We start from the raw sequence: 48385 nt of genomic DNA on the forward strand, positions 1-48385 counted from the left end.
CCTGACCTGGGGTTGACCGGAGCCCCCTGTCGGATTCGAACGGACCTACGCATTACAAGCGATCAAGCATCAAGATCCTTGATCAAGGCTCTACCTGCGGTTTTCCCGCCTCAGTGTCGGATCCGTGCGCCTGACCTGCTCTTATCCCGTCCCTTCCTGTCCCGTCGCATCCCGCACCGTGAAGACCGCTCTCGGGCGGTCCGGCCAAACGGCGGCCAAACGAAGGCCCTCTGGCCGAACGCGGGCCGAACAGTTCGGTCTGGGCGAGGGCTGTCGCGCCCGCGAAAGGGGCCGCTTCTCGGTGTCGCAGGTGACGCGGCCGACGGCGAACTCCGGGCCTGCTCAGTGCCGTTCAGGCACACATCCCTTCCCTGCTCCCTTCCAGGGCTCGGCAGCAGTGGGTGCGGGCAGGGCGTGCGGCCGCTACAGACAAAGAGCTTCCCCACGGCAATGGGTATCGGAGTACCCTGAGATACCGGAGGTGGTTCAGGCATGACAGCGCAGACGGCGGGTGCGAAGACTCGGACTTCGGCCCCACTGAAGGTGGATCTCGACACGGACCAGTTGATCACTCAGGGGGCGCACTTCCTGGGGGTGACGAAGAAAGAACTGGTAGCGGACGCGGTGCGCATGTACGTGGAGCACCGGCGCGAGGAGATCCGGCAGGGTATGGCCGATTCGATGCGAGTCCTGGACGGCACCACGAAGGCGCGCGTCGCGCTGCTGACAGGGATCTCCGCCGAAGACATCGACCGGCTCGGCGGCATCGACGAGGAGAGGTAGCACGCTCCGTGGACCACACCCGTCCCACGCTGCGCTGCCTGAAAGAGGATCTGCGCTTACCAGTGCCGCCCGTCACCACACCGCTCGATGAGATCGACCATCCCGTACTGAACAAGGCGCAGGAGCAGTTCGCCGGCGATGCGGGCAGGCAGCACGAGCGGATCCGTGCCGTCGACGACCAGGTTTTGTTCAAGGTCAAGGTGCAGCGTTGGCGGGGCGCGGTCTGGAGGTCCGAGCCCTGTCCATGGCTGGTTGCGGCGGGTACGCGCGAAGACGGGTCGGCCGACGATTTCTATGCGGCCCTGGCCCATGACGCGAAGGCGTCCCGCAGCGCCTACAACGCGCAGCACTCTCGCCCGCTGACCACCCAGACGTACGTCGGCAACCTGCTGCCGGACCGGGACGACCACTTGCGCTACCGGCTGGAGGAAGGCGCCCGGTTCGTCCGCCGCCTTGAGAGCGTCATCCCCGGGCTCGCCCGCGCCTCACTCATCGACGGCGCAGAGCACACCGTCGCATACGACACCTTCACCCTGGGCGTCCAGATCCGCGCACAGGAGGAACACGAGGCGTACGTCGCGGTACGGATCACCGGCTCCGTCCCCGGCGATCTCGTCCGCATCGTCCTTGACATCGTCCCCGGCTGCGAGCGCGGAGGCTGGTTCCCCGAATCACGCCTCCCCGACCGGGACCTGCTCCCCGCCGAGCAGGCGTGGTCGAACCTGATGGACCCGGCCACGGCCGGGAAGCTCCTCGCAGACTGAACGGGAGCCCCCAGCGGTCTGACATCGCATCAGGCCGCTGGAAGAAACCCGAGCTCAGGACGTGGAAGCGAGCCTGATCACTGCCATCGCGGCCAAACATCGACCAAACATGCCCTCACGACGGCCCTCCATGAGCGTCCATGGTGGTTCCCGGGACGTCACGGCAAGAAGAAACCCCAGGTCAGAAGCTGTTTCAACCTGGGGTTCAAGTGAGCCCCCTGTCGGATTCGAACCGACGACCTACGCATTACAAGTGCGTTGCTCTGGCCATCTGAGCTAAGGAGGCGCAGCCGCGGTCGAACAGGTGGTGCGGCGGTTTCCACACTTTACACAGGCGCCGTGCCCCCGGGCCACGGACAATCCCGCCCCGGGTCCGGCGCCTGCCGGTCGTCCGTGGCAAGGCGTCCGAGGTGCGCGAGTTCCCGTACGTACGACCTGCTGACACCGGCCGGTCCGCCGGGTACTGTCGCAGCCAGTCCGGCCCCGGCCGGTCTACACCACTGCAACACCCTGCATGACCGATGCATGACCGATGTATGACCTATGCATGCCGATGTATGACCTATGCATGCCGATGTATGACCTATGCGTCATCAACGCATGACGGTGCATGACCGATGCATCACCACTGCACCGCAACGATGCGGCGCAGCCACCACCTTTACTCGGATCGTCCGGCACGTTCCTGCCGGTGAAGGGGGCTTCACAGCCATGGCTTCTGTCACGTTCGACAAGGCGACACGCATCTACCCGGGCGGCGACAAGCCCGCGGTGGACGGACTGGAGATCGAGATCGAGGACGGCGAGTTCCTCGTCCTCGTCGGTCCCTCCGGCTGCGGAAAGTCGACCTCCCTGCGCATGCTCGCGGGGCTTGAGGACGTCAACGGCGGTGCGATCCGCATCGGCGACCGCGACGTCACGCACCTGCCGCCCAAGGACCGGGACATCGCCATGGTGTTCCAGAACTACGCGCTCTACCCGCACATGACGGTCGCCGACAACATGGGCTTCGCGCTCAAGATCGCGGGCGTCCCGAAGGCGGAGATCCGGCAGAAGGTCGAGGACGCGGCGAAGATCCTCGACCTCACCGAGTACCTGGGCCGCAAGCCCAAGGCGCTCTCCGGCGGTCAGCGCCAGCGCGTCGCGATGGGCCGCGCGATCGTCCGTGAGCCGCAGGTCTTCCTCATGGACGAGCCGCTGTCCAACCTCGACGCCAAGCTGCGCGTCTCGACCCGTACGCAGATCGCCTCGCTCCAGCGCCGCCTCGGCATCACCACGGTGTACGTCACGCACGACCAGGTCGAGGCCATGACGATGGGCGATCGCGTGGCCGTGCTGAAGGACGGGCTGCTGCAGCAGGTGGACTCGCCGCGCAACATGTACGACCGTCCGGCCAACCTCTTCGTCGCCGGGTTCATCGGGTCCCCCGCCATGAACCTCGTCGAGGTCCCGATCACCGACGGCGGCGTGAAGTTCGGCAACTCCGTGGTCCCGGTGAACCGCGAGGCCCTCACCGCCGCCGCCGACAAGGGCGACCGCACCGTCACCGTCGGCGTCCGCCCCGAGCACTTCGACGTGGTGGAGCAGAACGGCACCACCGCCAAGTCGCTGTCCAAGGACTCCGAGGGCGCCCCCGCCGGCCTCGCCATCACGGTGAACGTCGTCGAGGAACTCGGCGCCGACGGCTACGTCTACGGCACCGCCGACATCGGCGGCGAGCCCAAGGACCTCGTGGTCCGCGTCAGCGGCCGCGCCGTCCCGGAGAAGGGCTCCCAGCTGCACGTCGTGCCCCGTCCCGGCGAGACCCACGTCTTCGCCACGTCCAGCGGGGAACGCCTCAGCGACTGAGTCCCGTCAGCCTTCGGGGCGCAGACCCGCAGACCCGCAGACCCCAACTCGCCCCGCAGACCCCAACTCGCCCCGGTGGCCCCGCACTTCGGTGCGGGGCCACCGGGGCACTTCGGTGCGGGGCCACCGTCGCGCCCGCACGGGAACAGCCGCAGCCGCACCCGCACCCGCACCCGCACCCGCGCTGGAACAGCCGCACCCGCACGGGACCAGCGGCCACCGAGTCGACAAATACCCCGCCACAACGCCCATTTCGGATCTCGTACGTCAACACGCTATTCGAAATATTCCCTCGAACCGTCGCCCGTTCCGGTGACCAAATGTCTCCAAATCATCACTGACCGCTACGCTCACACGCGTGAACCAAAGCGCCCGCCGAATCGGCCGAACCCTCGCTCTTGTCCTCCCCGTCGTCCTCGTCCTGTCCGGGACGCTCGCGGTCACCCGGGTCAACTGGTCGGGTGGCTCGCAGTCGGTGCTCGCCGCGTCGTCCGAGGACGTCTCGACGCCCGCCAAGACCCGCGCCCCGCGGGAAGCCCTGCGCGACCGGCTCCTGCTCGAACTGCAGGAGAAGAACCCGGGAGTCGCCCTCACCACACTCCAGCAGGAGGTCGACGCCCGCCCGTCCCTCGCCAAGCACTGCGCCTGGATCGCCCGCGCCCTCGGCCGCGCCGCGGTCCGCCAGTACGGCCCCAGCCGCGCCCAGTCCTACGCCCGCCCGGTCTGCGACACCGCCTTCGCGACGGGCGTGGCCCAGTCGGTCTGACCCGGCCGCGGAAGTCACCCTGGGGTCCGGCCACGGAAGACACCTCCGGACAGGCCCTAGGGTGCGGTCATGACCGACCCGCACTCCTCCCCCGTACAGGCCGTGATCCTCGCCGGAGGCCAAGGCTCCCGGTTGCGCCCGTACACCGACGACCGACCGAAGCCGATGGTCGAGATCCCCGGAACCGGGGTCCCGATCATCGGCCATCAGCTTTCCTGGCTCGCCGCCGAAGGCGTCACCGACGCCGTCATCTCCTGCGGGCACCTCGCGGGCGTCCTCCAGGAGTGGCTGGCGAAGGCCGAACTGCCCCTGCGGGTCACGACGGTGGTCGAGGAGGAGCCGCTGGGCCGCGGCGGCGGACTGAAGTACGCGGCCGCGCGCCTGCCGCACCCGGACGGCAGCTGGTACGCGACGAACGGCGACATCTGGACCCGCTTCCCGCTGCGCGAGATGGCCGCCTTCCACACCGGCCGGGACGCCATCGCCACCCTCGCCCTGGCCCGGCCCCGGCTCCCCTGGGGCGCCGTCGAGACCGACGGCTTCGGCCACATCACGGACTTCATCGAGTCCCCGCCCGTCCCGTACGAGATCAACGCGGGCGTGTACGTCTTCTCCCCCGAGTTCGCCGCACTCCTCCCCGACCGCGGCGACCACGAACGCACCACGTTCCCCCGCCTCGCCCGCCGGCGCCGACTGGCCGGCTATCCGCTGCCGCAGGGCGCGTACTGGCGCGCCATCGACACGGCGAAGGACCTCACGGAGGCGGCGAAGGAGCTGGCCGCACAGAGGGGTTGAGGGCAAGGCGAGAGGGTTGACGCCCACGAAAGTACGGGCCGGACCCCGCGCGAGCACGGGCCGGACCCCGCGCAAGCACAGGCCGGACCCCGCGCACATCCCTGAGCGCCAGGCCCGGCCCGTACCGTCTGCGGCGGCTAGCCGAGCAATCCCCCGACCAGCCCCGGCTCCTCACTCCCCGAGCCGCCGCTCCCCGTACCCCCGCTGGACGTGGGCCCGCTGCTCGTGGACGGCGGGGCCGACTCCTGGGGCGGCGGCTGCTGACCCGTGCCGGCGGTCTCGCTCGGCCGGCTGTCGGCCGAGCCGGACTCGCCGGCCGTACCGGGCGTGGACGCGGGCGCCGACGGCGGCGTCGACGTGTTGCCCTGCGTCGGAGCGCCGGTCGACGCGGACGGCGTCTGCCGCTCGGTGCGCCGCTCCTTCGGCTCGGTCGGCAGCGGCGACCCCGGCTGCTCGTTGCGCGGCGCCTCACCGGGCCCGGGGGCGGTCACCCGGTCCGCGTCCCGCACCGCGCCGCCGAGCAACGAGCCGACGAGCAGCGTGAGTCCGACGATCACGGTGCCGACCAGGAACCCGCGCCGCAGCACCCGGCGGCGCAGCTCCCACAGCTCCGCGCGCGGCCCGAGCCGCCGCCAGGCCTCGCCGGCGAGCCAGCCGTCCACGGAGTACACCGGCGCACCCGCGATGATCAGCGGGCTCCACGCGGCGAGGTAGATGATGTCCGGCGCGTCGTACACCGGCACCGACTTCCAGCTGACCGTGACGAGCAGCGCGGCCGAGAGCAGCCCGCCGACCACCGCCGCCGCCCGCTGCCAGAGCCCGAGCACGGTCAGCACGCCGACGATGACCTGCAGGAACGCGATGACGAGCCCCGCGCCGACCGGGTGCGCGAGCGCCCAGTCCCGCATCGGCTCGGCGAGCTCCCAAGGGTGCAGCGAATTCAGCCACTTGACCATGGAGCCGCGCTCGCCGCCGTCGAAGTAGACGGGGTCGCAGAGCTTGCCCATGCCCGCGTAGATGGAGATGAAGCCGAGGAAGATGCGCAGCGGAAGCAGCACCACACCGAGGTTCAACCGCCGCCCCGGGTAGTACGCGTGGCGCACGGAGTCGTTGCCGTGCCTGCGCGGCGACCGCTCCCCGGCCTCCTCGTACGCCGACTCCTTGCGCGCCAACTCCTCGTACGCGTAAGCCGCTTCGGCCTCTTCGTCGTACACGCTGCCCGAGGACTGCACGCGGGGCAGGATCCGGGTGTCGCTGTCGTCGGGCTCGCGCGGGCCGATGACGTGCGGCGGCGGGGCGGCCTCGGTGACGCGCGGGATGACCTGCGTGGCGGCGCCGGCGGGATCGGCAGCTCCGGCAGTACCGGCAGTGCCGTCAGTGCCGACAAGGGAGGCGTCGTGCTGCACGCCGGTGGTGCGCACCGCCTGCAGCAGGCCGCCGGCGCCCGGGTCGCCGGGCACGGACTTCCCGCTCCATACGACGGGGGCGCGCCGGCGCGCGGCTGCGGCGCCCGCTCCGGCGGGTACGCCCGTGGCGAGCCCGGCGAGCGCCAACTGCCGTGCGATACGCGGGGACTGGGTCTGCTGAGCCGTGGGGAGCTGCACGCGGAAGCTCGCGTGATTGACGATGACCTGCGCCGGGTCGCACGGCACCTTCACCATGCTCAGCGCGGGTCCGTCGTCGAATCCCGACGGGCCTCCCCCTGCGGGTGTGCGGGGTGTTCTGGTGTCCACACTCATCTAACCGAGTGATGTGTGCTTAGGACACTGCCTTGACCGCCCCGATCTGTCCGGGCCCCGTCAAGGCCCGGCCCCCGCACCCCGCTCGGCGGATCAACTCCTGCGCCGCGCCGCCTCGTAGAGCACCACACCGGCGGCGACACCGGCGTTCAGCGACTCGGCGCCGCCCGGCATCGGGATCTTCACCCTGAAGTCGCAGGTCTCGCCCACGAGTCGGGACAGGCCCTTGCCCTCGCTGCCGACCACGATCACCACCGGGCCGTCCAGCGCCTCCAGTTCACCGACCTCGTGCTCACCGTCGGCGGCGAGACCCACGACGACGAGCCCGTCCTTCTTGTACGCCTCCAGGGCGCGCGTCAGGTTGGTCGCGCGCGCCACCGGCGTACGCGCCGCGGTGCCCGCCGAGGTCTTCCACGCCCCGGCGGTCATACCGGCCGCGCGCCGCTCCGGCACGACCACGCCGTGCCCGCCGAACGCGGAGACGGAACGGACGACGGCGCCGAGGTTGCGCGGGTCGGTCACGCCGTCGAGGGCGACGATCAGCGGGTCCTCGCCGTCGTCGAACGCGGCGTGCGCCAGGTCCTCGGGGTGCGCGTACTCGTACGGCGGGACCTGCAGGACGAGGCCCTGGTGGTTGAGGCCGTTGGTCATGCGGTCGAGCTCGGCGCGCGGCGCCTCCATCAGGTTGATGCCGCCGCGCTCGGCGACGAGCTGCAGCGCCTCGCGGACCCGCTCGTCGTTGTCGATGTACTGCAGGACGTACAGCGTGGACGCGGGCACGCCCTCGCGCAGCGCCTCCACGACCGGGTTGCGGCCGACGACCAGCTCGGACGTGCCCTTGCCGCCGCGGCGCGCGACGGGCCGCCGGGCTGCCTGCTTGGCCTTGGCGTTGGCGATGCGGTTCTTCTTGTGCTTCTTGCGCATCTCGGCGGGCGGGGTCGGGCCCTTGCCCTCAAGGCCGCGGCGCCGCTGGCCACCGCTGCCGACCGTCGCACCCTTCTTGTTGCTGGTGCGGCGGTTCCTGCGCTGGCTGTTCCCGGCCATGACCTACCTGTTTCCTGAAGCTCTCGCGTGCGTACGTACGTATAAGTGAGTGTGCCGCCCGGCGGACCGGGCGGCCAGTCCCGGGCGGGCCCGGCGGGCTCAGCGGGGGCCGAGGCTCCAGCGCGGTCCGTCGGGGCTGTCCTCGATGACCAGACCGGACTGCCCGAGCTGGTCCCGGATGGCGTCGGCGGTCGCCCAGTCCTTGCGGGCCCGCGCCGACTCGCGCTGTTCGAGCACCAGGCGTACGAGGGAATCCACGACACCGTGCAGATCGTCACTGCGGTCCGCCTCGCCGGCCCAGTGCTCGTCGAGCGGGTCGAGGCCGAGCACGCCGAGCATCGCGCGTACCTCGGCGACGCGCTCGACGGCGGCCTCCTTGTCGTCCGCGGCGAGCGCCGAGTTGCCCTGCCGGACGGCCGTGTGGACGATCGCGAGGGCCTGCGGCACCCCGAGGTCGTCGTCCATGGCCTCGGCGAACGCGGGCGGCACCTCCGGCGCGGGCTCCACCGGCCCGGCCTTTTCCACGACCCGCTGCACGAACCCCTCGATCCGCGCGAACGCCGACTCGGCCTCGCGCAGCGCCTCCTCGCTGTACTCGATCATCGAGCGGTAGTGCGGGGTGCCGAGGTAGTAGCGCAGGACGATGGGCCGCCACTGCTTGACCATCTCGCTGACGAGCACCGAGTTGCCGAGGGACTTCGACATCTTGTCCCCGGCCATGGTCACCCAGGCGTTGTGCACCCAGTAGCGCGCGAACTCGTCTCCGTACGCCTTGGCCTGCGCGATCTCGTTCTCGTGGTGCGGGAAGATCAGGTCGAGCCCGCCGCCGTGGATGTCGAAGGCGGCGCCCAGGTACTTGTGGGCCATCGCCGAGCACTCCAGGTGCCAGCCCGGACGGCCCCGGCCCCACGGCGTCTCCCAGCTCGGCTCCCCCGGCTTCGCCGCCTTCCACATGGCGAAGTCCCGCGGGTCCCGCTTGCCGGTCTCGCCCTCGCCGGAGGGCTGCCGCAGATCGTCCAGGTCCTGGTTGGACAGCTCCAGATAGTTCTCGTACGACCGCACATCGAAGTAGACGTTGCCGTCCGCCTCGTAGGCGTGGCCGCGCTCGATCAGGCCGCGCATCATCTCGACCATCTCGGTCACGTGCCCGGTGGCGCGCGGCTCGTAGGTGGGCGGGAGGCAGCCGAGTGCGGCGTAGCCGTCGTTGAAGGCGCGCTCGTTCTCGTACCCGATCGACCACCAGGGCCTGCCCTGCTCGGCGGCCTTCTTGATGATCTTGTCGTCGATGTCCGTGACGTTGCGGATGAACGTCACGTCATAGCCGCGGTACGCGAACCACCGGCGCATGATGTCGAAGTTCAGCCCCGACCTGATGTGCCCGATGTGCGGGGCGGCCTGCACGGTGGCGCCACACAGGTAGATCGAGACACAGCCCGGCGTGAGCGGGGTGAAATCGCGAATCTGCCGGGCGCTGGTGTCGTACAGGCGAATAGTCACGCATCAAGGGTAGTGGGCCGGAAGGAGTGCCCCGCGACCCTTGCGGGGGCGCGGGACCACTTTGTGACGCGGGACGACGCTCGACGTGACGCGGCACGACCGTCTACGTGACGTGGCACGACCGTCTACGTGACGCGGCACGACCCTCGACGGTCAGATCCGGCCGACGACCTTCCGCGGGGTGACCCGGACGACGACCCGCTCGGCGTCCTCGGCGGAGCGCGGGTTGAACTCGGCGTAGGGCTTGCCGGTGTACTTCAGGGACAGCTCGTCGATGAGCTCCTGCCCGCCCTCGGTGGTCATGGCGGCGCTGCCGCGGATCTCCGCGTACGAGTACGGGGCGTCGACGGGCTGCACGACGATGCTGACCCGCGGATCGCGCCGCAGGTTCTGCTGCTTGCGGCGGTCGACGGTGGTCGAGAACAGCACGTCGTCCCCGTCCCGCTTCACCCAGACCGGGGAGAGCTGCGGACTGCCGTCGGGCTGGATCGTGCCGACGGTGATGAACACGGGGGTGTCGAGCAGGGTCTTGAGGGCGTCGGAGAGCTGAGCGGACATCTGACCTCCAGGTGCGGGCTTGCGCGGGGCGGGGAGCCCACCCCGCGCAGGCACCGTACCGAGCGGAAGGTGCTCAGACGCGGACGACGAGCGCCGTGGCGATCGCCGCGAGTCCCTCGCCGCGCCCGGTCAGGCCGAGCCCGTCCGTGGTCGTCCCGGACACCGACACCGGCGCCCCGACCGCCTCGGACAGCACCTTGCACGCCTCGTCCCGCCGCTTGCCGACCTTCGGCCGTACGCCGATGACCTGCACGGAGACGTTGCCGATCGCGAACCCGGCGGCCCGCACGATGCGCGCGGCCTCGGTGAGCAGGCTGACGCCGGAGGCGCCGGCCCACTCGGGGCGCGAGGTGCCGAAGTGCGCTCCGAGGTCGCCGACGCCTGCGGCGGAGAACAGCGCGTCGCAGGCGGCGTGCGCGGCGACGTCGCCGTCGGAGTGGCCCGCGAGCCCGTAGCCGCCGCTGGCCGTCTCGTCCCAGAGCAGCCCGGCGCACCACAGTTCGCGGCCCTGCTCGAAGGCGTGCACATCGGTGCCGACGCCGATCAGCGGCAGGTTCGTCAGCGGATCAGAAGCCATCGTTCTTCCTCCTGCGCGCGAGGACCGCCTCGGCCAGGACCAGGTCGAGCGGCCTGGTCACCTTGAACGCCTCTTCGTGTCCGGGTACGACGACCACGGGCAGGCCGAGCTGCTCGACCATCCCGGCGTCGTCGGTGGCGCCCTCGCCGTTCAGGTCGACGGCCTCGTGGGCGCGTACGAGCACGTCCCGGTCGAAGCCCTGCGGCGTCTGCACGGCGCGGAGCCTGGCCCGTACGGGCGTGGCGACGACGGGTTCGGGGGCGCCGCGCTCGGCGGCCGGCTCGACCTCCTTGACGGTGTCGGCGAGCGGCAGGGCGGGGACGACCGCGGGGGCTCCGGCGGCGACGGTCTCCACGACGGCGTCCACCGTGTCGACCGGCACGAGCGGGCGGGCCGCGTCGTGCACGAGCACGGTGGTGACGTCCGGCGGCAGCGCGTCGATGCCGGCGCGGACGGACTCCTGCCGGGTGCCGCCGCCGGGCACGACGAGGAAGTCGGTCCTCTCCGGCAGCGAGTGGTCGGCGAGCAGCGACTTGACCTCGGCGGCGCCGTCCGGGGGCGCGACCACGACGACCAGGGAGACGGCGCGGGACGCGGCCATCGCCCGGACGGCGTGGATCAGCATGGGCGTGCCGCCCAGGGTGCGGAGCGCCTTGGGGGCGCCCGGTCCGAGCCGCACGCCCCGGCCGGCCGCGGGGATCACGGCGGCGGTACGGGCGGGCCTGGGCTCGTTCGGGGAGTTCGGGGAGTTCGGGGAGTCCAGGGAACTCGGGGAGTTCGGCGAGCTCGGGGAGTTCAGGGATGACTGGGATTCGTCTGACATCTGGTCCGCGTTCAGGGTTTGTGTCCTCGGGCGACGTGGGTATGGCCTCAGCGAACGCCCCCGGCCGACAGGTCGAGGGCCAGGCGCGCAGCTCTTGACCGTGACCCTTTCCGTGACATCCGGTCGAGGCTGGGCGCCAGTTCACGCCAGTACCAGTACGGACAGCTTGTACTGGCAGCTTGCACTGGGCAGCTTTGCGGGTCCGAACATGCCGCAGTGCCCGGCGACGCAGCCTGTCTGGTGGTCAGTCAGGGCTGGTCAGCGGGCACTGCGGCATGGTGTTACCAGTACTGCGTCAGGACGCGAGGACTTCGTCGAGCAGAGCCTCGGCCTTGTCTTCGTTGGTGTTCTCCGCGAGGGCGAGCTCGCTCACCAGGATCTGCCGCGCCTTGGCGAGCATGCGCTTCTCACCGGCGGACAGTCCGCGCTCCCGCTCACGACGCCACAGGTCACGCACCACTTCAGCGACCTTGATGACATCGCCGGAGGCGAGCTTCTCCAGATTTGCCTTGTAGCGCCTGGACCAGTTCGTGGGCTCCTCGGCGTACGGCGCGCGCAGCACCTCGAAGACCCGGTCGAGCCCGTCCTGACCGACAACGTCGCGTACGCCGACGAACTCCGCATTGTCCGCTGGCACACGAACCGTCAGATCGCCCTGAGCGACCTTCAGCACCAAGTAGGTCTTGTCCACGCCTTTGATCTGGCGAGTTTCGATGGCCTCGATCAGCGCGGCCCCGTGATGGGGATAGACCACGGTGTCGCCAACCTTGAACGTCATGTGACAGGTACCCCTTCCGTGGCTATCCATCCTAACACGAGAACTGCCTCTTCTGAATGGCGTTTTCGCAGGTCAGGGCGCATCTCGGGGCTTGACAACGGTGCCAGGAACGTGCTGCGCGGGCTTTCCGGAGCCGGGTATTCGCAGGTCGGAGCGGCTGTCCGGGGAACCTGAAACACCGCTGCCACAGATGCCCGCGACCCCTCTCGGGAGGTCGAACGTCCCGGTTTGCACACGTCAAAGAGAGCTGGTTCCGCTACTCCGTTCGGTGCCATGAGAGCCGTTCGAGACAAGTGTGAACGACCGTGGCGGGAATCCGGAATTGATCACATGAAGCGTGAAGATCAATTCCTGTGGGTGTCTCGCATTCCTTACCTGAAATACACGGAGCGGTCGACACGATGGATATGTGAATCCCGGACCACAGTGATTCGGCCACATCACGGCACGGGTCGGCACGGCTCGGCTCGGCACGGCTCGGCACGGCTCGGCACGGCTCGGCTCGGCACGGAGTCAGTGCCCCACGGAGTCGGGCGGACCGGGGCCGGGCGGACCGGCCGGGCGACGAAGGGGCGGGTCGGGTGCGGCGCTCCGACAGGGGCTCGGTACCCTGAGCGCGCTGTCAGACCGCTACGGACGGCCACAACGGCCGACCGTTCCGCCCACGTTCAAGGAGTTGCCGCCGCCGTGAGCCGCAGCCTTCGACGCGGCACCATCGCCGCCACCGCCCTCGGGTTCTCCATCGCCACCCTCGCCGGGTGCGCTGCGGGCACCAACGCCCAGACGCTCGGTGTGAAGCCGGACCACGCCGCGACCTCGGTCGGCGACATCAAGATCCAGAACGCGCTGGTGATCACCCAGCCCGACGTGAAGTCCACGGGTCCCGCGGTGGTCGCCGCGACGGTGTTCAACGAGGGCACCGAGGCCCAGACCCTGGAGTCCATCAAGGTTGCGGGCCTGGACGCGGCGGCCCAGCTCAAGCCCGCCAAGGGCGGCAAGCTCACCATCCCGGCCGGCGGCTCCCTGGTGATCGGCGGCGCGGGCAACGCCAGCGCCTCCCTGCCAAGCGGCAGCGAGGCCGTCCAGGACGGCGACGCCCACCCGGTCACGTTCTCCTTCAGCGAGACCGGCGACGTCAAGATCAACCCGTTCGTCGTACCGGCGACCAGCTACTTCAAGAAGTGGGGCCCGAGCGAGGTCCCGGCGGCCCCGGACGCCAAGCCGACCGGCGGCGCGACCCCGTCGCAGGGTGCCTCGGGCAAGCCGACCGAGGGTGTCGCCTCGGGCGAGCCCAACCCGAACGGCACCGCGTCCGAGGGCGCCGCGGACCACGAGGCCGCCGGCCACTGACACCCGCTGACACCCGCATACAGGCCACGCACATACGGAAGGGGCCGCACCGCCAGGCTTCGGCGGTGCGGCCCCTTCGTACGTACGCACGTACATACGCGGCCTACGGCTCGAACTTGTACCCCAGGCCGCGGACCGTCACCAGGTAGCGCGGGGCGCCCGGGTCCGGCTCGATCTTGGCGCGCAGGCGCTTCACGTGGACGTCGAGGGTCTTGGTGTCGCCCACGTAGTCGGCGCCCCAGACGCGGTCGATGAGCTGCATCCGGGTCAGGACGCGGCCCGCGTTGCGCAGCAGCATCTCCAGAAGGTCGAACTCCTTGAGCGGCAGGTCGACCTTGGAGCCGGAGACCGTGACGACGTGGCGGTCCACGTCCATCCGGACCGGGCCCGCCTCCAGGGCCGCCGGGGTGACCTCCTCGGGCTCGCCGCGGCGGCGCAGGACGGCGCGGATACGGGCGACCAGCTCGCGGGACGAGAAGGGCTTGGTGACGTAGTCATCGGCTCCTATTTCGAGACCGACGACCTTGTCGATCTCGCTGTCCTTGGCCGTCACCATGATCACGGGGACGTTGGAGCGGCCGCGCAGCTGGCGGCAGACCTCGGTGCCGGGCAGGCCGGGCAGCATCAGGTCGAGCAGGACCAGGTCGGCGCCGTTGCGCTCGAACTCGTCGAGCCCGTCGGGGCCGGTGGCCGCGATGGCGACTTCGAAGCCCTCCTTGCGGAGCATGTACGAAAGAGCGTCGCTGAAGGATTCCTCGTCCTCGACGACGAGCACTCGGGTCACGGAAGGACCTCCGGGGCAGGGATCGGCTCGCGGGTCTCGCGAGAGTCACGGTGGTGCTGAGCGGTGTGGGTGTCGTTCTCGGCGTGCGGGGGTGCGTCGGGGTCCTCACCGTCGAGGTCGTCGCGTTCCGCGGTGGACTGTGGGCCGCGGTCGCGGGCCGAGCCCGCCTCCGGCAGCCGCAGGGTGAAGGTGGAGCCCTGTCCCTCCGAGCTCCACACGGTGACCTCCCCGCCGTGCGAGGCGGCCACGTGCTTGACGATGGCGAGGCCGAGGCCGGTGCCGCCGGTCGCCCGGGAGCGGGCCGGGTCGACGCGGTAGAAGCGCTCGAAGATGCGCTCCTTGTCCTTGTCGGAGATGCCGATGCCCTGGTCGGTCACGGCGATCTCGATGAGGTCGCCGCCGGGGGCGTTCACGCGGCGCGCGGCAATGCCCACGCGCGTGCGGGCCGGACTGTAGTTGACGGCGTTCTCGACGAGGTTGCCGAGCGCGGCGGCGAGCTGGCCGCGGTTGCCCCAGAGGTGCAGGTCGGCGGTGCCTCCCGCGGCCATGGTGATCTGCTTCGTACCGGCCTGGTGGCGGCAGCGGTCGATGGCCTCGGTGACGAGTTCGTCGACGCGGACCGGCTCGGCGTCCTCAAGCGGGTCGTCGTTCTGCACGCGCGAGAGGTCGATGAGTTCCTGGACCAGGTTGGTCAGGCGGGTGGCCTCCGTCTGCATGCGGCCGGCGAACCGCTCCACGGCCTCCGGGTCGTCGGCCGCGTCCATGACCGCCTCGGAGAGCAGGCTCAGGGCGCCGACGGGGGTCTTCAGCTCATGGCTCACGTTGGCGACGAAGTCGCGCCGTACCGCCTCGATGCGGCGGGCTTCGGTGAGGTCCTCGACGAGCAGCAGCACGAGCCGGGAGCCGAGCGGGGCGACGCGGGCGGAGACCGCGAGGGCATCGCCGCGTCCGGTGCCGCGGCGCGGCAGGTCCAGCTCGACCTGGCGTATCTCGCCGTCGCGGCGGGTGTCGCGGGCCATCTGCAGCATCGGCTCGACGGCGAGCTTCCCGCCGCGTACGAGCCCGAGGGCGTACGCGGCGGAGCTGGCCTTGACGACGGCGTCGGCCTCGTCGAGCACCACCGCGGAGGAGCGCAGCACGGACAGGACCGTGTCCACGCCGGGCGGGAGGACGGCGTCGGTGTGCAGGGAGGTGCGGGTGGGGCGTTTCTGGTCGCGCTCGCTCCAGCGGAACGCCAGCATGGCGATCACGCCGGTGCACACCCCGGCGATCGCTGCCGCTGCGGCGACCGCCGCGTTCACGTCCATGTCTTCAGGTTATGCACGGGCCGGGGCCCGGCCACACCGGTCGAGGTGTCATCTCGAACACTCGTCGCCGAGAGTTCACCGGCGATACGGGGCTGGTTCATTTGGGTGGCGCGGCCGGATCGGCACAGGTGGGGCAGTGGGGCGTACGGGACAAGTGGGGCACCATTCGCGTCGCCCAGAGTTCACCTTGGAGACAGGGCCGATTCATACGGGGTGCCGGTCCCCGTCGCGTTCCGGCCGCACCGTGGGAGCGTGGGGTCAGAGCCCCGGCATCGTATTCAGGGGCTGGCCCTGGCGGCACGTACTCAGAGAGGGAACTCCATGCGGGACGCGTACCACGAGGAACTTGACTCGATCGGCGAAGGCCTGGTCGAGATGGCCCGCCTTGTCGGGTCTGCGATCGGGCGCGCCACGACGGCCATGCTCGACGCGGACCTGAAGCTCGCCGAGAGCGTCATCGCGGCGGACCAGAAGGTCGACGACCTGCAGCACGACCTGGAGGCGCGGGCGATAGCCCTCCTCGCCCGCCAGCAGCCCGTCGCGACGGATCTGCGGATCGTGGTGACCTCGCTGCGGATGAGCGCCGACCTGGAGCGCTCCGGCGACCTGGCCCAGCACGTCGCGAAGCTGGCCCGGCTGCGCTTCCCGGAGCTGGTCGTCCCGCACGACCTGCACGCCACGATCCTGGAGATGGGCCAGCTCGCGCAGCGCCTGATGGCGAAGGCGGCGGAGGTCATCGTCACGAAGGACATCGACCTGGCCCTGCAGCTGGAGCAGGACGACGACGAGATGGACCAGCTGCACCGCACGCTGTTCCAGCACCTGATGGACGACCGCTGGAAGCACGGCATCGAGACGGCGGTCGACGTCACCCTTCTCGGCCGCTACTACGAGCGCTTCGCCGACCACGCGGTGTCGGTCGCGAAGCGCGTGGTCTACCTGGTCACGGGCGAACACGCGGACGAGCTCCAGCCGCCTACGGGGCCGGAGGTGGCGGGGGCCTAACAGGTCTTCGCGGTTGGCGCTTTACGGTTGGCGCTTTACGGTTGGCGCTTTACGGTTAGCGCTTCGCGGTTCAGCGCTTGATAGTTCAGCGCTTTACGGTTCAGGGGGCCTGCCTTTCGGGGCGGGCCCCCCTGCCGTTTCTGTCCCGTCCCGCCTCCTTCCCGCCTCCTTCCCGCCTCCTTCCCGCCTCCTTCCCGCCTCCTTCCCGCCTCCTTGCCGCCTCCTTGCCGCCTGCGCCCCTGGCTCCCCACCCACCGCGATCCGGCCGCGCGCCGTCGGATTGCCGCCAACGACCCGCAACTCACCTGCTGTTCCAGCCTGCTCCGGCTACACAGGAGTGGTCGGGACAACCTTGGGTGAAGGGGAGGGTCGGCCGGGTGGAGCTGACGATCAACGTCGCGGTCCTGCTTGCCGTCGTCATCGTTCTGCGGCTGCGCCGTCGCACCGAGGCCAGGAGCCGCAAGGACGAGAAGCTGACCGTGGCCATCGTGCTGGTCTTCGGAATCCTGATCGCCCCCACGGCGTTCGGCCGGAGCATCCTGGACGTGATCGGCGAGATCACGCAGGGCATCACGGGTTCGTGAGGCCGGACCGGTTCGTGAGGGCATCACGGGTTCGTGAGGGCGGACCGGTTCGTGAGGGCGTCCGGGCAGGCCGCATGAGCAAGGCCCCCTTGCCCACGGCGACCGTGGGCAAGGGGGCCTGAAGACCGCTCGGGCTACTTCTTCTTGCCCTGATTCTTGACCGCCTCGATCGCCGCCGCGGCCGCCTCCGGGTCGAGGTAGGTGCCGCCCGGGTTGACCGGCTTGAAGTCGGCGTCCAGCTCGTACGAGAGCGGGATGCCCGTCGGGATGTTGAGGCCCGCGATGTCCTCGTCCGAGATGCCGTCCAGGTGCTTGACCAGGGCGCGCAGCGAGTTCCCGTGGGCCGCGACCAGGACCGTGTGGCCGTCGAGCAGGTCCGGGACGATGCCGTCGAACCAGTACGGGAGCATGCGTACGACGACGTCCTTCAGGCACTCCGTCTGCGGGCGCAGCTCCGGCGGGAGCGCGGCGTAGCGCGGGTCCTCGAACTGGGAGTACTCGGCGTCGCGGTCGAGCGGCGGCGGCGGGGTGTCGTACGAGCGGCGCCACAGCATGAACTGCTCCTCGCCGAACTCCGCGAGGGTCTGCGCCTTGTCCTTGCCCTGCAGGGCGCCGTAGTGACGCTCGTTCAGGCGCCAGGAGCGGTGGACCGGGATCCAGTGGCGGTCCGCGGACTCCAGCGCGAGCTGCGCCGTGCGGATCGCGCGCTTCTGGAGCGACGTGTGGACCACGTCGGGCAGCAGGCCGGCGTCCTTGAGCAGCTCACCGCCGCGGACCGCCTCCTTCTCGCCCTTCTCGTTGAGATTGACGTCCACCCAGCCGGTGAACAGGTTCTTCGCGTTCCACTCGCTCTCGCCGTGGCGGAGGAGGATCAGCTTGTACGGTGCGTCGGCCATGTGTCCGAGCCTAATGGAAAACAGATGGCGCGCCGCCGGGGCCCTGCGTAATCTGCGCTAGCCGCAATCACCACTTACGCGCCGGGGGCTCGCCTTGTCTGTCGCTTCACTCCGTAAGGCCGTCAGGGAGAGCGTCTCCGGCCTGCCGCGCGAGTTCTGGTGGCTGTGGACGAGCACGCTGGTGAACCGGCTGGGCGCCTTCGTCGCCACGTTCATGGCGCTCTATCTGACCCTGGAGCGCGGCTACTCCGCCTCGTACGCGGGTCTCGTCGCCGCTCTGCACGGGCTCGGCGGGGTCGTCTCGTCGATCGTGGCGGGCGTCCTGACGGACCGGATCGGGCGGCGGCCGACGCTGCTCGTCGCGCATGTGTCGACCGCGCTCTCGGTGGCGCTGCTCGGCTTCATGCAGGACCCGGTGGCGATCGCCGCGGTGGCGCTCCTCGTCGGGATGGCGTCCAACGCCTCGCGGCCCGCGGTGCAGGCGATGATGGCGGACATCGTGCGCCCCGAGGACCGCGTGCGGGCCTTCGCGCTCAACTACTGGGCGATCAACATGGGGTTCGCGCTCAGCTCGATGGCGGCGGGCTTCATCGCCGAGTACAGCTACCTCGCCGGGTTCCTCGGCGAGGCCGCCCTCACCCTGGCCTGCGCGATCCTGGTCTTCCTGAAGCTGCCCGAGTCCCGGCCGGTGGAGAGCACGGGGGACCCGGGGGCGGACGACAAGCGCGTCGGCCTCGGCACCGTCGTGCGCAACGGCCGCTTCATGGGCGTGGTCGGCCTGTCCTTCCTGATCGCGCTGATCTTCCAGCAGGCGTACGTGTCGCTGCCCGTGGCGATGGGCGCGGACGGCTTCTCCAGCTCGGACTTCGGCGTCGCGATCGCCGTCAACGGCGTCCTGATCGTGGCCCTCCAGATCCCGGTGACGCGCTTCATCGAGCACCGCGATCCGCGCCGCCTCCTGGTGATCTCGTCGCTGCTCGCGGGGTACGGCTTCGGCCTGACCGCCTTCGCAGGGTCGCTCGGGGTGTACGCCCTGACGGTGTGCGTGTGGACCCTCGCCGAGATCGTCAACGCCCCGACGCAGACGGGCCTCGTCGTCCGCCTCTCCCCCGTGCACGGCCGCGGCCGCTACCAGGGCATGTACACCCTGTCCTGGGCCGTGGCCGCGCTTGCCGCGCCACTGCTCGGCGGCCATGTCATCGACCGGTACGGCGCCGAGTGGCTGTGGGCGGGCTGCGCCGTGGTCGGCACGGTGGCGGCGGTGGGGTACGGGGTGCTGATGCGGGGGCTGCCGGCGGAGGACCCGAAGGCGGAACCTGTTCCGAGTCCGCTGCGACCGTCCGACCCCACGAATCCGGTGCAGGAACCCGCGGAGACCGGGCCACAGGCCCCCGCGAATCCGGGTGCCGTGAAGGGGAGGATCTGACCGGTCAGTTCGGCAGGGCCGCCGAGCCTGGCCGATCAGCAGGCACTCCGACGATCACCGCACTGCTTTGTGCGCGACGGGCGGCGCCTTCGGGGCCGTACCCGACGTGACGGGCAGATCGCGCGGCGGCTCGTGGCCCCCGCACGATGCATGCATCGACCTACCCACGGACTTGGCCGACCAACGCAAGACCTGTTGAGCGGCACTCAGCCGACGGCTGCACCGGACGGGACTGACGGGACAGGGTGAACGGATCCGAAGCACCCGGCATCCCGCCGCCCCCGGCGTAGCGTGGAAGGCGAGACCTACGCGCAGGGGTGGCCATGCAGTTCCACGAAGAGCCCAGCATCGGGGACCGAATCGCCCGGCTGCGGGCACGCCGCAAGCTGACGCAGGAAGGGCTCGCGGAACGCGCTGGCGTATCCGTCGATGTAGTAAGGAAGTTGGAGCAAGGGGTGCGGCAGACCGCCCGCCTCAGCACCCTCAACTCCTTGGCCCGAGCCTTGGATGTCGAGCCATCCGCGCTGGTCGGCCAACCCGTTACGTTCGAGGCTCGCAGCGAGCAGGACCAGCCGTCGGTGCTCGCCTTACGTCAGGCAGTGGCGCCGGTGTCCGATCTGCTCAGCGCGGGACCGGACCCTGACCCGGAGGAACCGCCGGACATCGCCGCGCTGCAGGCTTGCCTGCGTTCAACCGAACGCATCCGACGCGAAGGCCGCATCGGCGAAATCGGTGCCGTGCTCCCCCAGTTGATCCGTGACGCGAAGAACGCGGCGCACGCGTCGAGCGGCAACGAATCCGCTGCGGCCTACTCCGTACTTGCCGAGGCCTACCAAGTCGCCGCAACCACACTCACAGCGCTGGGCAAGGAGGATGTGGCCTTCACAGCCCTCGAACGCGCAATGGAGGCGGCCCGCAGGGGGAATGACCCGCATCTGGAAACGGTCGGGATCTCCAGCCTTGCCTGGGTACTCACACGGCAGGGCCGCCTTGAGGACGCCGAGCACGTGTCTGTGACGACCGCTGAACGGATCGAGCCGGGGTTCCGCTCCCAGCCGGTCGAGCTGGCCCTGTGGGGTGTTCTGCTGCTCCGCGCGGCAACCGCTGCGGTCCGCCTCGACCGGCAGGAAACCGTCCAGGAACTGCTGAGCCTGGCCGGTGCCGCCGCCGCCCGCATCGGCACCGATCGGCTCGACTACGCAACGCCGTTCGGTCCGACCAACGCGGGCGTCGCCAAGGTCAACTTCCTTGTGGAGATGGGCCGGAGTGCCGAGGCGCTGAGCGCGGCCCGACTCGTTCCCGACCTGGCTTCGCTGCCTCCCACATGGCGTGCGCGCTTCCACGTCGACCGCGCTCTCGCCCACTCCGACCTGAACAGAGATGAAGACTCCCTCAAGGCACTGATCGTCGCTGAACGGACCGCGCCTGAGTGGATGCGCTACCACTCCACGAGCCGACGCCTGGTGACCGAGCTCAGGGGCCGGGAGCGCCGACGCACTTCCCCTGTCACCGAACTGGCCGATCGCCTGCGCGTCGACGACTAGGACAGGCCGTCCTAGTAGCGGCAGAGAGTCGCACATGACGTCACTGTTCGTGCCGAAACGACCTCCCTAGCGTTACAGCACCGCCCGACACGGCGGACCCCCGCGACCGCGTCAACGGCCCGGGGGCATGGCCCACCTGACGAAAGCAGGTAGACGTGTCGCACTGTATCGCTCTGGTCGTCGGAGCCCTCTGCGAATGGTTGTTGAAACTCCTGTTGCCGCCGCGCGGGCGGCATCGGGCGGCGGTCGGATTCCCAGCCCCGAGCCCGGCCGAACCGGCCTGGCCGCCCTGCCCGACCTGCGCGCGGCTGGACGCGGACCGGACCCCCGGCCTCCCGCCCACCAGACCACGCCACCCCCGCCGGCCCGGCTCAGCAGCCACCAAGCCCCGCCACACCCCGAAGCGAACTCCCACCTCGTACGCCCTTACGTCCTCTCCCCCACCGAGCAGGACCACCGCAAACGACAGCAACAGCAACAACGCGCGCGGCGCCGTGCCCTGTGGCTGGCCGTGCACGGCGTCGACGTCGGGCCCCGGCGGATTCACGGCGTGGAGGTCGCGGCATGACGCAGCACGCGAACGGACAGCCAGGGACCGCCAGTTCGGCCCGACCGCAGATCCGCCTCCTGCCCTGGTGCGGCCTCGGCGGCAAGCCCGCCTACCTCGTCACCGACGACCACGCCCACAGCCGCCTCTCCCGCCTCGCCGACAGCATGGAGGCCGTTCAGCTCGGCATGGGTACGGAACTCCTCGGGCACGCGGAGGCGCTGCTCGGCGAGCCCAAGGCGGACGCGAGCGAACTGCGGTTCCTGTCCGCCCGGCTCGTGGAAGCCCTGCGCGACGCCCTCCGAGTGGCGGACAGCCGCGGCGCCAGGCTTCCCGTACCGGAGACGACAGACGAGGCCCGGACGCACCCGGAGCACCCCCGCACCCCACCTCACATGACCTGATCACCCACATCTCCCCTCCCGTCCCCTCCCCTCCCCTCCCGCACAATGGTCCGACCGAACAGCGGGGGCCGCACCGATGGTTCGCCGTCATCGACGCGGGCGCCCGCGAGGACCGGGAGGGGCACGGGGTGCAGGGCGTGACGCGCTGGGAGGCCGAGCGGTCAGGCTCAGGGCCGGCGGGGTTCAAAGAGCCCGAACCCGAACCCCCTCGCCGAAAGCCTCAGTTGCCGCCCGGCTGGGTCAGATGCGTGAACGCCTCAAGGTTGCGCGTGGACTCGCCGCGCGAAACGCGCCACTCGTACTCCTTGCGGATCGCCGACGCGAAACCCAGCTCCAGGAGGGTGTTGAACGCGCCGTCCGCGGCCTCCAGGACCGAGCCGAGGAGGCGGTCGATCTCGGCCGGGGTGACGGCGGCCAGCGGCAGCTTGCCGGTCAGGTAGACGTCGCCGAGGCGGTCGACCGCGTAACTCACCCCGTACAGCTTGAGGTTGCGCTCCAGGAGCCAGCGGTGGACGCCCTCGGCGTTCTCGTCCGGGTGCCGGATGACGAACGCGTTCAGGGACAGCGAGTGCCGGCCGACGATCAGCGAGACCGTCGTGGACAGCTTGCGCGTGCCCGGAAGCTTCACCACATAGGTGCCGGTTTCCGGCGACTCCCACTCCAGGTCGGCGTCCTTGAGGGCGCTCTCGACGACCTGCCGCGCCTCGGCGCCGCCCAGCTCTGTCCCGGGTGTCTCAGCCATGGTGCGAGCGTACGCGACCACGGCGTTCCTGCATCGCGGCCGTGTACACGTCCGCCGTGGCCGACGCCGCCGTGCCCCAGCCGAAGGCCTGGGCGTGCCGCGCGGCGGCCCGGCCCATCCGGTCGGTCAGCTGCCCGTCGTCCGCGAAACGCTCCAGCACGCGCGCGTACGCCGCCGGGTCGTGCCCCTCCACGAGGAAGCCGCTGACGCCGTCGCGCACCGCGACCGGGAGCCCGCCCACCGAGGCGGCGATCACGGGCGTGCCGGCCGCCTGCGCCTCTATGGCGACGAGGCCGAAGGACTCGTTGTAGGAGGGCATGACGAGCGTGGAGGCGGCCCGGAACCAGTCGGCGAGCTGGTCCTGCCCGACCGGCGGCCGGAACCGCACGACGTCCGCGATGCCGAGCCGCGCGGCCAGCTTCTGGAGGCCCTCCGGCTTGGCGAGACCGCTGCCGCTCGGCCCGCCGACCACCGGCACGACCAGGTTGCCGCGCAGCTCGGGCCGCCGGTCGAGCAGAACGGCCACCGCGCGGAGCAGCACATCGGGCGCCTTGAGGGGCTGGATGCGCCCGGCGAAGAGCGGGACAAGGGCGTCCTGCGGCAGCCCGAGGCGCCGGCGCGCGGCGGCTCGTCCGTCGCCCGGACGGAAGCGGTCCAGGTTGACGCCGGGGTGGACGACGGCGACGCTTCCCGGTTCGGCGGCGTAGTGCCGGACGAGTTCGTCGGCCTCTTCGTCGGTGTTGGCGATGAGGCGGTCGGCGGCGCGCACTATCTGGGTCTCGCCGATCACACGCGCGGCGGGCTCCGGAGTGTCGCCCTCCGCGAGCGCGGCGTTCTTGACCTTGGCCATGGTGTGCATGGCGTGCACGAGCGGCACGCCCCAGCGCTCGGCGGCGAGCCAGCCGACGTGGCCGCTCAGCCAGTAGTGCGAGTGCACCAGGTCGTAGTGGCCGGGGCGGTGGCCTGCCCAGGCCTGCATCACACCGTGCGTGAAGGCGCAGAGCTGTGCGGGCAGCTCCTCCTTCTTCAGGCCCTCGTACGGGCCCGCGTCGACGTGCCGCACCAGGACGCCGGGTGCCAGCTCCACCGTGGGCGGCAGGGCGCCGGTGGTGGCGCGGGTGAAGATCTCCACCTCGACGTTGATCTCGGCGAGGCGCTTGGCGAGCTCCACGATGTAGACGTTCATGCCGCCGGCGTCGCCCGTACCCGGCTGGTGCAGCGGCGAGGTGTGCACGCTGAGCATCGCCACCCGGCGCGGCCTGCGGTGCCCGCCGGGGAAGCGGAGCCGCGGGGGTGTGCTGCCGGTGAGGCGTTCGCTGAGCCGGCTCACGTACTGGCTCACCTGGCGGTCCTCCTAGCGGCCCCTGGCACGGGCCTCCTCGCGGCCCCTGGCACGGGCCTCCTCGCGGCCCCTGGTGCGGGCCCGCTGCGGGCATGACGGCACGGGCGTGCGTACGGCGCCCTTCAGAACGGGGAACATCGGAAGACCCGCCTCCATTTCCACTTTGCCAAACCATTACGAATTCGGGCTCAACCCACCTCTTCCGGGCCGGGAGCCTCCCCTTCCGGGCGGGCAGCCTCCCTTCCGGGCCGGACTCGCCCCTTCCGGCCCGGGGCCCTCCCCCCCTTCCGGCCCGGCGCGATCGCCACACGCGCGGGGGCCGATACTGGTGGGCATGGCCGCCCGCACCGCCCCCTCACGCCCGGTGGGGACCGTCACCCGCGGGACCACCAACCCCAACCGCCTGCGCCGTATGGACCGCTGGATCGCGGCCGCACACGGCGCCGCCCTGCGCCGCGCCGACGCGCCGCTCGCCGTGGACCTGGGGTACGGCGCCGCCCCCTGGACCGCCGTCGAGCTCCTGCACCGGCTGCGCACCGCCGCCCCCGCCGTCGAGGTGGCCGGCATCGAGATCGACCCCGCGCGGGTGGCCGCAGCCCAGCCGTACGCGCGCGTGGGGCTGGTTTTCCGGCACGGCGGCTTCGAGGTGCCCACGGACCGGCCGCCGCACCTGATCCGCGCGGCCAATGTGCTGCGCCAGTACGACGAGGAACAGGTGGCCGCCGTCTGGGAACGGCTGCGCGCGCGGCTCGCCCCGGACGGGCTCCTGGTCGAGGGCACCTGCGACGAGATCGGCCGCCGCCACGTCTGGGTCGCGCTCGGCCCCGAGGGCCCGCGCACGGTGACGTTCGCGACCCGGCTCGGCTCCCTCGACCGCCCCTCCGACCTCGCCGAGCGGCTGCCGAAGGCGCTGATCCACCGGAACGTGCCGGGCGAGCCGGTCCACGCCTTCCTGCGCGACTTCGACCGGGCGTGGGCAGCCGCGGCGCCCTATGCCTCGTACGGGGCGCGGCAGCGGTGGATCCGGACGGTGCGCGCGCTGTCGGCGGACTGGCCGGTGACGGATCGCGCGGGGCGCTGGCGGCAGGGCGAAGTGACGGTGGCCTGGGGGGCGTTGGCGCCTCGCGGATGAATGCGGGTACGGACGGGGGCGGCTGGAGAGGCCGGTTCGCGGAGGCGGGAGGACGGGAAGACGGGAGACGGGAAGCGGAACTCGTAACTCCCGCCCCACCAGGGCCAGAGCCCCACATGAGTGAACCCGCGGGGATTCGGAACGCTGTTCGGGCGTCGTTCGTCGGACATGACGCGGGGATGGTGCGGGGAGGCGTTCGGAGGCGACTGGGCCGAGGTGTCCACCCGTACCTGTGCATACGCGTGTGCCTCTGTCGTATTGGGCGCGGGCGTGGCACCATCCCGGACGTGTTCGTAAGTTACTGACGAGCAATCAGTTCAGGGGGGAGCGAGCGTGACCGGCAAGCGAAGCTCGACCACGGCGGCCTTGGCCCTGGTGTGCGCGGCGGCGATCCTGGCCGCCCCGGGGACCGCGTACGCCGATCCGGCGCCGAAGGACCCCAAGCCCAAGGACACCAAGTCCCTGGAGCAGGTCCGCAAGGAGATGGACCGGCTCTACCACGACGCCGCGGTGGCCACCGACGCCTACAACGCGGCGGAGGAGAAGGCCGATCGGCAGTCCGACGAGATCGTGCGGATCGCGAAGGCGATCGTCGCGGGCCAGAAGAAGGTCGACCGCCTGAAGCAGCGCGCGGGCGCCGCCGCCCGCGCGCAGTACCGCAGCGGCGGACTGCCACCCCAGGCGCAGTTGATGCTGAGCGATGACCCGCGGCAGTTCCTCGACAACGCGGGCCGCCTGCGCCAGGGCCGGCAGGCCACGAAGGGACTCCTCGGCGAACTCGCGCGCACGCAGAAGGACTTGCAGCTCTACGCCGACGACGCCTCCGAGCGCTGGCGCGAACTCGACGCCAACCGCAAGGCGAAGGCCGAGGCCAAGAAGGAGGTCGAGGCCAAGATCAAGGCGGCCGAGAAGCTGGAGTCCAAGCTGGAGAAGGAGGAGCGCGAGCGCCTGCTGCGCATGGAGCAGGAGGCGGAGTACGAACGCCAGGCGGCGTGGCTCGACTCCGGCGCGCTAGACGAAATCTCCGGCAAGGCCAGCCGCAGCGGCAAGAAGGCCCTCAAATACGCCACCGCCCAGATCGGCAAGCCCTACGAATGGGGCGCCGAGGGACCGGGCTCGTACGACTGCTCAGGGCTCACCTCGGAGGCCTGGATCGCCGCCGGGAAGACCATTCCGCGGACCTCACAGGAGCAGTGGAAGCAGCTGCCGCGCATCGACATACGGGACATGCGCCCCGGGGACCTGATCATCTACCACGAGGACGCCAGCCACGTGGGGATGTACATCGGGGACGGAGCGATCGTGCACGCGCCGCGGCCGGGACGTGACGTGACGATCGCGGGTGCGGGCTCGATGAAGATCCTCGGGGTGGTGCGGCCGGACAAGTAGGGCGCTTCGGAGGCGTTTCCTCCCTCCTCGATGCCTCGGTCCGCGTGACCTGGCGCACGTGAGTCGGCATGCGTGACCTGGCGCACGTGACCTGCGGCACGGAAGCAACCCGGGCGGCGTGATGTTCGTCATTCCCTCGGGGGCCCACTCCGGTCCAATTGCGGTACGGGATGCGGCAAATGGAACGGCACACGGCACCCGCTGTTTGCCGATCGCCATTCCAAACGGGCGGTGGCTACCGCTAAGGTCCCCGTCGGCGGTACGTCGATCCACGTGCTGCCGCGCCCTCGGGGGGAGGGAAGGAAAACCACACGATGCCCGTACCCATACCGCGGCAGCGAGCAGTCCCGGCCGCGGAAGGTGGTCAGGCGCAAGCGTTCCCGGCGCAGACCGGAACCGAGACGTTCCCGGCACAGGCCGGAACCGAGACCGGCAGCGGACTGACGCTGCTCGTGATCGAGGACGACCCGGCCGAGGCGCTGTCCGTGCCGGAGCTGCTCGACGCCGCAGGCAAGCCCATCCGTATCCGTACCGCCCGCAACCTCACCGAGGCCGAGCGGCTGCTGACCGACGACGTGCACTGCATCCTGCTCGACCTCGCGCTGCCCGCTCCGAGTGCGCCGGGCGCCGGCCACGGCGAGGACGAGCTGGCGACGCTGCGGCACGTCCTGCAGCTCGCGCCCCGGCACGCCGTGCTCGCGCTCACCGCGACCGGCGACATCGGCCTGGCCGGAGAGGCCGTACGAGTCGGCGCGCAGGACTACCTGTTCCGCGAGGAGCTGGACGCCCGGCTGCTGAGTCGCGCCATTCGCTACGCAGTGGAGCGCAAGCGGGCCGACATCGCCCAGCGGCAGCTCACCGAGTCGCGGCTGCGCGCGCAGGAGAACGCCCGCCTGGAGCGGGGCCTGCTGCCCACGCCGCTGCTCGACGGCTCGCAGCTGCGGTTCGCCGCGCGCTACCGGCCGGGCCGCTCCCGGGCGCTGCTCGGCGGCGACTTCTACGACACGGTGCGTACGCCGGACGGCACGGTGCACGCCATGATCGGCGACGTCTGCGGGCACGGCCCGGACGAGGCGGCGCTCGGCGTGGAGCTGCGGATCGCCTGGCGGGCGCTGACCTTCGCGGGCCTGAGCGGGGACGACCTGCTCTCGACACTGCAGCGGGTCCTGGAGCACGAGCGTCCGGACGAGGAGATCTTCGCGACGCTCTGCACGGTCGACATCTCGCCGGACGGCCGCCGCGCCGGGCTCTGCCTGGCCGGCCACCCCTCGCCGCTGATCGCCCGCCCGGGCCGCCCGGCGGAGCTGCTGCCGTACGAGAGCGGCGGCCCGGCGCTCGGTCTGCTGCCGCGTGCCCGCTGGCCGCGTCAGCAGGTGGAGCTGGGCGGCGAGTGGAGCCTGATGCTCTACACCGACGGCCTGATCGAGGGCCGGATCGGCCAGGGCAACCAGCGGCTCGGCCAGGACGGCATGGTGGAGATGGTCCGCCGCCAGGTGTCCGACGGGCTGCGCGGCGAGGATCTTCTGGAGGCGGCCGTCAGTGAGGTCCGGGACCTCAACGGTGGTGAGCTGACGGACGACGTGGCGGTGCTGCTGCTCGACCGGGACGGGCGGTAGGCCGCCCTCGTCCGGTTCAGGTGCTGGCGGCGGCGGTCACCGGAGCCCCGAGGCCCACCGCTCTCACCGGAGCCCCGAAGCCGCCGCATTCACCGGAGCCCCGGAGCCGCCGCACTCACCGGAGCCCCGAAGCCGCCGGAGTCACCGGCCGCCGTTGTACGGCCCGTACGGACCGTCGCTGCTGCTGCCGCGGCCGCCGCGGCGGCCGCCGGTGACCTGGCTGAGCGCGGGGCGTACGTCGACGAAGAAGACGATCGTGGCGATCAGGCCGGCGATCTGCAGCAGCAGGCCGAGGCCGGGAATGCCGATCAGGTTCACCAGCACCGCGATGCCGAGGATGATCAGCCAGAAGTTCTTGGTCTGCTTGCCGGCCGCGACGTAGGCGTCCGGGCGGGCGAGGGCGGCCATCACCAGAGCGACCGCCGCGAGCACGAGCATGGCGATGAAGAGCAGCCCCACGAAGCTCGCGAAACCTGACATCAGCACGTTGCCCACCACCTGATCCGAGTCGTCTCTACTCCGGCAACCGTACCCGGACGGGCGGTCGCGATACCCGTAGAACGCCCCGGGCACTCGCTGAGTGCCCGGGGCGTTCCCGTACGTACTGGCGTGACCGCCGTACTGGCGTGACCGCCCGTCCTCGCGCCTACTTCGCGGGCGGGGTGGCCTTCTTCGCCGTGGCGGTCTTCTTGGCGGGGGCGGGCTTCTTCGCCGTCGAGGTCGTGGCGGCCTTCTTGGCGGACGCCGACTTCGACTCGTCCTCGACCGCGACGGGCTGCGCGGCAGGCTTAGGCTCAGCCGACTCGGCTGAGTCGGCCACCGGAGCCTCGACCGCGGCGGCGATCTCCTCGATCTCGTCGGCCGCCTCACCGCGCCAGACCCGGACGGTCTGCTCGCCGTGCTCGGCGACCTCCTCGTACTTCTCCCGGGCCTTCACCGCGTACTCGGCGGCGACGCCGACGCCGCGCAGGGCCAGGCCCTGGGCGGTCTCGCCGAACTTCTTGAGGTCGGTGTCGAGGCTGCCGAACACCTCGCTGACCTTGGCCTGCAGGCTCTCCTGCGCCTCCTTGGCGACGGCCGTGGCCTTCTCCTGGACCTCCTTGGGGTCCGTGGAGCGCACGGCCTCGAAGCGGGCCGGGGCCTCGGCCTGGAGCTTCTCGATCAGCGCGGGGACCTTCTTGGCCTGCTGCACCGCGAGGTCGGCCGTACCGGCCGCGAAGTAGAGCGGCTTGGGGTCGCTGAAGGTCTTGCGGATGTCATCGGTGATGGCCATGCCTGAGGTCCTCCGGTCAGGGTGAGGGTTTGGTGGTGGTGGTGCTGCTGCCGTCGGCCGTGCGGGGGCCGTCATCGGCGGTGTCCGTTTCGGCGCTGTCCGTTTCGGCGCTGTCCGTTTCGGCGATGTCCGTTTCGGCGATGTCCGTTTCGGCGATGTCCGTTTCGGCGATGTCCGTTTCGGCGCTGTCGTCCTTCGTCTCGAATCCGTTCTCCTTGCGGAAGGACTCGTAGATCTGCAGCAGTACCTGCTTCTGCCGCTCGTTGATGGTCGGATCGGCAAGGATCGCGGCGCGCGTCTCCACTTCGTCGCGGTCACGCTCGTCGAGGATCCCGGCCTGCACGTACAGCGTCTCGGCGGAGATCCGCAGGGCCTTGGCGACCTGCTGCAGCACCTCGGCACTCGGCTTGCGCAGCCCGCGCTCGATCTGACTGAGGTACGGGTTGGACACCCCGGCGGCGTCGGCGAGTTGACGCAACGACAGCTGCGCGTTGCGCCGCTGCTCGCGCAGGTACTCACCGAGGTTGCCGACGTTGAGCGATGCCATGCGTCGATGGTGCAGCATCTGCGCTAACTATTGCAAGCAGGCGCTTGCAATAGTGTTCCGCGCCACGGGCCACGGCCGTGGCGCGTACGGTCTTCAGCGGAAGGCGGCACCATTGTCGGACGCCCATTGCCGGAACGATCTGGCCGCGGTCCCGGTGATCCGGGGGACGGTGTCGCGCACCTTCAGCAGTTCGTCGTTGACGTCCCCGCCCATCAAGTCGAGGACGGCAGCCGCGGTCTCGTCTCCCAGGAAGGAAGCCATCTGCCGGTGGGCTTCCTCCCGGCTGATCTCCATGCAGGCCACCTCCCGCCCCAACGCTGCAGCGATGGCCGCGACCTGCCGTCGGGCCGAGATGCACTCCGGCCCGGTCAATGCATACGTCTGCCCCTGGTGACCCGGCTCGGTCAGCGCCGCGCGAGCCACCGCCGCGATGTCCGCAGGGTGGATGGCCGGGAGACCGATGTCCGCATACGGCGCTCGGACCACGCCCTGATCGCGAATCGACTGCGCCCACCACAGGGTGTTCGAGGCGAACTGCGTCGGCCGCAGGATGGTCCAGGCCATGCCGCTGTCCTTGAGCAGCCGCTCGACAGCCAGGTTCTCGGCGGCCGCGGGCAAATGCGGATGAGTCTGCACCGTGATCGACGACACGAGCACCACATGCTCCACGCCTGCCTGCCGGGCAGCCGCCAGGATCTCCGCTTCCGCACCCATACCCGACAGCAGGAACAGGGAGCGCACTCCCTCCAGCGCGGCCTTCAGGGAATCCGCCTGCGCGAGATCGCCCTCAACGGGTTCGATCCCTTCAGCGAACGAGGCCCGTCCCGCATCACGAGTCAGACCTCGCAGCGGTGCGGCGCCCGCCGCGTGCAGCTCCGTCAGCAGAGCACTTCCGATTCTCCCGGTCGCGCCGGTTACGAGGATCATCGCCGTCTCTCCCTGTCGTCCTCTTGCTGTCGTCAGCCGGTGATCACGTTCCAGGGACGCTAAGACCTCAACCTCACTTGGGGTCAAGGAATCAGCCCCACTGCCTCAGGTTGAGTGAGAAGCCATGCCCCGATCTCCTCGAAGTCCGCCTCCGCGAGCCCGAACAGCGCGTCGATGCGATGCCCGCACCCGCCCCCGGAAACGGACCCTCAGAACGGCAACGGACCCTGAGAACAGCAACGAACCCTCAGAACGGCAACGGCCGGCTGTGCACCACATCCAGGCGGGACACCGCGCGGGTCAGGACCACATAGAGCCTCGCCAGGCCCCGCCGCTCCGCCTCCACCACCGCCGCGGGTTCGACGGCGACGACATGGTCGTACTCCAGACCCTTGGCCACGGACGCGGGCAACACCGCGAGCCGGGCGCCGAGTTGATCCGGAGAGGCCGGGGACAGACCCGCGCCGGCGAGTGCGGCGTGCAGGGCGGCCGCGCTCACCGGGCCCTCGTCGGGCGCGATCACGCCCACCGAGCCCTCCCGCCCGAGCGCCTCCCGCACGAGCCGTACCGTCGCGTCGATCACCCCGGCCCCGTCCACCGCCTCCTCGGTGCGCACCTGACCGTCCGCGCGCAGGGACCGGGCGGGCGGTACGTCGACGTCGAGGGCGGCGAGCAGCCGGTTCGTGACCTCGACGACCGCCGCGGGCACCCGGAATCCGACGGTCAGCGGCGCCAGTACAGCATCGGGCCGGCCCAGGTGCCCGAGGAGTACGGGCCACGCGCGGGCCGCCCACGGCGTGGTGCCCTGGGCCAGGTCGCCGAGGACGGTCAGCGAACCGTAGGCGGAGCGGCGGGCGATCGCGCGGCACTCCATCGGGGAGAGGTCCTGCGCCTCGTCGACCACGATGTGCCCGTAGCCCTGCGGATGCTCGATCAGCCCGGCCACCTCGTCGAGCAGCACCAGGTCGGCCGCGCTCCACCGGGCGGACTTGTACGAACGCGGCACCTTCGGCCACAGCAGGCGGCGCTGCTCCTCCGCGTCGAGGACACCCTCGGCCGCCCGTCCCAACACCCCGGCGTCGGCGAGGAGTTCGGCCACGACCTGCTCGGGCGTCACCTTCGGCCAGACCTCGTCCACGAAGGCACCGAGAGGCCGGGCCCGGCCGGTCCGCTGCAGCCAGGACTGCGGGCGCGGCCCCGCGCGGCGCTCGGCCTGCTCCTGGATCAGCCGCACGGCCCGCGTCCGGACCCGCTCCCGCCCGACGGCGTACGGCGGCTGCTCCGCGCGTACGTCCTCGACGATCCGTTCCAACTCCGCGCGCCCGATCCGCCAGCGGTACGAGCCGTCCGGTACGGCAAGGGAGCCGGCGGGCGGGCGCACGCGCGCGTACAGGGCGTTGCGCAGCACCCGTGCCATCCGGGCGTCGTGTTTGACGACCGCCGCCCCTTCGCTGTCCGTGCCGCGTACCGGCTGCCGGGCGAGCTCGTCCACGACGGTGGACTGCCGCACTCCGCCCTCACCGAGCGCGGGCAGCACCTCCGCGATGTACGACAGGAAGGTGCGGTTGGGCCCGAGCACGAGCAGCCCGTTGCGCTGCACGCGCTGCGGGTGGGTGTAGAGCAGGTACGCGGCGCGGTGCAGGCCTACCGCGGTCTTGCCGGTGCCGGGGGCGCCCTGCACGCACAGCGAGGTGCCGAGGTCGCGGCGGACGAGGTCGTCCTGGTCGGGCTGGATGGTGGCGGCGATGTCCCGCATGGGGCCGACCCGGGGCCGCTCGATCTCACCGGCGAGGATCATCCCACTGCCCGGCCGTTCGTCGTCGAGGTCGCCGTCGAGGTCGTCGCCGAGGTGTTCGTCCTCCAGGCCGGTGAGGTCGCCCGGCTCCCCCGTGCCGCCCGGGGCCCAGCCGAAGCGGCGCCGGACGCGCACGCCCTGGGGGTCGCGCGGGCCCGCCTGGTAGAAGGCGCGGGCGACGGGGGCGCGCCAGTCGACGACGAGGGGCGGGCTCGCCGGGTGCTCGGTGATGCGCAGTCGGCCGACGTGGTAGCTCTGCCCGGCGTGGTCACCGGCGTCCCGCTCCCCCGACGCGAAGTCCAGGCGGCCGAAGAACAGCGGCCCGGGCGGGAGTTCACGCATCGCCTTCGCGTCACTGCGGAACCGGCGCCCCAGGATTTCCGCGTCCGCTCCCGACGCGGAGACGTCCTCGCCTGTGACGACCTGCTCCTGCGCGCCTTCGGCCATCGCGGCAAGGGCGGCCCGGCAGGCGTCGTGGTACGCCCGCTCCTGGTGGAGGGCTCGGTCGAGGGCGTGGTCGGGGTGGCAGTCGGGGGCAGGGGCGGCACGGAGTCCGGGGTCAGGGTCGAGGGCGCGCATACGAGCGAGAATAACGTAACCGAGTAACGTTTGTGACCGGGATGCGTTTCACCGCGTAAGCTGTCCTCATGAGCCGTACGCCCCCTCCCCCGGCACGCCCGGTCCTGCCCGCCGACACCGGGAGCGGGCTGCGCGAGCGCAAGAAGCAGCGGACCTACCAGGCGATCTCCGACGCCGCGATCGCCCTCTTCCTGGAGAAGGGCTTCGAGAAGGTGTCGGTGGCGGAGGTCGCGGCGGCGGCGGAGATCTCCAAGCCGACGCTCTTCCGGTACTTCCCGGCCAAGGAGGATCTGGCCCTGCACCGGCTCGCGGACCACGAGGACGAGGCGAGCCGCGTCGTCACGGGGCGCGCCCCGCAGCAGTCCCCGCTGGACGCGCTGCGCCGGCACTTCCTGGCCGGCCTGCGGCTGCGCGACCCCGTGACGGGCCTCAGCGACGAGCCCGAGGTGCTCGCCTTCCACCGCCTGATCTACGGCACGCCGTCCCTGGTCGCCCGTCTGTACGCGTACCAGTCCCGCGCCGAGGAGTCACTCGCCACCGCACTCGGCGGCGACGACGGGGCGCGGCTCGCGGCCGGTCAGATCGTGGCCGTCCAGCGCATCCTGGCCGAGGCCAACTGGCGGCGCATCGCCGCCGGAGAACACGCCGCCGTGCTCTACCCGGACGCGGTCGAGGCCGCAGAACGCGGATTCGGCCAACTCCGTTCGGGGCTCGGGGCGTACGCGTGAGAACGGGAAGCCAGACCTCCCGGGGAGACGGTCCCCAGCAGGACGGGGAGACGGTCCCTAGCAGGACGGGGAGACGGCCCCCAGCAGGACGGGGAGACGGCCCCCAGCAGGACGGGGAGACGGCCCCTAGGAAGCGTCCGCCGCGCCCGGACCCCGTTGCCGCGCGATCAGCGCCGCCACCCCGTCGAGTACGCACCCCAGGCCGAACTCGAAGTCCTCGTCCGCTCCGCCCTCCGGTCGCTCCAGGACGCCGGAGTCGAGGAGCCGTGTGACCGCCGGGTGGCTGTCGCGGTCGGTGAGGGCGGTGAGGGTGCGGCGGTAGCGGGTCATGACCTCGGCGGAGGTGCGGCCGCCCGCCACGATCGCGGCGTCCAGGTCGGACATGAGCATGGCCTCGTTGCGGACGAACCCGCCGACCAGCACGAGCACCCCCAGCTTGGCGCCCTCGTCGAGCCCGGTCCCGTCGAGCGCCGCGAGCCCCTGCTCCATCCACGCCACCGACCTGGGGCTCGCGGGCGGGCCCGAAATCGGGATGCGCAGGATCCACAAGTTGTCGAGGAAGACGGCGCGCTGGGCCCGCGCCCAACGACTCAGCCCGTCACGCCAGTCGCCGCCCGGCTCGGGCGATTCCGGCGGCGCGGGCATGACCGCTTCCTGCATCAGCACGTAGAGCTCGTCCTTGGCTCCGACGTACCGGTACAGGGACATCGGCGAGACGCCCAGCTCCTTGGCCACGCGCCCCATCGACACCGCGCCCACCCCGTCGGCCGCCGCGACGCGCACGGCGGTGCTGACGATCCGGTCCAGAGTGAGGCCGGGCTTCGGGCCCTTCGCCGGGCGCTCCCGCAGCCCCCAGGCCGTCGCGAGGCTCGCGGGCAGTCCCGTCCGCTCGTCCTCCGTCGTCATCCCGCGCCTCCTTCCCGGCCGCTTGACGCACATCCTAGTTCTGCGTAACCCTTACACAGTACTGCGTAGGCCTTACGCAGAACGGGAGGAGTGAGAACCCATGTGCCCTGCCCCTGGCCCTGCCTCTGGCCCTGCCCCTGCCCCACCCGCCATCCGCGCCGTCGGCCTGCGCAAGGCGTACCGGGACGTCGAAGTGCTCCGCGGCCTCGACCTGACCGTCCCGCGCGGCGCCGTGCACGCCCTGCTGGGCCCCAACGGCGCGGGCAAGACCACCGCCGTCCGCATCCTGGCCACGCTCACCGAGGCCGACGCGGGCAGCGCGACCGTGGCCGGCCACGACGTCCGCGCCGAGCGGTCCCGAGTACGCCGGGCCATCAGCCTCACCGGCCAGTTCGCCGCCGTCGACGAGATGCAGACCGGCGCCGAGAACCTCCGGATGATGGCCCGCCTCACGCCGCGCGCCGGTGCCGGGACGTCGAGGAGCGCCCGCACCGGCCGGGCCGCCGCCCGCGCCCGCGCCGCCGAACTCCTCGACCGTTTCGACCTGTCGTACGCGGCCGACCGGCTGGTCAGGACGTACTCCGGGGGCATGCGGCGGCGGCTCGACCTGGCCGCCTCACTGGTCGGGCAGCCCGAGGTGATCTTCCTGGACGAGCCGACGACGGGCCTCGATCCGCGCAGCCGCCAGGAGTTGTGGACGGTGGTCCGCGACCTCTCGGCGCAGGGCACCACGGTGTTCCTGACCACCCAGTACCTGGAGGAGGCCGACCGCCTCGCGGACCGGATCTCCGTCCTGGACGGCGGGACCCTGGTCGCCGAGGGCACCGCCGACGAGCTGAAGCGGCGCGTCGCCGACCACCGTCTCGACGTCGTCGTCACCGAGGCCGCGTACCACCGCCTCGCCCCGCAAGCCGCGCACCGCACGCCCGAGACCCGGACCCTCGGCTTCCCCACGGGCGGCGGCGCCCGCGAGGTCCGGGCACTCCTCGACGCGCTGGACCCGGACGGCACCGGCATCGAGCGGTTCGCGCTGCACACGGCCACCCTCGACGACGTCTTCCTGACGCTGACCCGTACGACACCGGCCCCGGCCCCGGCCCCGGCCGGACAGAGAGCCGAGGAGCCCAGCCATGTCTGAAGCCGCCCTGTCCGGAGCCTCCGAGGCCCTGACCATGACCGGCCGCTCCCTGCGCCTCAGCCGCCGCAACGTGGACGCGCTCATCACCGCCCTCGCCCTGCCGGTGCTGCTGCTCCTGATCTTCGTGTACTTCTTCGGCGGGGCCATCGACACCGGCACCGGAACGTGGTACGTGACGTACGTCGTCCCCGGCGTCCTGCTGCTCTGCGCCGGGTTCGGCGCGGCAAGCACCGCCCAGGCCGTCACCGAGGACCTCAAGGGCGGCATCATCGACCGCTTCCGCTCGCTCGACATCGGCGGCACCCCGATCCTCGCCGGGCACGTCCTGGCCTCCACGGCCCGCAATCTGCTCGCGACGAGCCTCGTCTTCGCCCTCTCCTTCGCGATCGGCTTCCGCCCGGCGGCGAGCCCGGCCGGCTGGCTCGCCGCGATCGGGCTGCTCGTCGCCTACATCACCGCGCTGTCCTGGCTGTCCGCCGCCGTCGGCCTGCTCGTCAGGTCCCCGGAGGCGGCCGGTGGTTTCACGTTCTTCATCAGCTTCCTGCCGTACCCGAGCAGCGCCTTCGTCCCCACGGACACCATGCCGCCCTGGCTCCAGGGCTTCGCGACCTGCCAGCCGGTCACCCAGGTCATCGAGGCGGTACGCGGCCTCCTCCTCGGCCAGCCGATCGGCGCCACGGGCTGGGTGGCACTCGCCTGGTGCGCGGGCATCACGGCGGTCGCGACGACGGCGGCGGGGCTGCTGTTCCGGCGCCGGGTGCTCGCCTAGACGACGTCTAGGCGAGGGAGTCCAGGGAGCCCCGGGAGTCCAGGGAGCCCCGGGAGCCCCGGGAGCCCAGGGAGTCCAGGTTGCTCAGCCAGTCCCGCAGGGCCGCCTCGGCGTCCACCTCGTCGGGCACCGTGGGGAGTTCGAGGGGCGCCCGGGCCGCGCGGAGCACGCGGACCAGCTTCGCCGCGGCCCGGGCCGACCCCGAAGGGTCCTCGGGGCGTTCCGAGAGCGTCATGGCCGTACGGATCACATCCGTGCAGACGGACTGGACGCACTTGAACGCGCGCAGCCGCGGCAGGTCGTCCTCGTACCCCTTCGAACCGCCCGGCAGGACCCGCTCGATCTCCGTGCACCAGCGCTCGACGACGCTCCGCTCCTGGTCGGCCGGGTAGCGCGTCAGGTACAGGTGGGTCGCCAGGTCGTAGAGCGGATCGCCCAGCATCGCCAACTCCCAGTCGATCACCCAGAGCCGGTCGTCCCGGTCGACGACGAGGTTCTCCCGGTGCAGGTCCCCGTGGAGCAGGCAGAACGGGCGGGGCGCGAGCGTGCCGAGGCGCTCGGCGTACCGGCGGAGCGCGTCGTCGGGGACGCCGAGCGCGGCGAAGAGCGAGCCGTACGTGGCGTGCTGCGCGCGGTACACGCGGTGCTCGGCGAAGTGCACGAGGCGGCCGAGGAAGTACGTGGTGTCGCCGTCCTCCGCGCGGTCCGCCGGATCGCAGCTCCGCTCCACGTTCAGCAGGCCCGGCCGTACGGACCCCAACCCGCCGAAGACAGGCATGAGTTGATCGACATACCGCTCGGGCACCCGGCCGTCCGCGCCGGTCAGCGCGGCGAGCGTGCGGCCCTCGACGAACCGTTGCAGCCGACAGCCGCCGACCTCGCGCACCTCGGGCACCGGAAGCCCGACGGGGAGCTCGGCAAGGCCGCAGATCACGTCCTCCTCGGAGTGGAAGCACCGCCGGTCGGCGTGGAGCACCCCGGACCGGGGCTCCCGGATCTTCCAGCGGCCGTCCGCCCCCGGCAGCCGCAGGACGTAGGTCTCGTGGTGGTGGCCCATGAGCGGTCCCACGATGGGGTGGCCGCCGCCGAGGAGGGTGCCGGCGGCGTGCCCGGCGCGGTCGGAGCGATCTGCGCGGTCGGCACGATCGGCGCGGTCGGCACGATCGGCGGCCGGTTCGGCTGAGGACATGCTCCGCTCTCTTGCCCGAGGCGATGCCGGTGGTCAGTGGCGGTTCACGCTACTACCGCACCCGGCTGCGACCTGGCGCGGCAGCGGCCTTGTCGGCGCGGAGGAGGATCCCCAGTACGCGCGTACGAAAGCCGCCGGGCCCGCGGCAGTCACCCCTCACCCCCGCCCACGGCGACGCCCCGCCCCGCCCCGCAGCAGCGCTCCGGCTCACGCAGCTCTCCGGCTCACGCAGCTCTCCGGCTCACAGCAGCGCCCCCGCCCACACCGCCTTCAGCACGGTCCCGAGCGAGTCCACCACGTGCTCCGCCCCCGCGGAGCGCAGCTTCTTCCGGCGGAGCTCGTCCTGCCCGTACCCCAGGAACGCCACGCCCGCGTCGCGTGCGGCCAGGTAGTCCGCGGGGGTGTCGCCGATCATCAGCGTCCTCGACGGGTGCGCGCCGAGGGAGCCGAGCGCGCGGTGCAGACAGTCCGGGTCGGGCTTCAGCGCGTGGACGTGCTCGGTGCGGCGGCCGTGGATGTGCGGGCCGAAGCAGTCGGCGACGCCGCGCCCGTGGACGTAGTGGCGGGCGGCCTCGGGCGCGTTGTTGGTGGCGACGGCGAGCCGGGCGCCGGAGGCGTTCCAGGTGCGGATCAGCCGGTCCACGTACGGGGTGGGGAAGGCGCGCGCCGCGGCGTGCAGCTCCTCCTCGGTGAGCCTCGCCTCCAGGTCCGCCTCCAGGGAGCTGCCGGGGCGGGCGCGGTGCACGGCGCGCAGCACGGCGTGCGGGTCGGCGGAGTCCCGCTCGTCCGCCGTGAGGAGTCCGGCCGCACCCTGGTCCGTGAGCCAGGCGACGAGGTTGTCCACGACGGTCTGGGCGTCATGGTTCGCGTACAGACGGCAGATCGGGCCGTCGAAGTCGAAGAGAACGCACTCCGCGCGCGTGATCACCTCGCGCAGGTCCCGCGGGACCTGCAAACCCTGGGCGTTCTCGATCACTTGCCCCACCCGCCCGTCCGGCGCCGTATCGGAAGTCACCTAAGAGAGTGTCAGGGTACGGGCGATGGTGTTCCAGAGCGCGTCGAACCACTTCTGCGACTCGTCGACGAACGCCTCGTCGCGCTGCCCCGCGGGTCTCTCGAAGGAGAAGAGCAAGGACTGGGTGCCGAGCGCGTCGTACATATGGATCTTCTCGCTGTCGATCTCCTCCTCCCGCTTGGTCACCATGTAGTACGCGAGCAACGCCTCGGAGCCGTTGAGGAGATACAGCTTCATCGCCGGGGTGAACGGCAGGGCCCGGAACTCCACCTTGACGTCGATGCCGTGACTGGCCCGCAGGGCGCGGAGGTTGTGGCGCAGGACCTGGCCCTGGGCGTTGCGCTGGGCGAGCCAGCGGCTGTGCACCGGCTCGTCGACGGCCTCGTCCGCGGCGGCGGCGTGCTCGGACGGTTCGCCCGCGGGCACGGGGAAGGCGAGGTTGATGCGGCTGCTGGGGAGCAGGACGCGCACGCTGATCGATTCGGGGCGGATGCGGCCGTCGTAGATCAGCCGGAGGGGTTCGCTCAGGCCCATCATCAGCGTCTCGGAGGTCAGGCAGACCGCGTCGACGGTCACATGCTCGGCCTGGAAGGCGTCGACCAGGCGCGGGGCGAGGCCGACCATCGTGGTCTGCGGCTCCTCGTCCTGCCCCGGCAGGGCGACCTCCGGCGGGCTGCCCCGGGAGACGTTCACCAGCAGACCCTCCTGCGCGAGGGTCGCGAGCGCCTGCCGGACCGCGCCGCGCTCGACGCCGAACTCCTCGGCGAGCTTGGCCTGGGTCGGCATCCGGCTGCCCGCGGCCACGGCTCCGCTGCGGATACGCCGCCGGAGTTCGTCGGCTATGTCCTTGTGCGAGGGCTTTCTGCCGTTCACCGCCACGCTCTCCTGGGTCACGCCCCAAACGGTACAACTCCCCACCATCTCTGGGGAGTTCTGTGAAGACTGTTTAACCAACCCGACCAATCGGGGACAACCACAGTGAAGTTGGCAGCCAACTTTTCCAAGTTAGGACCACCTAACCGCCAACTCCTCCCACCTGAAGGAGGATCCACCATGCCCGTCATCGCCATCCTGGGAGCCGCGTTCGTCATCGGCTTCGAGCAGCTCGTCGAGTGGCAGTACGGCCCGCTGGGAATCGTAGGAATGCTGTTGCTCAGCATCGGGGTCAAGGCCAGGAACGCCGCGTGCAGTTCGCTCGGCGCGGTCGTCCTCGCGGTCCTGGTCACCGGTCCGGCACTGGCCTGAACGTCGCGGCACGCACCAACGGACTCAGTCGAACAGACTCAGTCGAACGGAATCAGTCGAACGGACTCAGTCGAACAGACTCAGAGGACATCCGGACACCACGGACTTCTGGGCGTACGCAGCAGCGCGTCGGCAACGGCGGCGGCGCCTGCCCGTTCCTCGGCCCGGGTCCGCACAGGCCCCGCGCCCGTCCCGCACCGACCTCTGGCCGGTAGCACCCCTCCGCCCACCCATGCCGGTCGCGCACCTCGACGACGAGGGCGCCCGGCATTTCGTACGTCCGCGCCTCCAGGGCCCGTACGACATCCAGGGCGCGCACCCCCCACAGCCAGTCCCCGAGCGGGCCTGCGCCTCAGCGCGCCACCCCGGCCGGTGCCTCAGAACGCCGCGCGGATCTCCCCCACCTCGCGCCCGCCGCCGAGCAGTGGGGCCGCGCCGATGCGGGTGAGGACGGGGGCGTCCACGTCGAGCAGACCGAGGGCGCGGGTCAGGATCGGGCCGAGCGCGCGGAGGCCGCCGTCGTCCACCTTGAACGCGAGCGCGCGGCCGTCCGGCAGGGCCACCGCCTGGACCGCCTCGGCGCCCATCTTCGACAGGACGCCCGGCACCGCCTGCATCAGCCAGGTGTCGGGGCGGCGGGTGCCCGCGACGTACTCGGGGTGGGCCCGCATCGCGTCCGCGACCCGGCGCTCCGGCGTGCCGGGCTCGGCGAGCACGAAGTGCCGGAAGGCGCGGGCGAGGCCGGTGAGGCTGATCGCCATCAGCGGGGCACCGCAGCCGTCGGTGCCGGTCGCGGCGACGGGCTCGCCCGCGACCTCCTCGATGACCTCGCGGACCAGCTGCTGCAGCGGGTGCCCCGGGTCGAGGTAGGACTCCTGGTCCCAGCCCTGTCCGGCGCAGGCGGCGATCATCGCGGCGTGCTTGCCGGAGCAGTTCATGGCGACCCGGTCCCGTACGGCGCCGCCGGCCAGGTACGCCTCCGACTCGACCGGGTCGAAGGGCAGGTCGGGCGGGCACTGCAGGGCGGACTCGGTGAGGCCGAACTCGCCGATCATCGTGCGGACCAGGTCCAGGTGGAAGGGTTCGCCGGAGTGGCTGGCGGAGGCGAGGGCGAGCCGCTCGCCGGAGAGGTCGAGCCCGGCGCGCAGCAGGGCGGCGGCCTGCATCGGCTTGTTCGCGGAGCGCGGGAAGACGGGGGCCGAGACGTCGCCCACGGAGCGCTCGACGCTGCCGTCGGCCGCGAGGAGGACCAGCGAGCCCCGGTGCCGCCCCTCGACGAAACCGGAGCGCACGACCTCCGCGAGGACCGGGGATATGGCGGGCTGCGAGGGGGCGCTGGCGCCGGCGGATGCCGTCATCGTGGGGGGATGCCTTCCGGTGGTCCCGCTCCCGCGCCCACCGGGTCCCGGCGGTCAGGCGAGCAGGTCGTCTACTTGTGCTTCCCCTTCACGGTACCTGCGGGCGATCTCGGCGCTGCAATCGTCGGCCGTGTGCTGCAGGAGCTGGCGGCGCTGCGAGACCTGCTGCTCGTACCGGACGAGGCGGCCGAGTCCGGCGTGCAGCTCGTCGTCGGTGCGGGCGTCCAGGTCGGACAGCTCCACCTCGGCGAGCATCTCGGCGGCCAGGCTGCGGTACTCCTCGCCGTGCGGGGTGCCGACCGTGACGTGCCGGGCCGAGGTGCGGTGCCGGGACGGGGTGTCCGTGAGGATTCCGGAGAGCCGGGCCACCATGTCCGGGCCGGGCGGCGGCGCGGCCGGGTCCCGGCGCCGGGCCAGCTCGGCGCGGAGGATGTCGATCCGGCCCTGGAGCAGCCGCCGCACATAGCTGAGGTCGGCCTCGTCCTGCTGCGAGGTGCGGCGCAGGGCCCGCACCTCGGGCAGCCGGAGCAGCGCCAGATCGTGTTCGGGCAGCTCGGGAAGCCGGTCCCCGGTCCGCTGTGCGGGCGGGCGGGGCGTACTCGTACGGGCGCGTGCCGACGGTACGGGCCCCGGCGGCTGGCCCGCGGTGCTCGACGTGCTGTTCATGCTGTTGACCGTCCCCTCGACCGGTGCGGGGCGCCACGGGCGCGCCGCTGGGCAGCAGAATGCCACCCTTCGTGCCCGAGTTGGGGCGGAGTGCACTCGATCGGCCCCGGATAGCCGTATGGCGTTAGGTGGCGGATGTCGGAAACGGCCCGGAAGTACGCGCGAGAACGGGACCGGACGGGCGGCCGCTCACCGGCCCGCGGGCGCACGGCATCATGGACGGCATGCGAGCAGTGGTGCAGAGGGTGGACGGCGCGAGCGTCGTCGTAGCGGGAGAGACGGTCGGGGAGATCACGGGCGAGGGCCTGTGCGTCCTGGTCGGCGTGACGCACGAGGACACGAAGGAGAAGGCGGCCCAACTGGCCCGCAAACTCTGGTCGTTGCGGATGCTCGACGGCGAGAAGTCGTGCAGCGACATCGACGCGCCGCTGCTCGTGATCAGCCAGTTCACCCTGTACGGCGACGCCCGCAAGGGCCGCCGCCCCACCTGGAACGCGGCGGCACCGGGCGACGTGGCCGAGCCGCTGGTCGAGGAGGTCGTGGCGCAGCTGCGAGCACTCGGCGCGACCGTGGCGACGGGCCGGTTCGGGGCGCAGATGCGGGTGTCCCTGACGAACGACGGCCCGTTCACGGTGCTGCTTGAGATGTGAGGCCCTCACCCCGCCGTGCGGCTACGGCTCGACGACGACTTCCTGAGCCGCCGCAGTCGTACCGACGAGCAGCCCCGCGTCCACCGGAACGTTCCGCTTCACCAGCGCGAGGGCGATCGGCCCCAGCTCGTGGTGGCGGGCCGAGGTCGTGACGAAGCCGATCTTGCGCCCGTCCGGGCCTTCGGCGGCGAGCCGGACCTCCGTACCCCGCCCCGGCAGATGCACCTCGCTGCCGTCCAGGTGCAGGAAGACCAGGCGGCGCGGCGGCTTGCCCAGGTTGTGGACGCGGGCGACGGTCTCCTGGCCTCGGTAGCAGCCCTTCTGCAGGTGGACCGCGGTGCCGATCCAGCCCAGCTCGTGCGGGATCGTACGGTGGTCCGTCTCGAAGCCGAGCCGCGGCCGGTGCGCCTCCACGCGCAGCGCCTCGTGCGCGAGCACACCGATCGCCGGGCCGCTCGCCTCCGCGTACGCCTCAAGCTCCGCGCGCGGCAGGAACAGGTCGCGGCCGTGCGCGGTCTCGCGTACGACGACTCCGTCGGGGGCCGGGGCGATGGAGCCGGCCGGGAGGTGCACGACCGCGAACTCCTCGGTGCGGTCGGCGACTTCGACGCGGTAGAAGAACTTCATCGACTCCAGGTACGCGAGCAGCTCGTCCTGGGTGCCCGGCTCCACGTGCGCCCAGACCGTCGTGCCGTCGTCGACGAGGTACAGGGCGTGCTCGATGTGGCCGTGGGCGGAGAGGATCAGGGCTTCCGTGGCCTGGCCTGGGGGCAGATCGCTGACGTGCTGGGTGAGCAGCAGGTGCAGCCAGCTGAGCCGGTCGTCGCCGGTGACCGCGATGACCCCGCGGTGCGAGAGGTCGACGAAGCCGGCGCCGTCGGCGAGGGCGCGCTGCTCTCGGTACAGCTCGCCGTAGTGCGCGGCGACTCCTTCGTCGACGCCTTCGGCGGGGACGGCACCGGGCAGGGACAGCAGGGGGCTCTTCATATCCACTCAGACTACGACTCGTTGACAGCCGGTCTTATTCCCCGTCCGGGGAGGAATCCGTACCGGCGGAGGAACCCGTACCGGCGGAGGAACCCGTACCGGCCCTGGTGCACTCCCCGCAGCGCCCGAAGATCGCGAAGTGCTTCATGTCGGTGTCGAAGTCGAAGGTCGTACGGAGCTTCTCGATGAACTCGGCGGCGACCTCGACGTCCGCCTCCACGACGCCGGTGCAGTCCCGGCAGACCAGGTGGATGTGGTGGTGCCGGTCGGCGAGGTGGTACGTGGGCGCCCCGTGCCCGAGGTGCGCGTGGCTGACCAGGCCCAGCTCCTCCAGGAGCTCCAGGGTGCGGTAGACCGTGGAGATGTTGACCCCGGAGGCGGTCCTGCGGACCTCGACGAGGATGTCGTCCGGGGTCGCGTGCTCCAGGGTGTCGACGGCTTCGAGGACGAGCTGACGCTGCGGCGTCAGCCGGTAGCCGCGCTGTCTGAGGTCACTCTTCCAGTCGGTGCTCACCACGCGGTCAAGTGTAGGCGGGGCCGGTCACCTGGTCCCAGGCACCGGCTCCGCCCACAGCGGACCGGGGGCTGCGCCCTACTTGAAGAACGCGATGCCGTCGTCCGGCAGGTCCCCGAGGTTCCGGGCCATGTCGGCGACGTCCTCGGGCGAGACGACCTTCTTCAGCTGCGCCGACATGTACGGCCGCAGCGGCACCTCGGGCGTCTGCTTCTCGCCGACCCACATCAGGTCGCTGTTCACGTAGCCGTAGAGCCGCTTGCCGCCGCTGTACGGGCCGGAGGCCGCGGTGCGGGCGACGGCGTCGGTGGCCAGGTCGATCTGCGGCTTCTTGTCGGCCAGCTCGCCGTACCAGACCTCGACGACACCGTCGTCGCGGACCATCACGACCTCGACCTTGCGGTCCTTGCCGACCCGCCAGAAGCCGGACTCGGACTCAAGGGGCCTCACCTTGTTGCCGTCGGAGTCGAGCACCCAGGTGTGGGAGCGGTACTCCAGGAAGTCCCGGCCGTCGTGGCTGAAGCTGACTTCCTGGCCGAAGTTGCACTTCTCGCTGCCCGGGAAGTCGTGCACGCCCGCGCCGGCCCAGTTGCCGAGCAGGAACGTGAGGGGCACGAGGTCCGGGTGGAGGTCGGACGGGATCTCGATCATGGGGTACTCAGGCGATCTGTGTCGGGGAAGCGGTCGTCACGCGGAAGGTCAGCGCTGACCCTGGTACAGCTTCTTCACGGTCAGACCGGCGAACGCGAGAACGCCGACGCAGACCAGAACCAGCAGGGCTGAGAAGAATGCCTCAAGCACGGGATGCTCCTCGATGAGGGGGATGAGCGGGACGGGGCCGCGCCCCAGCTTAGTCCGCCTGCCTTTGTCGTTCTCTGTGAGGTCGTTCTCTTCGGGGCCACGGGGCTACGGGGCTACGGGGCGACGGGGCGACGGGGCGACGGGGCGACGGGGCGACGGGGCGATGCGTGCTACTTGCGGCGCTTGCCGTCCAGCTCGTCCCACCACTCGTCGGACTTCGGGTCGCCGCTGGGGTCGTCCCACCAGCGGTCGTCCGGCCCGCGCCGGTTGGCGACGATCGCGGCGAGCGGCGGGATGACCATGGCGACGACGCACATGCCGACGGCGACGGGGATCGACCAGAGGCGTACGACGGACCACGCCAGGACGAAGAGGCCGAGGCAGGTGCCCATCATGGCGAAGTAGACGTGCCGCCTGCGCGCGTACATACGTCCAGGGTAGAACCGGCCGCCGTACACGGACAGGCCGTACGCGGACAGGCCGTACGCGGACAGGCCGTACGCGGACAGGCCGTACGCGGACAGCATGAAGCCGGAGGACCGCACCCGTGTCCTGGTATGGCGTCCAACCCCCAGGGGTGCGGCCCTCCGGCCGTTCAAACGGTGCCGTGCGTCAGACGGCGATGGCGACCTCGGCGAGGCCGCCGGTCTGCGCGACAACCGTGCGGTCCGCCGTGCCGCCGGGCACGAGGGCGCGCAGCGTCCAGGTGCCTTCGGCCGCATAGAAGCGGAACTGTCCGGTCGCGGAGGTCGGGACCTCGGCGGTGAACTCGCCGGTCGAGTCCAGGAGGCGCACGTAACCGGTGACGGGCTCGCCGTCGCGGGTCACCTGGCCCTGGATGGTGGTCTCACCGGGCTTGATCGTCGCGGCGTCCGGGCCGCCGACCTGTGCTCCACACATAAGTCACTGTCCTCCTGGTTCAGTTGGAGCCGAGCTCGATCGGGACGCCCACGAGGGAGCCGTACTCCGTCCACGAGCCGTCGTAGTTCTTGACGTTCTCGACGCCGAGCAGCTCGTGCAGGACGAACCAGGTCAGGGCCGAGCGCTCACCGATGCGGCAGTACGCGATGGTGTCCTTGGCGAGGTCCACCTGCTCGTCCTCGTAGAGGGCCTTGAGCTCGTCGTCCGACTTGAACGTGCCGTCGTCGTTGGCGTTCTTCGACCACGGGATGTTGCGGGCGCTCGGCACGTGGCCGGGGCGCTGCGACTGCTCCTGCGGGAGGTGGGCCGGGGCGAGGAGCTTGCCGGAGAACTCGTCGGGCGAGCGGACGTCGACGAGGTTCTGCGAGCCGATCGCGTTCACGGCGTCGTCGCGGAAGGCACGGATCGAGGTGTCCTGCGCCTTGGCCTGGTACTCGGTGGCCGGGCGGGCCGGGACCTCGGCGCCGTCGACCAGGTCGCGGGAGTCGAGCTCCCACTTCTTGCGGCCGCCGTCGAGGAGCTTCACGTCCTGGTGGCCGTAGAGCTTGAAGTACCAGTAGGCGTAGGACGCGAACCAGTTGTTGTTGCCGCCGTAGAGGACGACGGTGGAGTCGTTGGCGATGCCCTTCGCCGACAGGAGCTTCTCGAAGCCCTCCTGGTCGATGAAGTCACGACGGACCGGGTCCTGCAGGTCCTTGGTCCAGTCGATGCGGATCGCGTTCTTGATGTGGTTCTTGTCGTACGCCGAGGTGTCCTCGTCGACCTCGACTACGACGACCTGCGGGTTGTCGAGGTTGGCCTCGACCCAGTCGGCGTCAACCAGGACGTCGCTGCGGCTCATGCTGTTTCTCCTCCGGGGCAGTTGCGGCGGGGTGGTGCGTGGTGCGCGAGGGATGGTGCGTGCGGGCGCGGGGTACGCGGCGGCGGCGCGGCGTACGCGGCACGGGGGGGCGGCCCGGTGGGACGTCGGTTCGACGTCGGAGGGCCCGGGGGATACGGGAGTTGGAGCTCCCGCTCAGACGGGGCGACAGAGCATGGCGGCGACGCGGCACAGGTCTACTGCCCGCCGCTTCGTGAGATCCGCCTGTCGCTTCATGCCGTCGATCGTAGGGAGGGATTGGCGGCCATGTCACCGGCGTGTCGTATTTTGAGACTCGATCGTCCGCATAGCGATACGAAAGCCGCCCCGGGGCCCGCGGGAACGGGCTCCGGGGCGGCTGCGGCACCGGTCACATCGATTTTCCGGACGGGTTCGTCTCGGCATCCGGACCACCCCCTGTTCAACCAGAGAGATGGGGCCTCTCGGGCCTTGCGGACCTTGCAGACCTTGTGGGGCCTTGTGGGGCCTTGCGGGGCCTTGCGGGCCTTGCGGGGCCTGTCCGGGCCAGGAGACGGGCCGTACGGGGTCCTGCCGTACCTATCCGCTATCCGGCCAGCTTCACGTCCGACCCGGTCACGGTGATCCGCACGCCGTCCTTCTGCGCCTCGACCTTGTCCAGCTCGATCCCCGCGGGCAGTCCGTCGACCACCTGCTGGAAGTCGGTGATCTGCCGCATCCGCTGCTCGGCGACCGGCACGGCGCCCAGCTTCGGCAGCTTGTCGGCGTGCACCTGCACGGTCTTGCCGCCCTCCACGTTCGCCGAGCTGACCACCTCGACGGGCTCCGGCAGGGTCTGGCCGAGGACGGTCGCCTGGACCGACACCTTGATCTTGCCGTTGCCGCCGTCGGAGAGGCCCACCACCTTCGCCGTCACGCCGGGGGCGACCTCGACGGGCTCGACCTTGGCGGCCTTCAACAGCTCGTCGTACGAGATCCGGGCGGAGCCGGTGGCTTCAGATGCGGTCGCGGAGCTGTAGTCGGAGGAGAACGCGACGCCGTGCATCTGCGCGTCCAGCTCGGCGATCGTCATCTTGCTTCCGCCGTTGGAGGCCTCCATGCCGTCGATCCCGATGGCCACGTCGTCGAGCTCGCCTGCCAGGACCTGGGTGAGGAACGGGAAGCCCTCGATCGTCACCTCGGGGTCCTTCTCCAGCCCCTCGGCGGCACGCAGCTTCGCGGCGACCTTGTCCTCGGCGTAGCCGACGGCGATCCGGTCGGCAGCGATGAACAGGCCGCCGAGCACGATGACGGTGATCAGAAGTATTCGCAGTGCACGCATGGTTCGGTGCTTCCCCCCATGAAGTTCCCCCGCCGGTACGGACGTTCGCGAGCCTAAACGACCGGTCCCCCGCCTCGGGTTCCAGGTGGAAGTGCGACGGGGGACCTGTCGAAGAGCTGTGACAGGCAGGGCAGTTCCTGCCGCTCGCGTCCTGCCGTGCCCAGGGCCTGTCCGGCCC

50 protein-coding genes, 1 tRNA gene and 2 pseudogenes are annotated in these 48385 nt (G+C 71.2%); 20 read left to right on the plus strand and 33 right to left on the minus strand.

Going from position 1 to position 48385, the window contains the following annotated elements; genetic code table 11:
- The first annotated feature begins 492 nt into the window (after window positions 1–492).
- Together QIS99_RS18875 and QIS99_RS18880 are read left to right on the plus strand one after the other, a co-directional pair.
- Window positions 493–783, plus strand: a complete 291-nt coding sequence (locus tag QIS99_RS18875; RefSeq protein ID WP_282514705.1) for a hypothetical protein — start codon at window positions 493–495, stop codon at window positions 781–783.
- 8 nt (window positions 784–791) lie between these two features.
- A complete protein-coding gene (locus QIS99_RS18880; RefSeq protein WP_282514706.1) occupies window positions 792–1547 on the plus strand; it encodes a hypothetical protein in 756 nt (251 codons plus the stop codon).
- Between the two features lie 212 nt (window positions 1548–1759).
- Here QIS99_RS18880 and QIS99_RS18885 read toward each other — a convergent pair.
- Window positions 1760–1833: transfer RNA gene (locus QIS99_RS18885), tRNA-Thr, on the minus strand.
- Window positions 1834–2258: 425 nt separating this feature from the next.
- On the opposite strand from QIS99_RS18885, the gene QIS99_RS18890 reads away from it, so the two are divergent.
- The 3 genes from QIS99_RS18890 (at window position 2259) to QIS99_RS18900 (ending at window position 4956) form a co-directional block, all read left to right on the plus strand.
- Complete coding sequence (locus QIS99_RS18890; protein WP_282514707.1) at window positions 2259–3395, plus strand: ABC transporter ATP-binding protein; 1137 nt, start codon at window positions 2259–2261, stop codon at window positions 3393–3395.
- 358 nt (window positions 3396–3753) lie between these two features.
- A complete protein-coding gene (locus QIS99_RS18895; protein ID WP_282514708.1) occupies window positions 3754–4161 on the plus strand; it encodes a hypothetical protein in 408 nt (135 codons plus the stop codon).
- A gap of 69 nt (window positions 4162–4230) precedes the next feature.
- Window positions 4231–4956, plus strand: coding sequence for a nucleotidyltransferase family protein (locus QIS99_RS18900; protein WP_282514709.1), 726 nt, complete (start codon window positions 4231–4233; stop codon window positions 4954–4956).
- Between the two features lie 137 nt (window positions 4957–5093).
- On the opposite strand, the gene QIS99_RS18905 is transcribed toward QIS99_RS18900, so the two are convergent.
- From QIS99_RS18905 to QIS99_RS18935, 7 genes are all read right to left on the minus strand, one after another.
- Window positions 5094–6695, minus strand: a complete 1602-nt coding sequence (locus QIS99_RS18905) for a DoxX family protein (RefSeq protein WP_282514710.1) — start codon at window positions 6693–6695, stop codon at window positions 5094–5096.
- A 93-nt stretch (window positions 6696–6788) separates the two neighbouring features.
- Window positions 6789–7739, minus strand: coding sequence for a 23S rRNA (guanosine(2251)-2'-O)-methyltransferase RlmB (gene rlmB / locus QIS99_RS18910; RefSeq protein ID WP_282514711.1), 951 nt, complete (start codon window positions 7737–7739; stop codon window positions 6789–6791).
- 99 nt (window positions 7740–7838) lie between these two features.
- Window positions 7839–9236 carry a cysteine--tRNA ligase gene (cysS, locus tag QIS99_RS18915; protein ID WP_282514712.1) on the minus strand — a complete coding sequence of 466 codons (1398 nt, stop codon included), beginning with the start codon at window positions 9234–9236 and terminating at the stop codon, window positions 7839–7841.
- 153 nt (window positions 9237–9389) lie between these two features.
- Entirely contained in the window at window positions 9390–9794 is a 405-nt protein-coding gene (locus tag QIS99_RS18920; RefSeq protein ID WP_282514713.1) for a PPOX class F420-dependent oxidoreductase, read from the minus strand.
- A 73-nt stretch (window positions 9795–9867) separates the two neighbouring features.
- Window positions 9868–10371 carry a 2-C-methyl-D-erythritol 2,4-cyclodiphosphate synthase gene (ispF, locus tag QIS99_RS18925; protein ID WP_282514714.1) on the minus strand — a complete coding sequence of 168 codons (504 nt, stop codon included), beginning with the start codon at window positions 10369–10371 and terminating at the stop codon, window positions 9868–9870.
- Window positions 10361–11194 (minus strand): 2-C-methyl-D-erythritol 4-phosphate cytidylyltransferase, encoded by an 834-nt coding sequence (gene ispD / locus QIS99_RS18930; protein WP_282514715.1) that lies wholly within the window; start codon window positions 11192–11194, stop codon window positions 10361–10363. The genes ispF and ispD overlap by 11 nt, the downstream gene beginning before the upstream one ends.
- Before the next feature lie 295 nt (window positions 11195–11489).
- Window positions 11490–11972, minus strand: a complete 483-nt coding sequence (locus tag QIS99_RS18935) for a CarD family transcriptional regulator (RefSeq protein ID WP_003953493.1) — start codon at window positions 11970–11972, stop codon at window positions 11490–11492.
- A 687-nt stretch (window positions 11973–12659) separates the two neighbouring features.
- Between QIS99_RS18935 and QIS99_RS18940 the strand changes: the two genes are divergently transcribed.
- Window positions 12660–13322, plus strand: a complete 663-nt coding sequence (locus QIS99_RS18940) for a DUF461 domain-containing protein (RefSeq protein ID WP_282514716.1) — start codon at window positions 12660–12662, stop codon at window positions 13320–13322.
- 103 nt (window positions 13323–13425) lie between these two features.
- Here the strand turns inward: QIS99_RS18940 and QIS99_RS18945 are convergent, their stop codons facing one another.
- Together QIS99_RS18945 and QIS99_RS18950 are read right to left on the minus strand one after the other, a co-directional pair.
- Window positions 13426–14106 carry a response regulator transcription factor gene (locus tag QIS99_RS18945; RefSeq protein ID WP_007382946.1) on the minus strand — a complete coding sequence of 227 codons (681 nt, stop codon included), beginning with the start codon at window positions 14104–14106 and terminating at the stop codon, window positions 13426–13428.
- A complete protein-coding gene (locus QIS99_RS18950; protein WP_282514717.1) occupies window positions 14103–15413 on the minus strand; it encodes a sensor histidine kinase in 1311 nt (436 codons plus the stop codon). Before QIS99_RS18950 ends, QIS99_RS18945 begins: the two co-directional genes overlap by 4 nt.
- Window positions 15414–15734: 321 nt before the next feature.
- Between QIS99_RS18950 and phoU the strand changes: the two genes are divergently transcribed.
- Together phoU and QIS99_RS18960 are read left to right on the plus strand one after the other, a co-directional pair.
- Window positions 15735–16418: a phosphate signaling complex protein PhoU gene (gene phoU / locus QIS99_RS18955; protein ID WP_282514718.1), complete on the plus strand. Its 684-nt coding sequence runs from the start codon at window positions 15735–15737 to the stop codon at window positions 16416–16418.
- Between the two features lie 377 nt (window positions 16419–16795).
- Window positions 16796–17002, plus strand: coding sequence for a hypothetical protein (locus QIS99_RS18960; protein ID WP_282514719.1), 207 nt, complete (start codon window positions 16796–16798; stop codon window positions 17000–17002).
- Between the two features lie 134 nt (window positions 17003–17136).
- Here QIS99_RS18960 and QIS99_RS18965 read toward each other — a convergent pair whose 3' ends face one another.
- On the minus strand, window positions 17137–17898 hold the full coding sequence (locus tag QIS99_RS18965; protein ID WP_282514720.1) for a phosphoglyceromutase: 762 nt from the start codon (window positions 17896–17898) through the stop codon (window positions 17137–17139).
- Between the two features lie 94 nt (window positions 17899–17992).
- Between QIS99_RS18965 and QIS99_RS18970 the strand changes: the two genes are divergently transcribed.
- The 3 genes from QIS99_RS18970 (at window position 17993) to QIS99_RS18980 (ending at window position 21819) form a co-directional block, all read left to right on the plus strand.
- The gene (locus QIS99_RS18970) at window positions 17993–19324 is read left to right on the plus strand and encodes an MDR family MFS transporter (protein ID WP_282514721.1); all 1332 of its coding nucleotides are present in this window, start codon (window positions 17993–17995) and stop codon (window positions 19322–19324) included.
- A gap of 323 nt (window positions 19325–19647) precedes the next feature.
- Window positions 19648–20868: a helix-turn-helix domain-containing protein gene (locus tag QIS99_RS18975; RefSeq protein WP_282514722.1), complete on the plus strand. Its 1221-nt coding sequence runs from the start codon at window positions 19648–19650 to the stop codon at window positions 20866–20868.
- A 564-nt stretch (window positions 20869–21432) separates the two neighbouring features.
- Entirely contained in the window at window positions 21433–21819 is a 387-nt protein-coding gene (locus QIS99_RS18980; RefSeq protein WP_282514723.1) for a hypothetical protein, read from the plus strand.
- Window positions 21820–22039: 220 nt separating this feature from the next.
- Here the strand turns inward: QIS99_RS18980 and QIS99_RS18985 are convergent, their stop codons facing one another.
- Window positions 22040–22561, minus strand: coding sequence for a type III secretion system chaperone family protein (locus QIS99_RS18985; RefSeq protein WP_282514724.1), 522 nt, complete (start codon window positions 22559–22561; stop codon window positions 22040–22042).
- The gene (mshA, locus tag QIS99_RS18990; protein ID WP_282514725.1) at window positions 22554–23903 is read right to left on the minus strand and encodes a D-inositol-3-phosphate glycosyltransferase; all 1350 of its coding nucleotides are present in this window, start codon (window positions 23901–23903) and stop codon (window positions 22554–22556) included. The genes QIS99_RS18985 and mshA overlap by 8 nt, the downstream gene beginning before the upstream one ends.
- A gap of 334 nt (window positions 23904–24237) precedes the next feature.
- On the opposite strand from mshA, the gene QIS99_RS18995 reads away from it, so the two are divergent.
- From QIS99_RS18995 to QIS99_RS19005, 3 genes are all read left to right on the plus strand, one after another.
- Window positions 24238–25035, plus strand: a complete 798-nt coding sequence (locus tag QIS99_RS18995; RefSeq protein WP_282514726.1) for a methyltransferase domain-containing protein — start codon at window positions 24238–24240, stop codon at window positions 25033–25035.
- Between the two features lie 333 nt (window positions 25036–25368).
- Entirely contained in the window at window positions 25369–26424 is a 1056-nt protein-coding gene (locus tag QIS99_RS19000) for a C40 family peptidase (protein WP_282514727.1), read from the plus strand.
- Between the two features lie 314 nt (window positions 26425–26738).
- The gene (locus QIS99_RS19005; protein ID WP_282514728.1) at window positions 26739–28040 is read left to right on the plus strand and encodes a PP2C family protein-serine/threonine phosphatase; all 1302 of its coding nucleotides are present in this window, start codon (window positions 26739–26741) and stop codon (window positions 28038–28040) included.
- A 141-nt stretch (window positions 28041–28181) separates the two neighbouring features.
- On the opposite strand, the gene QIS99_RS19010 is transcribed toward QIS99_RS19005, so the two are convergent.
- Both QIS99_RS19010 and QIS99_RS19015 read right to left on the minus strand, forming a co-directional pair.
- Complete coding sequence (locus QIS99_RS19010) at window positions 28182–28526, minus strand: DUF2516 family protein (protein ID WP_282514729.1); 345 nt, start codon at window positions 28524–28526, stop codon at window positions 28182–28184.
- Window positions 28527–28686: 160 nt separating this feature from the next.
- Window positions 28687–29313 (minus strand): hypothetical protein, encoded by a 627-nt coding sequence (locus QIS99_RS19015; protein WP_282514730.1) that lies wholly within the window; start codon window positions 29311–29313, stop codon window positions 28687–28689.
- Window positions 29314–29334: 21 nt separating this feature from the next.
- On the opposite strand from QIS99_RS19015, the gene QIS99_RS32355 reads away from it, so the two are divergent.
- Window positions 29335–29580: a pentapeptide repeat-containing protein gene (locus tag QIS99_RS32355; protein WP_408909591.1), complete on the plus strand. Its 246-nt coding sequence runs from the start codon at window positions 29335–29337 to the stop codon at window positions 29578–29580.
- On the opposite strand, the pseudogene QIS99_RS19020 reads toward QIS99_RS32355, so the two are convergent.
- From QIS99_RS19020 to QIS99_RS19030, 3 genes and pseudogenes are all read right to left on the minus strand, one after another.
- Window positions 29509–29860: pseudogene (locus QIS99_RS19020) on the minus strand (helix-turn-helix domain-containing protein); the annotation flags it as partial. The gene QIS99_RS32355 and the pseudogene QIS99_RS19020 overlap by 72 nt on opposite strands.
- A 93-nt stretch (window positions 29861–29953) precedes the next feature.
- Window positions 29954–30787 carry an NAD(P)H-binding protein gene (locus tag QIS99_RS19025; RefSeq protein ID WP_282514732.1) on the minus strand — a complete coding sequence of 278 codons (834 nt, stop codon included), beginning with the start codon at window positions 30785–30787 and terminating at the stop codon, window positions 29954–29956.
- A gap of 247 nt (window positions 30788–31034) precedes the next feature.
- Window positions 31035–33161, minus strand: a complete 2127-nt coding sequence (locus tag QIS99_RS19030) for a HelD family protein (RefSeq protein WP_282514733.1) — start codon at window positions 33159–33161, stop codon at window positions 31035–31037.
- Window positions 33162–33229: 68 nt separating this feature from the next.
- Here QIS99_RS19030 and QIS99_RS19035 point away from each other — a divergent pair, with 68 nt between their 5' ends.
- Entirely contained in the window at window positions 33230–33889 is a 660-nt protein-coding gene (locus tag QIS99_RS19035) for a TetR/AcrR family transcriptional regulator (protein WP_282514734.1), read from the plus strand.
- 126 nt (window positions 33890–34015) lie between these two features.
- On the opposite strand, the gene QIS99_RS19040 is transcribed toward QIS99_RS19035, so the two are convergent.
- Complete coding sequence (locus QIS99_RS19040) at window positions 34016–34795, minus strand: TetR/AcrR family transcriptional regulator (protein ID WP_282514735.1); 780 nt, start codon at window positions 34793–34795, stop codon at window positions 34016–34018.
- Window positions 34796–34895: 100 nt separating this feature from the next.
- Between QIS99_RS19040 and QIS99_RS19045 the strand changes: the two genes are divergently transcribed.
- Window positions 34896–35933: an ATP-binding cassette domain-containing protein gene (locus QIS99_RS19045; RefSeq protein ID WP_282514736.1), complete on the plus strand. Its 1038-nt coding sequence runs from the start codon at window positions 34896–34898 to the stop codon at window positions 35931–35933.
- Window positions 35926–36702, plus strand: a complete 777-nt coding sequence (locus QIS99_RS19050; RefSeq protein ID WP_282514737.1) for an ABC transporter permease — start codon at window positions 35926–35928, stop codon at window positions 36700–36702. The genes QIS99_RS19045 and QIS99_RS19050 overlap by 8 nt, the downstream gene beginning before the upstream one ends.
- A 7-nt stretch (window positions 36703–36709) precedes the next feature.
- On the opposite strand, the gene QIS99_RS19055 is transcribed toward QIS99_RS19050, so the two are convergent.
- From QIS99_RS19055 to QIS99_RS19065, 3 genes are all read right to left on the minus strand, one after another.
- Complete coding sequence (locus QIS99_RS19055; RefSeq protein ID WP_282514738.1) at window positions 36710–37891, minus strand: phosphotransferase; 1182 nt, start codon at window positions 37889–37891, stop codon at window positions 36710–36712.
- A gap of 241 nt (window positions 37892–38132) precedes the next feature.
- Window positions 38133–38906: an HAD family hydrolase gene (locus QIS99_RS19060; protein WP_349017309.1), complete on the minus strand. Its 774-nt coding sequence runs from the start codon at window positions 38904–38906 to the stop codon at window positions 38133–38135.
- Window positions 38907–39800, minus strand: a complete 894-nt coding sequence (locus QIS99_RS19065) for a GntR family transcriptional regulator (RefSeq protein WP_408909587.1) — start codon at window positions 39798–39800, stop codon at window positions 38907–38909.
- Between the two features lie 159 nt (window positions 39801–39959).
- Here QIS99_RS19065 and QIS99_RS19070 point away from each other — a divergent pair, with 159 nt between their 5' ends.
- Entirely contained in the window at window positions 39960–40151 is a 192-nt protein-coding gene (locus QIS99_RS19070) for a hypothetical protein (RefSeq protein ID WP_282514740.1), read from the plus strand.
- Window positions 40152–40231: 80 nt separating this feature from the next.
- Here QIS99_RS19070 and QIS99_RS19075 read toward each other — a convergent pair.
- From QIS99_RS19075 to QIS99_RS19085, 3 genes and pseudogenes are all read right to left on the minus strand, one after another.
- A pseudogene (locus QIS99_RS19075) lies at window positions 40232–40485 on the minus strand (GNAT family N-acetyltransferase); the annotation flags it as partial.
- Window positions 40486–40528: 43 nt separating this feature from the next.
- Window positions 40529–41509, minus strand: a complete 981-nt coding sequence (locus QIS99_RS19080) for an asparaginase (RefSeq protein ID WP_282514741.1) — start codon at window positions 41507–41509, stop codon at window positions 40529–40531.
- Between the two features lie 54 nt (window positions 41510–41563).
- The gene (locus tag QIS99_RS19085) at window positions 41564–42175 is read right to left on the minus strand and encodes an RsiG family protein (RefSeq protein ID WP_282514742.1); all 612 of its coding nucleotides are present in this window, start codon (window positions 42173–42175) and stop codon (window positions 41564–41566) included.
- A 224-nt stretch (window positions 42176–42399) separates the two neighbouring features.
- Here QIS99_RS19085 and dtd point away from each other — a divergent pair, with 224 nt between their 5' ends.
- Window positions 42400–42825, plus strand: a complete 426-nt coding sequence (dtd, locus tag QIS99_RS19090) for a D-aminoacyl-tRNA deacylase (protein WP_282514743.1) — start codon at window positions 42400–42402, stop codon at window positions 42823–42825.
- A gap of 21 nt (window positions 42826–42846) precedes the next feature.
- Here the strand turns inward: dtd and ygfZ are convergent, their stop codons facing one another.
- From ygfZ to QIS99_RS19125, 8 genes are all read right to left on the minus strand, one after another.
- On the minus strand, window positions 42847–43812 hold the full coding sequence (gene ygfZ, locus QIS99_RS19095) for a CAF17-like 4Fe-4S cluster assembly/insertion protein YgfZ (RefSeq protein WP_282514744.1): 966 nt from the start codon (window positions 43810–43812) through the stop codon (window positions 42847–42849).
- A 34-nt stretch (window positions 43813–43846) separates the two neighbouring features.
- A complete protein-coding gene (locus tag QIS99_RS19100; RefSeq protein ID WP_282514745.1) occupies window positions 43847–44329 on the minus strand; it encodes a Fur family transcriptional regulator in 483 nt (160 codons plus the stop codon).
- Between the two features lie 75 nt (window positions 44330–44404).
- Window positions 44405–44977: an FABP family protein gene (locus QIS99_RS19105; protein WP_282514746.1), complete on the minus strand. Its 573-nt coding sequence runs from the start codon at window positions 44975–44977 to the stop codon at window positions 44405–44407.
- A 320-nt stretch (window positions 44978–45297) separates the two neighbouring features.
- Entirely contained in the window at window positions 45298–45555 is a 258-nt protein-coding gene (locus QIS99_RS19110) for a DUF3099 domain-containing protein (protein ID WP_282514759.1), read from the minus strand.
- 184 nt (window positions 45556–45739) lie between these two features.
- Window positions 45740–46027, minus strand: a complete 288-nt coding sequence (locus tag QIS99_RS19115; protein WP_282514747.1) for a DUF1416 domain-containing protein — start codon at window positions 46025–46027, stop codon at window positions 45740–45742.
- 19 nt (window positions 46028–46046) lie between these two features.
- A complete protein-coding gene (locus QIS99_RS19120) occupies window positions 46047–46889 on the minus strand; it encodes a sulfurtransferase (protein ID WP_282514748.1) in 843 nt (280 codons plus the stop codon).
- A 174-nt stretch (window positions 46890–47063) separates the two neighbouring features.
- Complete coding sequence (locus QIS99_RS32360) at window positions 47064–47144, minus strand: Ms5788A family Cys-rich leader peptide (protein ID WP_351229977.1); 81 nt, start codon at window positions 47142–47144, stop codon at window positions 47064–47066.
- A 328-nt stretch (window positions 47145–47472) separates the two neighbouring features.
- The gene (locus QIS99_RS19125) at window positions 47473–48207 is read right to left on the minus strand and encodes an LmeA family phospholipid-binding protein (RefSeq protein ID WP_282514749.1); all 735 of its coding nucleotides are present in this window, start codon (window positions 48205–48207) and stop codon (window positions 47473–47475) included.
- Between the last annotated feature and the right edge of the window lie 178 nt (window positions 48208–48385).

The sequence above is a fragment of the Streptomyces solicavernae genome (genome assembly GCF_029968095.1).
In the GTDB taxonomy this organism is placed as follows: domain Bacteria; phylum Actinomycetota; class Actinomycetes; order Streptomycetales; family Streptomycetaceae; genus Streptomyces; species Streptomyces solicavernae.

Bases quoted from the DNA above. Each gene is read 5' to 3' on its own strand.
- QIS99_RS19005 (WP_282514728.1), top strand. From the start codon at position 26,739: ATGCCCGTACCCATACCGCGGCAGCGAGCAGTCCCGGCCGCGGAAGGT.
- QIS99_RS19055 (WP_282514738.1), bottom strand. From the start codon at position 37,891: ATGTCCTCAGCCGAACCGGCCGCCGATCGTGCCGACCGCGCCGATCGT.
- phoU (WP_282514718.1), top strand. From the start codon at position 15,735: ATGCGGGACGCGTACCACGAGGAACTTGACTCGATCGGCGAAGGCCTG.
- ispD (WP_282514715.1), bottom strand. From the start codon at position 11,194: ATGTCAGACGAATCCCAGTCATCCCTGAACTCCCCGAGCTCGCCGAAC.
- QIS99_RS19125 (WP_282514749.1), bottom strand. From the start codon at position 48,207: ATGCGTGCACTGCGAATACTTCTGATCACCGTCATCGTGCTCGGCGGC.
- QIS99_RS18950 (WP_282514717.1), bottom strand. From the start codon at position 15,413: ATGGACGTGAACGCGGCGGTCGCCGCAGCGGCAGCGATCGCCGGGGTG.
- ygfZ (WP_282514744.1), bottom strand. From the start codon at position 43,812: ATGAAGAGCCCCCTGCTGTCCCTGCCCGGTGCCGTCCCCGCCGAAGGC.
- QIS99_RS19085 (WP_282514742.1), bottom strand. From the start codon at position 42,175: ATGAACAGCACGTCGAGCACCGCGGGCCAGCCGCCGGGGCCCGTACCG.
- ispF (WP_282514714.1), bottom strand. From the start codon at position 10,371: ATGGCTTCTGATCCGCTGACGAACCTGCCGCTGATCGGCGTCGGCACC.
- QIS99_RS19045 (WP_282514736.1), top strand. From the start codon at position 34,896: ATGTGCCCTGCCCCTGGCCCTGCCTCTGGCCCTGCCCCTGCCCCACCC.
- QIS99_RS19110 (WP_282514759.1), bottom strand. From the start codon at position 45,555: ATGTACGCGCGCAGGCGGCACGTCTACTTCGCCATGATGGGCACCTGC.
- QIS99_RS19080 (WP_282514741.1), bottom strand. From the start codon at position 41,509: ATGACGGCATCCGCCGGCGCCAGCGCCCCCTCGCAGCCCGCCATATCC.
- QIS99_RS19035 (WP_282514734.1), top strand. From the start codon at position 33,230: ATGAGCCGTACGCCCCCTCCCCCGGCACGCCCGGTCCTGCCCGCCGAC.
- QIS99_RS32360 (WP_351229977.1), bottom strand. From the start codon at position 47,144: ATGAAGCGACAGGCGGATCTCACGAAGCGGCGGGCAGTAGACCTGTGC.
- QIS99_RS19115 (WP_282514747.1), bottom strand. From the start codon at position 46,027: ATGTGTGGAGCACAGGTCGGCGGCCCGGACGCCGCGACGATCAAGCCC.
- QIS99_RS18875 (WP_282514705.1), top strand. From the start codon at position 493: ATGACAGCGCAGACGGCGGGTGCGAAGACTCGGACTTCGGCCCCACTG.
- QIS99_RS18980 (WP_282514723.1), top strand. From the start codon at position 21,433: ATGACGCAGCACGCGAACGGACAGCCAGGGACCGCCAGTTCGGCCCGA.
- QIS99_RS19120 (WP_282514748.1), bottom strand. From the start codon at position 46,889: ATGAGCCGCAGCGACGTCCTGGTTGACGCCGACTGGGTCGAGGCCAAC.
- QIS99_RS19015 (WP_282514730.1), bottom strand. From the start codon at position 29,313: ATGGCCATCACCGATGACATCCGCAAGACCTTCAGCGACCCCAAGCCG.
- QIS99_RS18905 (WP_282514710.1), bottom strand. From the start codon at position 6,695: ATGAGTGTGGACACCAGAACACCCCGCACACCCGCAGGGGGAGGCCCG.
- QIS99_RS18975 (WP_282514722.1), top strand. From the start codon at position 19,648: ATGCAGTTCCACGAAGAGCCCAGCATCGGGGACCGAATCGCCCGGCTG.
- QIS99_RS19105 (WP_282514746.1), bottom strand. From the start codon at position 44,977: ATGATCGAGATCCCGTCCGACCTCCACCCGGACCTCGTGCCCCTCACG.
- QIS99_RS19070 (WP_282514740.1), top strand. From the start codon at position 39,960: ATGCCCGTCATCGCCATCCTGGGAGCCGCGTTCGTCATCGGCTTCGAG.
- QIS99_RS19050 (WP_282514737.1), top strand. From the start codon at position 35,926: ATGTCTGAAGCCGCCCTGTCCGGAGCCTCCGAGGCCCTGACCATGACC.
- QIS99_RS18995 (WP_282514726.1), top strand. From the start codon at position 24,238: ATGGCCGCCCGCACCGCCCCCTCACGCCCGGTGGGGACCGTCACCCGC.
- QIS99_RS18965 (WP_282514720.1), bottom strand. From the start codon at position 17,898: ATGGCCGACGCACCGTACAAGCTGATCCTCCTCCGCCACGGCGAGAGC.
- QIS99_RS19025 (WP_282514732.1), bottom strand. From the start codon at position 30,787: ATGATCCTCGTAACCGGCGCGACCGGGAGAATCGGAAGTGCTCTGCTG.
- QIS99_RS19040 (WP_282514735.1), bottom strand. From the start codon at position 34,795: ATGACGACGGAGGACGAGCGGACGGGACTGCCCGCGAGCCTCGCGACG.
- QIS99_RS18890 (WP_282514707.1), top strand. From the start codon at position 2,259: ATGGCTTCTGTCACGTTCGACAAGGCGACACGCATCTACCCGGGCGGC.
- QIS99_RS18985 (WP_282514724.1), bottom strand. From the start codon at position 22,561: ATGGCTGAGACACCCGGGACAGAGCTGGGCGGCGCCGAGGCGCGGCAG.
- QIS99_RS18920 (WP_282514713.1), bottom strand. From the start codon at position 9,794: ATGTCCGCTCAGCTCTCCGACGCCCTCAAGACCCTGCTCGACACCCCC.
- QIS99_RS19030 (WP_282514733.1), bottom strand. From the start codon at position 33,161: ATGCGCGCCCTCGACCCTGACCCCGGACTCCGTGCCGCCCCTGCCCCC.
- dtd (WP_282514743.1), top strand. From the start codon at position 42,400: ATGCGAGCAGTGGTGCAGAGGGTGGACGGCGCGAGCGTCGTCGTAGCG.
- rlmB (WP_282514711.1), bottom strand. From the start codon at position 7,739: ATGGCCGGGAACAGCCAGCGCAGGAACCGCCGCACCAGCAACAAGAAG.
- QIS99_RS18900 (WP_282514709.1), top strand. From the start codon at position 4,231: ATGACCGACCCGCACTCCTCCCCCGTACAGGCCGTGATCCTCGCCGGA.
- QIS99_RS18935 (WP_003953493.1), bottom strand. From the start codon at position 11,972: ATGACGTTCAAGGTTGGCGACACCGTGGTCTATCCCCATCACGGGGCC.